Here is a 57,487-nt window from a genome sequence, read left to right as displayed (position 1 = left end):
TGGCAGACGGTGAGCTGGAGCAGATCAGCGTTGATCACTCCGTCGTTCAGGAGCTCATCGAGTCGGGAGAGCTCGACTCCGAGCAGGCGGCCAGCGATACTCGCCGAAACATCATCACCCGGGCTATCGGCGCCGGAAGCGCGGGAGAGGCAGACTTCTGGTTGTTCCCGGCTGAGGCGGGGGATCGGATGCTGGTCTGCTCTGACGGTCTGTCCTCAGAGGTGCCGGATGCCCGAATTCGTGAGATCCTCACCGTGGAATCCGACCCGCAGACTGCTGCCGCGGCACTTGTCGCCGAGGCGGTCAGCGCTGGCGGCCGCGACAACATCACCGTCGTGGTCGTGGACGCCGTCTCCGTCGCATCCCGCCCTGGCGTTCAGATGCGCGACGACAATATCGATGAGAACACTCGGCCTCGCGAGGCCTTCGCAGGAGGGATCGACTGATGCAGACGAACTACCAAGCAGGCCAGTGGTACGTGCTGGTTGCGCCGGGCGCTCTCATCGCGCTGTCTCCGGATGCCTCGACGGAACTTGTCACGCGCATCTGGGAACGGCAGCAGGACTCGATCGATCTCGCCGCGGTGATCGACACGCTCACCGATGATGCGGCAGGGTCGTTCGCCGCGGTGCAACCGTTCGCCGCCGTCGTGCTGGAAGGTCCGGATGCCAGAATCGCGGTACGCGGCGACGTGACCGTGGAGGTCACCGGACCACAAGGTGCCGAGAGCTTCACGGGAGCGAACGTCACCACCTGGAGCGAACGCTTTGTCGAGAACGCGGCCCGGATCTCCGTGAGCGTCAACGGCAGCGAATCCGGCGTCGACCTTCCGATTATCGGCGGCATCGTGCGCGCGGCGCGTGCCAGCGCCGAGATCGAGCCGGTTGATGTTGAGATTCCGGATGCTGCGCCCGCCGTCGCTTCGATTGAGGAAGCAGTCGTCGCGGAGCCTATCTCGGAGGAGCCGGTCGAGGAGCCCGCTGCTGAGCCGGCCGAGGGACCCCTCGAGGAGCCCGTCGTCGAGGAAGAGCCTGCCGTCGAGGAGGCGCCTGCCCCGGCGGAGCCGGCACCCGAGACAGCGCCGCAGCCCATCGATGACGCCGTTGACGGCGCGACCCTGGTGCCGACCGAGCCTACCGAGCAGGCCCACACGTCAGACATCGATGAGTTCGAGCAGCTGTTCGGGCAGACGGTCGCCTCGCGGCCAGCGTCCGCCCCGCCGGCACCTCCAGCTCCGCCCGCACCCCCGGCCCCTGGCGCCGGTGATCACGACGGTGCGACGATCTCGTCGGCTCAGGCTCGCGCGCTCCGCCAGACCGAACCGGCCGTCGACCCGGATGCCCCCACTGCGGTGCTTCCCGTGGTGCCGAGCGCGCAGGGACGTGTGCGGGTGTCTACGGGCCAGCAGGTCACACTCGATCGCACGGTGATCATCGGTCGTAAGCCCCGGTCCACGCGTGCATCCGGTGCTGATCTGCCGCATTTGGTCGCCGTGGAGAGCCCGCAGCAGGACATCTCGCGCAGCCACCTCGAGATCCGCCCCGAGGGCGACACCGTCGTGGTCGTCGACCTGCACACCACGAACGGATCGACACTGCTGCGTCCGGGCGTCGATCCGCTGCGCCTGCACCCGGGTGAGCAAACCCTTGTGCTCTCCGGCGATGTGGTCGATCTCGGCGATGGCGTGACGGTCACGTTCGAGGACCTTCCGTGAGCAGACCCCCCTCGCCGCCGCCGGAGCTTCCCGGCTTCACCTATGTGGAACCGCTCGGCACGGGAGGCTTCGCGGACGTCTTCCTCTACGAGCAGCAGATGCCCAAGCGCCGCGTCGCGGTGAAGGTCCTGCTGGCCGATCGGCTCTCCAGCGGTGCCGCGCAGGAATTCGCCGATGAGGCGAACGTGATGGCGATGCTGTCGACGCATCCGGCAATCGTGACGATCTATCAGGCCGGGGTTGCCGGCGACGGCCGCCCCTATCTCGTGATGGAGTACTGCCCGCGCCCGAATCTGCAGGTCCGTGCCCGCAAGGAACCGTTCTCGGTGGCCGAGGCACTGCGCGTCGGCATCCAGGTCGCCGGTGCCGTTGAGACTGCGCACCGCGCGGGAGTGCTGCACCGCGACATCAAACCGGCGAACATCCTCGTCACCGCATACAACCGTCCGGCGCTGACGGACTTCGGTATCGCCTCGACCACCGGCGCAGTATCGGAGTCGACCGGGATGTCGATTCCGTGGTCACCCCCGGAGTTCTTTGCAGACCCGCCGGTGAGTGGCCCGCGCTCGGACGTGTTCGCGCTGGGTGCGACGCTGTACACCCTGCTCGCCGGGCGCTCGCCGTTCGAGCGGCCAGGAGAGCGCAACTCCGGTGCCGATCTGATCGAGCGCATCGAACGGGCACCGCTGCCGTCGCTGGCGCGACCGGACTCGCCGGCGAGCCTGCAGCAGGCGATCGAGCGAGCCATGTCGAAGAACTCCGATGCGCGCTACCCCAGCGCCGTCGCATTCGCGCGAGCACTGCAGAAGGTGCAGATCGAACTGAGCCATTCGGTGACTCCGATCGACATCATCGATGATCACCCGGTCGCCGAAGATCTCGAAGACGAGGCCGATGGCCTGACTCGCGTGCGTGACATCGTCAACATCGAGCCGGATGCTGGCGCGACGCGGCCCTCGGCCACAACGCGCCCGCTCACCACCCCCGAGCCGGCCCGCACTGTCGTCCCCTCTCCCCGGTTCGACCCGGCACCGCAGACCACCGATTACGCTCCGATCGAGGAGACGGTGTTGCGCCCGACGGCTCCCGCTGCCGCCCCGGCGGCTGCGCCCGTCGATGACGACCCGACGATCATGCGCCCACCGCGCACGCTCTCGCCCGATGCCGACGCACCGGTCGACCCGGCTACCGAACCCGCCACAGCGCCACCTGCTCGGCGGCGACTGGGCGCGGGGGCGTGGGTCGCGCTCGCCGCAACTGCTGTCGTGCTTGTGGGCGCGACGGTCGTCGGCATCACGATGCTCTCCGGCAGCGGGAAGCCCGAGCCGATCGCCACCCAGGATGAGGTCGTCCCGCAAGACCCGATCTCGGCGGCCGTCCCCGACGTGGACGATCTCTCCGGTACCCGAGACGGCACGGCGATCACATTCTCCTGGACCAACCCGGCCGCCGAAGACGGCGACTCGTACCTCTGGAGCACGGTCGATCTGGCCGGTGCCAGCAAACCCGCGGCCACGGATGAGACGTCGGTGACGTTCGAGGGATCGGCAACCGGACAGGTGTGCATCGACGTACTGCTTCGTCGCAGCGACGGGCGCGCATCGGAACCGGTGCGGGGGTGCGTTGAATGACGATGCCCGGTGAACGCGAGGCGGCAGCTCCCACCTCGATCTGGGAGATCGACGACAAGCCCGAGCAGATTGAGGGGCTCGACGCCGAAGGACGTCCTGACCCCGCCTATGCTGCCTCGCTCGGCCTGCTGCGCGCCCCGTTCGGACGCCGTGCCCTGGCCTTCGTATGCGATGTGGGCTTCTGGACCATCGCACAGCTGCCGCTGTGGCTCGGCGCCGTGCCCCTGCTTCTGAAGCTGGCCACCGGATCAATCTCGCCCTACGGGTTCATCAACCATCCGAGTTTCGTGCTCGCTATCGTGATGACAGCAGCGACGGTAGGAATCACCCTGGCGCTCAGCATCGTCCAGTTGGCTCTGCACGGACGCAGAGGGCTCACGATCGGCAAGTCCATCGTCGGCATCCGAAGCATCAACGTGAAAACTCTCGAGCGTCCGGGCATCGGCGCCGTACTGCTGCGCTACCTGATCGTCGGAGCATCCGGCATCGTGCCTCTGCTGGGACCCGTCCTGTTCTTGGGCTCGCCCACGTTCGACCCGGACGGCCGTGGTCGCGGACTGCACGACAGGGCAACGGGAGTCTGGCTCGTGGATGTCAGGCGCGGCCTCAACCCCTACGACGACAAACGGATGCGCGTTGCGCGCAAGGTCGTCACAGCCGAACCCGCCCCGGAGCGCTCCGCGCTTCCCTCCCTCGCTACCCCGCGGGACCCGGCTGCGCAGCCGGAGTACCGACCAGGCACCCGGACCAGCGCCGGAGTGATCGGGATGGCGCGCACGCACACGACCCCCGAACCAGGACCACAGGCACAGCCCCAGCCGGCCCCGACTCCTGCTCCGGCCCCGCAGCCCCAGCCGGCCCGGCAGCCGACGCCCGCTCCGGCCCCCGCTTCCGCAGTGCCGAACCCTTCGCGCTTCGCGCTTCGTCTCGATACCGGCGAGAGAATCTCGGTTTCGGCCGCGATTCTGCTCGGGCGCAATCCGGATGCCGCGGAGCATCCCGGAGCGCACCCGATCCCGCTGCCCGATGACAGCAAGTCGATCTCGAAGACTCACCTGCTGGTGCGCCCCGTCGACATCGGGCTGGAGATCATCGACTGCTACTCCACGAACGGCTCCGGGTTGATCCGCGACGGTGTGGAATACGCACTCACGCCGGGAACTCCCGTGGTGACGGTGCCCGGCGACACAATCCGATTCGGCGATCGCATCGCCGTAGTTCTGAACGGAACCGAGGAACAGTCATGAGGCTGAAGCTGACACTGCACCGGCAGGGCGCTGACGCGGTCGACATCGTGATCACGACAGATTCGACGGCCACGACCGGAGATGTCGCCCGTCATATCGCCGCAGCTGATCCCACACGTTCGACTCCGGTCGCTGATGGTGATGTGCTCACCCTCGCGGTCGCACCTCCGACCGGGGAGCGGTTCGTCGCGCTGCAGCCGGACGTTCCGATCGGCGAAGCTCCGATCGGCTCGGGGTTCGTGGCATCCATCCTCAACTACGGACCCGACCATGTCTCGACCGGACAGCGCGAGATCGTCGGCGTGCTGCGCGCCACGGCCGGCCCGCTCGCCGGCCAGGAGTTCCCGATCGGATCTGGCCAGGTGATCGTCGGACGCGACGCATCGGCGGATGTCGTGCTCGCGGACCCGATGGTCTCGAAGCGCCATGCCCGACTCGAGGTCGGCCAGCACATCGAGGTCATCGACCTCAACTCAGCCAACGGTGTGCTCGTCGACGGCGTCGCCGTGCCGCGCGTTCGGTTGGAAGACGGGGAGCCGTTCGTCATCGGTGCAACGACACTGGTGCTGCATCTCGCTCGATCCTTCGACGGAACCGCCGACGAAGAACCGATCATCGAACGCGGCAGCGGGCTGATGTTCAACCGCAGCCCGCGCGTCGAGGTGCGCTACCCGGGAACGCTCTTCAAAGCGCCTCGGCTGCCCACCGAGAAACTCGGCAAGCTCTTCCCCTGGCCCATCCTGATCACGCCGATCCTCATGGGCCTCGCGCTCTACATCCTGAACGAGAACCCGCGTTCTCTGCTCATGATCGGTATGACGCCACTGATGGCGCTGGGCAATATCATCAACCAGTCGCGGCAGTCCAAGCGGGCTTCCAACCACGAATTCCTGCTGTTCGAGCGGCAATACGAGCAGCTTGAAGAGGACTTCTTCCGCGGTAAACCGGAGGAGGAGCAGGCACGCAACGCCGAAGTCCCGCCGGTCGCGGAAGTCTTCGACCACGCGATGCGCCTGGGACCGATGCTGTGGACCAGACGTCCCGAGCACTGGAACTTCCTCGGTCTGCGCCTGGGCAGCTGCCGTCTGCCAGCCCGCAACTCGATCGCTGAAAACGAGACTCCCGAGGGCCTGCCCGAGTTCATCGAGAGGATCGAACGCCTGCAGGAGCGCTATTCGTTCGTCGACGATGTGCCGGTGTTCGAGCTGCTCGCCGATGCTGGCTCCGTCGGTATCGCCGGCCCGCAGGGCCTTGCCGCCGACGCGATGCGGGGAATCGCTGTGCAGCTGTTTGGGCTGCATGCGCCGAACGATCTGGTCGCCGTCGCCTTCGCCGATTCCACATGGACCGCTGAGCTGGACTGGCTCAAATGGATGCCGCACACCTCGAGCGAACGCAGCCCGTTCCGTGGCGTGGCGCTCGCGGACTCGGCACCCACTGGCACTGCACTGCTGAGCACGCTCGAAGAGTATGTGCAGCGGGCGAGCGCTGGAGGCGGAGACAGCGGAGAGCCGCGCGGACCCTTCAAGGATGATTGGAACCCGCTGCTGTACGGCACGGATGTCGCGCGTGCGGCAACCGACCACAAGAAGACCCCACCGGTATCGGTCATCGTCTTCGTCAGCAATGACGCGCCCGTCGATCGCGGCCGGCTCACCGATATCCTCGATCGCGGTGCCGACTACGGTGTGCACGCGGTTTTCGTCTCGCCGACGGTCGAATCGCTCCCGGCCGTCTGCCGCAGCTACATTGACGTCACCACCGGCCTCGAAGACGCGCAGGTGGGTCTGGTGCGTACCGGCGACCACTTCGAGCACGTGCAGGTTGAAGGTGTCTCCAACGCCTACATGAATATGCTGGCGCGTCGCATGGCTCCGGTGGTGGATGCCAGCACCGTGGTGCATGACGCCTCTGACATTCCGAGCTCCGTGATGTTCCTGCAGCTCGTCGACCCCGCGATCGCCGAAGACCCCCAGGTCGTGATCGAACGGTGGCGTCAGAACAACACGATCGTCGATCGATCGCCGGCGTCGCGACCGAGGCTGAAGAAGACGGGCACGCTCCGCGCCATCATCGGGCAGGGCCCCAGCGACGCGATGGCGCTGGATCTGCGCACCCACGGGCCGCACGCCCTGGTCGGTGGCACCACCGGCGCGGGAAAGAGCGAGTTCCTGCAGGCCTGGGTACTCGGCATGGCCGCGGCCCACAGCCCCGACCGGGTGACGTTCCTGTTCGTCGACTACAAGGGCGGCTCGGCGTTCGCCGATTGCGTGGACCTGCCGCACTGCGTGGGACTCGTCACTGACCTCAGCCCACACCTCGTGCGCCGTGCGCTGACGAGCCTCCGCGCTGAGCTGCAGCATCGAGAGCATCTCCTGAACCGCAAAAAGGCCAAGGATCTGCTCGAACTCGAAAAGCGTCAAGACCCGGAGTGCCCGCCGGCACTCGTGCTGGTGATCGACGAATTCGCCGCGCTCGCCTCGGAGATGCCGGACTTCGTCGATGGCGTCGTGGACATCGCGCAGCGCGGTCGCTCCCTCGGCATCCACCTCATCATGGCGACCCAGCGCCCTGCCGGCGTTATCAAAGACAACCTGCGGGCGAACACGAACCTGCGCATCGCACTGCGCATGGCCGATGAGGCCGACTCCCGAGATGTCGTCGACGATCCCGTGGCGGCAACATTCTCGGCATCGATTCCCGGCCGTGCGATCGCGAAGACCGGCCCTGGCCGACTGGTTCCGTTCCAATCCGCGTACGCGGGAGGGTGGACCGGTGAGGACGAGACCGCGGCGGCCGACGTGCGCGTTGCGGAGCTGCGATTCGGATCCAGCGCGGAGTGGGAAGCCGAACGCTCCGCGGACGCGGAGACGCACGAGGAGGACCTGGGCCCGAACGACCAGAAGCGGATCGTGTCGACGCTCGTCAGCGCGAGCGAGGTCGCAGGGCTCATCCGGCCGCGTCGTCCCTGGCTCGATGATCTCGCGACGGTGGTCGACCTGCACGATCTTCCCAACGACGGCGATACGCGCATCCCGATCGCTCAGATGGACGTGCCGGAGAAGCAGCTGCAGGAGGCAGCGGTGTTCGTACCCGACCGAGACGGATCGATGGTGGTGTACGGAACGTCCGGCTCGGGAAAATCCACGCTGTTGAAGACGATCGCCACTGCGGCGGGTATGCATCCGGATCGCGGGCGCGTCCAGGTGTACTGCCTCGACTTCGCCGCGGGGGCGCTGGGGGCGCTGGCCGCGCTTCCGCACGTCGGCTCGGTCGTCGACGGCACCGATGTCGAGCGGATTCAGCGACTGCTGCGCACGCTTGATCGGGAGTTGGATCGCCGCTCAGCTGCGTTCTCATCGGCCAGCGCGGCATCCGTTCAGGAATATCGCGAGATCGCCGACCCGAACATGCCGCGCATTCTGCTGCTCATCGATAACTATCCCGAGTTCAAGAAGGACTGGGAGTACGCCCCGGGGCGCGGCCCGTTCTACCGTACGTTCATGCGGATCCTCGGCGAGGGACGCACGCTCGGTGTGCACATCGTGCTGACGGCCGACCGCGGAACCGCGGTGCCCAGCGCCGTCGCGTCGAACATCTCGCGCCGGGTGGTGCTGCGTCTGGGTGACCCCAGCCAGTACATGCTGTTGAACGCTCCGCGAGACATCCTCGATGAGCAATCTGCGCCTGGACGCGCGATCATCGACGGTCACGAGGCGCAGATCGCCGTTCTCGGCGGCACGACCAACGTGGTCGAGCAGACGAAGGCGCTGGCTGCTCTGTCCGAGAGTCTGCGCGAGCGGGGCGTGCGCGACCTTCCCGAGGTCGGGGCGCTGCCGACAATGGTTCCGGTCGCCGATATGCCGGCGATGGTGGATGGGATGCCGGTGTTCGGCGTCGCAGACGACACGCTCGCGCCGCGCGGATTCGAACCAGTCGGTTCCTTCGTTGTCGCAGGTCCGCCGTCATCCGGCCGGACGAACGCGCTGAAGGCACTGGTGGTGGCGATGGAGCGGTTCGATCCGAACGTGCGGATGTACCACTTCGGCAGTCGACGCTCGCAGCTGAAGGACTTCCGACCGTGGGTGCGTAGCGCCATTCGTCCCGAGGACGAGAAGGACCTGGCAACAGAGCTGACAGAGCTCATCACCGCGGACTCGGACGAGGGGCGCATCATGGTCGTCATCGAGGACATGCCGCACGTCGCGGATGGACCGGCAGACCGGCCGATGCGCACGATGCTTCAGGCGATAAACAACAGCGATCATCTGCTGATCGGTGACGCCGAGATCAGCCGCGCCAGCGGTGGCATCGGCGTGCTCGGCGAATGGAAGGCGGGACGGCAGGGCATCGTCCTCAAACCAGACACCTACGATGGCGAGTCGATCTTCAAGACGCCGTTCGGGAGAGTCAAGCGCTCGGAGTTCCCGGCCGGTCGAGGCATCTTCGTGCAGGCGGGACGGATGACCACCATGCAGATGCCATTCGTCGCGGATGCCGCGATGGGGACAAGTTCCATGGGTACCGCTCCCCGTTTGCGAGATCGTAATCGTTAACTAGTCTCGATTACGAGGCCGCAGGGGCCCGAAGACCACGAACGCGGAAGGCAGTTCTCATGGCACATGATTTCGGTGCAACATACAGCGAGATGGAAGGCGCAGCCCAGCGCCTGCGCGACGGACGCACCACCATCTCCGACACGCTGAAGGAACTCCAGGGCATCATCGACGACCTCGTCCAGGACGGGTTCAAGACTGAGAATGCCTCTGAGGCCTACTCGACGTCGTACGAAGAGCTCACCACCTCGCTCGACGACGCATCCGAGGCAGTGAACGACATGGCCACCGCCCTCGACAAGATGGCAGACGTCATCCGCGACACTGACGGATCGCTGGCTGGCGGCGCTTCCTAAGGCTTCGCAGTTGCCAGAGGCCGTGAGGCCAGTCCGGGGGGACTGGCCTCACGGCCTCTGCTTTATCCTTCATCTGACTTGCACAAACGACGGCGAATAGAATCGGGAACATGAGCGGAGCACAGAGCTACTGGTACAACCTGTCCACTCAGTCGGTGGTGCGCGCTGACGAACGACCCTCCGAAGACACATTGGGGCCGTTCGCCACAGCCGATGAAGCGCAGGATTCGCCTGCGGTGCTCCTGGAATACGCTCGTGCCTGGCTGGAAAGTGACGAGAGCGAGCCATATCGCGCCCTGGCTGAGGAAAACCCAGACGACCTCGATTACGCGTGATCGACGCGGAATGAGAGGCAGGCACGGCGCGGCGGCGCTTCTCGCCGTTTCGCTCGCGATCGGGCTGACTGCGTGCACACCGGCGCTGCCGGAATCAGTCATCCCGGGCACTGAGGTCACCGTCGGGTGGAGCGGCGAATTTACCTCGTTCAATGCGCAGGCTTCGCCGACGTTAGGCAATCGTGACATCGCCCAGGCGATTCGCGGCGATTTCGGTGACGTCATCGACGGCGAGTTCGTCGCCGACGAGGGCTTCGGCACGCTCGCGATCGTCAGCGAGGACCCGTTCACCGTGCGCTACGACCTGACCGAGCCGGTGTGGTCCGACAGTATCCCGCTCGACGCCGCCGATCTCCTGCTCGGGTGGGCCGGGGCATCCGGATATTTTGAGCCGCCGAGCACAGACGCGGGCGGCGCGGAACAGGCAGTCCCTCTCACCGTGCCCCGTATCGATGAGTTCGCCCGTTCCATTGATGTGACCTTCTCGCAACCGGTGATGCAGTGGCAACAGGCCGTCTCCGTGCCTGTTCCCGCACATGTGGTCGGCCAGCGCGCCTTCGGTCTCAGCGACGCGATGGAGGCGAAGCAGGCTGTCATCGAAGCGATCCAGACAGGCGATGCGGACTCTCTGGCGGCTATCGCGGCAGTCTGGATTGAAGACTTCACCGTCGCCGGCGACGGTTCGACCCCCGAGGATGTGCTCCTGTCCAGCGGGCCGTATCTCGTGGATGAGATCGAAGCATCGGATGCCGGGCAGAGCGTGACGCTTGTACCGAACCCTTCGTACCGGGGGATCTCCACCTCACAGGTCGCGCGCATCGGTCTGGTTCCGGCCGGTGATGCACCTCTTGCGGCGATCGGAGACACGCTCGACATCGCTCAGGTCGCACCCAGCGCAGCCAACCGCGAGACGGTGCGCGAACTGGAGCGCACCGATCGAGTCGTCGACATCTCGCACGACGGCACCGTCTGGGCGATGTTCGTGAACCCGGCAGGGCTGTTCAGCCAGCACGCGACACGCACCGCGTTCTTGCACGCCGTTCCGATACGGGGGGTGAGCGACGGTGGCGCGGGGCCGTGGACCTCTGCGTACACGGGGACGACCTCGATGGTAGCGGCGACGGGATCGCCCACCTACGACATCGTGAACGAGGACTCAGGCTTTTCCGAGACGCTGGGAACGCCGGGAGAAGACCCCACGCTGGAACGCGAATCAGCCGGGTTCGCCGCCGGCACCGCCGTCTGCGTGCTCTACGACCGAGGGAGCGAATTCGCAGCAGGCGCGTTCGCCGCGCTGCGAGAGGCAGCCAGCGAGTTCGGCTGGAACATCGCCGACTGTGGCAGCGACGATATCGACGGCGCGTTGGAGCAGGGCAACTGGAACGCCGCGATCGTTCGGGTGCCCGTGCCTGACTCGCCGGAGCAGATCGCCGCGCAGTGGGGCACTCAGGGCGGAGCATCCATCACGGGGAACGCTTCACCAGAGCGGGATGCCCTGATCGCTCAGCTCGCCCAGACCACCGACGTCTATGAGGCACGTGACGTGACTGCGCAGATCGAGGCGAGCATCGTGCAGTCGGCTGTTGCGTTGCCGATCGCCATGAATCCGCGCCTGACGATCGTTGACCGCGATGTGACGGGCGTCACGCCGAGAAGCGGAACGGATGCATCACTGACCCACGCCCTGACGCAATGGACAGCGGCTCCGTGACTGCGCGATGGGGTGCGCTCCCCATCGCGACGGACCGATCCGGACGCATAGAGTCTTGTCTGGAGGTTGTGCCGTGGGGATGATGTTGCCGAATGAGCTCATCTGGGTGATGGAGAAGCTCGGATTTGAGTGGCCGGATATTGACGAGGACGAACTGCGCCGCGGCGCGGAGATCGTCCGAGTGTTCCGCGACGATCTCGAAGCGAAGATCGTGACGATGGACCGGAAAGTCAACGGCGACCTCGCGCTCGCGATGCGTGGCCAGGCGGGACCGGCGTACGTCTCGGCGTGGAACGTGAACCGCTCGCAGAACCTGCAGAAGCTTCTGGACGTTCTCGGTCCAGTGCCGGTGGCGACCGGGATCGCTTCCGATGCGGTGTTCGCGCTGAAGATGAAGGTGATCGTCGACGTCACAACGACGATGATTTCCCTGGTGGCCATGCTGACCAATCCTGTTACGGCTCTGGGTGCGGGCCCGATGCTGTTGTTCAAGAAGAAGCTGCTGAACGCCGCCGTGGATATCGCGGTCGAGCAGCTGTTGAATCAGCTTCTGCCGATGGCGATCGAACCGTTGATGCAGGAATTGCCCGCCATCGTGATGGCAGCACTGGATGCGCCGATCGTCGAGGCTGTCGCGGGAGACCCCGATGAGTTCTACGCCGACCTGCAGGCGCTGGAGTCCGCGGAAGGCGAGATGGAACAGCACGCGGCAGACGTGGAGACGCTGACCGAACTCTTGATCGCGGATCTCTCGAGCCTGAACATCACGGGGGACTGACAGATGAAAGCAAAAGCAGCTATCAGGGCACTGACGGATGCGGTCGACGGTGTTCCGATCCACGTGCGGCAACTCGCCGAGATGTTCCGCAAACACGGACAGAAGCAGAATCGCAATAACAGCGACGTCCAGAACCTGGACTCTGCGGATATGACGCATCCGCTTCAGACCGGCTGGAAGAACGACGGCACGTGGGAGCCCGACGAGATCGTCGCTTGGAACAAAGGTGAACGACCCGAGCCGGAGGATTACCTCGACGCGGACTACATAAAGCAGCATCTCGGTCAGTTCGAGAATGGTGGAACGCACATCTACAGGACGGGTTCCCTCGAGGGCTACGGGCCGGGGAACAACATGGCGGCCGATGGCAGCAACACGACCTACGTGTTCCCGACGGATCAGCTGCGCGACCTCATGCAACAGGCTAAAACCCCGACCGAACTCGCCCAAGCACTGGGGCTGCCGGAGAACTTCTTTGCCGGTGGCGACATCGAACTGCGCGACTTCGCCCCGCACGAACTCGATGGCCTGCGAATGCCGTCCGGCAATGAGGGCGGTACGGATCCCGACAAGTGGATTCCGGGCGGCTACCTGCCGAGCGGCATCCCCGAGGCCGTCATCGATATTCCAGACTTCGCGAAGGGCACGAATAACGGGATCTACAACCCGGGTGAATGGCCCGGAAGCCCGCGACCGTTTAGCCTTTAGCGATGAGTAAGCAGATGGGCCCTGACATGGACCTCGGGCGTGACGCGGTATCGTCCTTCGGTTCGGCATCGCTGATAGCTGGCGCGCTCTTGCCGTACGAGGGGCGCACGCTGCTGACACGCTCGGATGGGCTCCCGCCGGCCGTGCTCGAAGCGGAGCACGACGGTTGGGCGTCTCAGAACAATCCGATTCTTGTGCGCGGGCGAGCCAAGCTGCTGCCGCTTGCGTGGCGCGGTGATCCGCGTGGCGGGCACGGTTCTGGCGTCGCGTCGGAGGAGATCGCCGCGTTCGCGTCTCAGATGCAGGCGGCAGGTCTGTATTGGGCGGGGAACTGGAGAGTTCTTGACCTCAGCGATCGACGGAACGACAGCATCGGATCGTACACCGCGGCGCTTCGCGCGGCTGGGGCCACCCACGTGGACTGTTGGACGTACTCGGAGAAGATCGGTCTCGCGCTCGTGTGGGCCGGAGCCGAGGAAGAAGGCACGATGTCGCTGGCACTGCACATCGTTCCAGCTGGTTGGGTGTCTGAGTCTCGCGTCACGAAAGCGGTTCGGGGCATCGACGTACGGTGGTCCTGGTCGGAGGTCGTCGACCTGTATGCGGCCCGGATCCAGGCGGGGCATCTCAGCCCACCCGATAACCTGACAAAAGCAGACCAAGAGGGGCACAACTGATGACTGGCGCGTTCGGAAACATCGGAGTGAAAGTAATGCCACGCATCTATGGTGCGAGCGAACTCGGGGTGCTGTCGATCACGGCTCCCGGTGACGCTCATCCTCGCGTGGAGTACGTCGGCGGCGAGCTCTTCGTCGGGCTGGATGCAGTCGGCAGCGATGCAGCGATCACCCGGGGGCAGGCAGAGGAATGGTCGCACCCGTTCAGCGATGCGGTGGCGGAGGCATCTTCGAGCGCGCCGATCCCGGAGCCCGTGGAGGGAGTGCGCGTGGTCGACGATGAGGCGCTGGCAGCATCCCTGCTTGTCGACCCCTCGCTGCTGGCTGTGGCGTCGCCCGCGGATGCTCCAGTCGTGCTCGTGCTGTCACGCGACCGGTTGGTGATCGTCTGCTCGGACGACGAAGCCGGCATCGCACGTGTCTTAGACCTGGCTGAGGAGCTGTACGAAGCGGGTGGTCCGCTCGTCAGCGGCCACCCGATTGTTCTCGTTGACGGTGCGTGGGCGCCGTTCCCCTGGCGTGAGAGGTTCCCATCACTGGAGATGCGTATCCAGCGGGTGCTTCGCCTGTTCAGCGTGCGCGCGTATGAAGCACAGTCGGTCGCGCTGAAGCGCCCGGACGTTCATCTCGCCGATCCCAAGATCCAGGTGCTGGAAACAGGGGTCACGACGACGTTTGCCGCGTGGCCGAAGGGCACAGCGACCTTGCTCCCCGTCGTCGATAACGTCATCATCGCCGACAGCGCCGCGGACGGAACGAAGCTCAGCGTGACGACGATGAACGAGTTCCTCGACGCGGCGGGAGACGCCATCATCCGCACCGGTTTGTCGCCGCTGCGCTACTTCGTTCCCGGTGAGGCGCCGAACGCAACGGCCCAGTAACTCTCCGTTCCTGTCGCCATGGGAAGCAGTACCCATGGCGGAGTTGGACTGCTGCGAATAACGTCGTCCGCGGAGGTCTTGCCGTGGGAATGATGTTGCCGAATGAGCTCATCTGGGTGATGGAGAAGCTCGGATTCGAGTGGCCGGATATCGATGAGGATGAGCTGCGGCGAGGCAGCGAGATGATCCGTGTATTCCACGGCGATCTGGAGACGAAGATCCAGGCCGTGGACCGCAAGGTCAATGGCGACCTCGCGCTCGCGTTGCGCGGACAGGCAGGTCCCGCGTATGTGAGCGCGTGGAACACGAACCGTTCGCAGAACCTGCAGAAGCTGTTGGATCTGCTCGGCCCCGTGCCGACCGGCATGGATATTGCAGCAGACGTCGTCTTCGGGTTGAAGGGAAAGGTGATCTTCGACGTATCGACGACGCTGATGGTGTTGATACCGATGCTGACTAATCCGCTTACGGCACTGGGCGCCGGCCCGATGCTACTTCTCAAGAAGAAGCTGCTCAACGCCGCGGTCGACATTGCGATCGAACAGGTTCTGATTCAGATTCTCCCGATGGTTGTCGAGCCGTTGGCGGAGCACATTCCTGCGGCGATCTCTGCGGCGCTGGATGCCCCGTTGGTCGAGTCGGTCGTCGGAGACTCGGACGAGTTCTACGCCGACCTGCAGGCTCTCGAGCAAGCAGAGGGCGAACTGGAACTGCACGCCACCGACATCGATACGTTGACGGACCAGCTGACGGCAGACCTTTCGACCCTCAGCATCACAGGAGACTGATTATGGGAAACATCAAAAGAGATGCCATTATCCCGATCGTCAGATCGCTGGATGACATGCCGGTTCACGTGCGTCAGCTCGCTGGTTTGTTCCGCGGCCAGGGGTCGCGACTCAAGCGCAACAAGGGCTCCGTCAACGACATCGATCGCTATGACAACGGCGTCGTCACGACCCGCGGGCGCAACACCAAGGCAACGCACTTTGGCGAGAATGGGCGACCCATCTCGGAACGCGGCACGATCACCGAGCTCCCTGATAGCTCGCCACGCGGAGACAACGCAACGAACATCGGGCGAGAGGGGAAGCCTGGCGACCAGGGCGGACACCTGGGCGCGCATCGCTTCTTCGGTGATTCCCCGGATGAGGGCATCGTTCCACAAGCGGCGAATCTCAATCTCAGCGCGTGGAAGACGATGGAAAACGAGTGGGCCGACTGGGTTGGAAAGGGTTACGAAGTCAACTACACCATCGACATCACTCCGCCGGGTGCGAGACGTCCTGATAGTTTTGAGGTCGAGTACACCGTCAGAAATCCTTCCACCGGTGAGGTCATTCATCGCGATTGGCCGGAATTCGCCAACGTCGCCGGCCAGATCTTTGACCGCGTTCGACCGGAAGGCATGCCGAACCTGTGACCGGACCGACAAGGAGCGCCATGCCCAATGATGATGCGATATCCAGTCTGATCAGAGGCCTGATCGAGCACATGAGCGGTGCCGGTGAGGGCTGGGAATCATTGGCGATGGTCATCAACTTCGACGGTGACAGATTCGCCGGCACCCACGGCTACACCTACTCGCCGAGCGGCGAGATCGCTGCGGTTGCTTCGCGTCCTTCGGCCGTCAGGCCTCTGGTGAACGCCTACACCGAAAGCTATTACAAGCCGGGTGCGGCATTGCCGGTGAAGATCCTCGTGCAGTTCGACCGGACCAACGGCGAGTACGAGGTCACGTTCGAGGACAGCGACACCAGCCGCTGGAAGGTGACCCCGCAGAACTACCAGGAGATCCGCGAGGAACTGCGCCCGAAGCTCGACTGAAACGGCGCGCCCCTTCGACCTGCCTTCTTCGTAGGCCGCATCCCCTCGACGTGGCAGGATGAAACCGAGGGGGGGTTGTTACGTGACTGATGTCGAAGGTGAAGTGGACGTTGACGCGATCACGACGAAGAGCCCATCGCTGTTGCGTCTGGAGTTTGCCGGCGAGTGGCATGAGCTGAGCACGGGAGAGTCGTTCATTATCGGTCGCGAAGGCGATCTGGAGATCGACGACAACCCGTACCTGCACCGCCACTTCCTCGAACTGCAGCACCACGACGGGCTCTGGTGGTTGGCGAATGTTGGCATGCGACTTGCCGCGACCGTTTCCAGTGCCGGTGGTGCCGTGCAATCCTGGCTCTCGCCCGGGGCGCGGATGCCGCTCGTCTTCGAGCGCAGCGTGATCGTATTCACCGCGGGGCCGGTGACGTACGAGTTGAGCCTGCACACCGAGCAGGCGCCGTATGAGGTGACTCGGCAGGTGGAAGCGACGATGAGCGGCGAAACCACCGTCATGCCGGCGCGATTCACTCAGATGCAGAAGCAACTCATCGTGGCGCTTGCTGAGCCGATGCTGAGTCGTGAAGGTGTCAGCATGAACGAGCTGCCGTCATCCAGCGATGCAGCCAAGCGCCTGGGGTGGACGATGAGCAAGTTCAACCGCAAGCTCGACAACGTCTGCGACAAGCTCGACCGGATGGGTGTGCAGGGCCTCCGTGGTGGCCCGGGCAAGCTGGCGACGAATCGTCGCGCGCGTCTGGTGGAATATGCGGTCACATCGCAGGTCGTCACGCGCGCGGATCTTCCTCTGCTCGACGATGAAGCGCTACGCAATCAGAGTGACTCGGACGACTGAGCAGACGGCGCCCCCAGATGACTCGAAGCTCACAGAAGATCCAGGTGTCGCGTGAGGGGATCGCACGTGATGCGACGGTTTCGTGGCGGCTTGATCACGCGTATTCGTGGGTCGTGGAGATGCGCTCGCCAGGGTTCGGTACGGCACAAGCGCGCGCAGATGACGCCTTCGAGGCGCTCTGCCTTGTGCGCGAGGAGCTCGAGCCCTTCGGCTGGCGCATCGGAGTCGCCGGTGCGCAGGCGAATGTCTGGCCCAGCGGTATGGCCCGGGATCAGGGCGGGGGCCTCCGCGCCTACCGGCTGACACCTGCGCGGGTAGAGGACCTCGTGGACACCTTCGAGCCGGTGGACCCTGCGACCGTGACCACGGTCGCGCTGCAACGGGCCGAGGCCGACCGATTGTACGAAGCGGTTCGAGACGCCCGCTGAACCTACCGTCCGGCGTCGGCGAGATGGCGGGAATCGTTGCTGAGCACCTTCACCATGACTCCGCGCTGGCGCAGTTCGGTGATGGTGCGCACCTCCTCGTCGCGGTCGCGCCCGAGCGCGTGCACGTTGGCGACAACGAGAACGTCGCCCTGCTGCAGCGTGGCGATGAGTCGCGTCAGCCGATCGCTCCAGCTCTCGAGGATGTCCGGCGCCGGGTGCCGGAACCCTTCGATGGGAACGCCAAAACGCGTCAGATCATTGCGCTGCTGCACCACCGGCGGCATCCCCTCACGGGAAACCACGAGTCCGACCAGACGTGAGCCCTTCGGACGCGCGTGCCACCAATCATGATTCTGGTCCAGCTCGGCGAAGCACTTCGGGCATTCTGCCGCCACATGCGGGAGATGCACGGGACTCGTCAACGCCTCGGCAGATCCTGCTCCGGTCGTCAGATCAGTTAAATCGCTCATCAACGCACCTCCAGCATCCATTGTGCCCTGTCCGGGGCAAAGCTGCTGAAGCCGGTGAGGCGGGACTACAGCATCCCGAGCGCCCGCACCGCGTCTCTCTCCTCGATGAGCTCCGCCACCGAAGCATCGATGCGCGCGCGTGACCAATCGTCGATCTCCAGGCCCTCGACGATGCGCCAGTTACCGTCGACGAAATTCACCGGGAACGATGACACCAGGCCTTCGGGCACGCCGTACTCACCACGCGAGACGACGCCGGCGGAGGTGCACTCCTTCGTACCCAGCACCCAGTCCCGCACATGGTCGATCGTCGCGCTGGCTGCGGATGCCACGGACGATGAGCCGCGCACCTCGATGATCTCGGCACCGCGCTTGGCAACCCGCGGAATAAAGGTCTCATCGAGCCAGCGCCGAACATCGCCGACGCGCTCGGCGAGAGCATCGAGCACGGGCCGTCCGTCGACGGTCGCGTGGGAGACGTCGGGGAACTGCGTCGCAGAATGGTTGCCCCAGATCGGTACGAACCGGATGCTCGAGACCGGCTTTTCGAGCACCTGAGCGAGCTGCGCACGAGCGCGATTCTCGTCGAGTCGGGTCAACGCGGTGAAACGTTCGACCGGCACACCTTCGGCGGCGGATGCTGCGATCAATGCGTTCGTGTTCGCCGGGTTGCCGACCACGGTGACCCGCACATCAGCCGCGGCGTTCTCGGCGATGGCGGTGCCCTGCGGACCGAAGATTCCGGCGTTGGCGGCCAGCAGATCCGCGCGCTCCATGCCGGGGCCGCGTGGCCGAGCACCGACCAGCAGGGCAATGTTGCATCCGTCGAAGCCGACCGCCGCATCGTCAGTGACCTCGACATGCTCCAACAGATCGAATGCGCCGTCCTGCAGCTCAAGGGCTGCTCCCTCCGCAGCTCCGAGACCCTGTGGAATTTCGAGCAGTCGCAGCCTGATTTTCTCGCCGGGACCGAGCATCTCCCCGGCGGCGATGCGGAATAGCAGCGCGTAGCCGATCTGTCCGCCGGCACCGGTGATCGTGATTGTGGTCGACATTCTTCGACCTTACGACTGGCGGGCGCACAAGCCCAGAGCGAGGGGTAATCTCATCGCATGACGTTCAATCCAGATGCCGACATCTCCGGCCACCGCACACGTCGCCCCGGACGGACCGCCGCAATCGCGGGAGGCGGAGGCATCGGTATTCTCGCGATCGTGGCGCTGCTGGCAGGGCCCCTGTTCGGCATCGACCTGAGTGGACTCATCGGCGGCGGAACGCAGGACCCCAGCTCGGCGCAATCAGAGAGCACCGTGTTGGCCTGTGACACAGGCCAACAAGCCAACACCGATGACGATTGCCGGATGGCCGGGGCGCAGCTGCTGCTTGACGACTACTGGGCGCAGCACGTCGAGGGGTACACGCCGCCCCAGCTGTATGTGTTCCAGGGGCAGACCTCGACGCAGTGCGGAACGGCATCCAATTCGGTCGGCCCCTTCTACTGCCCGCCTGAGCAGGGCGTGTACATCGACCCCGACTTCTTCCAGATCATGCGGGAGCAGTTCGACGCATCCGCTGGCGAACTGGCGCAGCTCTACATCGTCGGCCACGAGTGGGGCCATCACATTCAGAACATCACCGGCGTGATGGATTCCTACCCGAACAACGGAACCGGACCCGAGAGTAACGGCGTCCGCATCGAACTGCAGGCTGATTGCTATGCGGGCGCGTGGCTGGCCGACGTCGCCGAACTGAAAGACCCGGACGGACGAAACTACCTCGAGCCTCCGACGGAAGCGCAGCTGACCGACGCGCTCAACGCCGCTATGGCCGTCGGTGACGATCACATCCAGGAGCAGTCCGGATTCGTCAACCCCGAGTCGTGGACGCACGGATCCAGTGATCAGCGACAGGGATGGTTTGCCAGCGGGTACCAGAACGGACTCGGCAGCTGCGACACTTTCGCTGTTGAGGGAAGTCAGCTCTGAACGGCTTTTTGTCTCAGGATGCCGTGGCTCCCGTGAGCGCAGCACACCGCGCGATACGGTGAGGGAGCCGTCAGTAGCTGACGGAGTGACATTCATCGGGGGTTGAATATGAATCTGGATGCCCTGTATCCACCGATCGAGCCGTATGACACCGGAATGCTGTTCGTCGGTGACGGCCAGCGCATCGCGTGGGAGGTCAGCGGCAACCCGGAGGGCAAGCCCGTTGTGTTCCTGCACGGTGGCCCGGGCGGCGCCACGGCGGCGTGGCATCGGCAGTTCTTCGACCCCGCGAAGTACCGGATTGTGCTGTTCGATCAGCGCGGATGCGGCACGAGCACGCCGCATGCCAGCGCGCCCGACGCAGATATGCGCTTCAACACCACCGCGCACCTGATCGCCGACATCGAGCTCCTGCGCAAGAACCTCGGCATCGAGAAGTGGCAGGTTTTCGGTGGTTCCTGGGGGAGTGCGCTCGCGCTCGCCTATGCGCAGGCGCATCCGGGCGCAGTCACCGAGCTGATTCTGCGCGGCATCTTCACGCTGCGTCGAATGGAACTCGAGTGGTTCTACGAGGGTGGAGCAGCTGCGCTCTTCCCTGATCTCTGGGAGGGGTTCATCGCGCCGATCCCGGTGCTCGAGCGCAACCGGATGATCGAGGCGTATCACCGCCGACTGTTCGATCCGGACCCGGCCGTGCATGTGCCGGCTGCGAAGGCCTGGTCGAGGTGGGAGAGCTCGACGATTACGCTTCGCCCGGATGCGGACAAGGTCGCAGAGATGACAGAGGATGCCACGGCGGTGGCCTTCGCCCGCATCGAGAGCCACTTCTTCGTGAACCGCGGATGGTGGGCTGAAGGACAGCTGCTGGCCGGAATCGATGCCATCCGTGATATCCCCGCCGTCATCGTGCAGGGGCGCTACGACGTCTGCACGCCGATGATGACTGCATGGGATCTGCACCGGGCGTGGCCCGAGGCGGAGTTCGTCGTGGTCGACGATGCCGGGCACGCGGCATCCGAACCGGGCATTCAAAGCGCGCTACGCGACGCCACCGATCTCTTCGCCGACGACTGAGGCCGGCTCAGGGACTGAGGCCGGCTCAGGCGCGCAGCGCCTGCAGCAGCGTCTTCACGAGGCCGAACATCCCGCCACTTGCACGGAAGCGGGTGAGGCCTTCCGAGACCACAGCGCCGGTGCGTGCAGTGACGAACCACGGCGGCTTGGGCAGGATCGTGAAGCGTCCACCGCCTGGCGAACGCAGGGGTCCGGGCAGCAGTGAACCGACTGAGCGCGGGAACGGGCGGAAAGGCCCCCGCACCACCGAGCGCTCCACGTTATCGAGCAGCAGGGCGTTGTGAACCACGCCCAGCCCGCTGCCGATCTTCTCGAGCGTGCTGCCGGGATAGGCGCCCCAGGTGAGGGTCGGACTGGTGAAGCCGACGGCGGTCCAGGCGTTGATCGCGACGGTGCCGTAGCGCAACGCGGTGATGGCGCGCTCGAAGCCGCTGTCGAGAGACTGCTGCGTGGCCGGGTCGATGAGCACGTTCGCGCCCAGGGTGCCCTCCAATTGGTCATTGGCGTGGGCGACGGCGGCATCGAGGAAATCCTGGCCCGCACCGGCGAGTTCGACGACGCCGAGCACGGGTGCGAAGTACTCGGTGTTCTGCAACGCGGTCGCGTCGTCGTTCGGGCCGATGTCCACCAGCATGCGGTCGCCGAGGACCAGCGCATCCGGGTAATCGAGCGCCGCCTGCTTCATATGAGCATCCGAACCCGGGTACCACATCGGTCGTTCGGGGGCCCGCGCGTATGCGCTGCGCAGCGCAGCGAGGAAAGCGTCGCGCAGCTCCCAATCCGACGACATGATCACGACCTGACCGGCGATGCAGTTGTGTCCGCAGTTCTGCAGTCGCATCGTGGCGATGTGCTCAGCCTGGAAAGTGATGTCGGCGTCCGTCCACTCGCCTGGCACGACGATGATGGGGGAGACTCCGCCGAGTTCTGCGGTGATCGGCTTCTTCAGCAGCGGGCGTCCCTCGCGGCGCCGCCGTTTGCTGGCAGCGGACCCTGAGCCGGTCGAAGGGCCCCAGGTGATCGCGTCGAAGGTAGCGGCAGAGCCGGTGATATGCACGTGCGACAGACGCTTGTTGGCGGTGAGATAGGCACCCACGGCGCCATCGCCGCGCACGATCCGCAGGAGGGCGAGTTCGATGAGTGGCGCGAGAGCGTGCTCGAAAACGGGCACCAGGCTGTCTTGCGTCGGGTTCACCTTCAGCAGCACGGTGCGATTGTTCGCGAGGAGCTCGTAAAGGGCGTCGAGGACGGGAATCGCGGTGACATTGCCGGCGCCGAGCACGAGGCCCACTCCTCCGGAATCCTGCGGCGTGCGCTGGGCGAGACCCGCGCCCGCGCGCGCTGAGCGTGGCGTCGTGCCCGGCGTGAGCCACACCTCGCCGGTGAAACCCGACAGCAGTATCTTGTCGGCGCCGGTGAGCGGGAACGCGTGCACACGCGTGCGACCGCCAGGCGCGCGATCGATACGGATGCCCTCGAGCGGGTTGCGTCCGTCAGCCAGCCGCGACAGCGTCTCGGCGTACGCATCCAGGGCGCCCAGCACGTTGTACGGGCCGGCGAGCCATTCCTCGCCTCTCAGCGGATGGCTGCCCGAGAGACCCTTGGATGCTGCGGCTGTGTGCGCCCACTCCTCAGCGGATGCCGCGACCGCAGTGCGCACCGTTCGCAGCAGAGTGGCGCGTTGGCCGAGACTGAGCGCGGACCAGGTGCGCGTTCCCTCCTCCAGTTCACTGATCGCTGTGTCCAGTTGCTCGCGGACGGCGTCATCAACACCGCTCGCGGTCGGTACGGCTGCGGGCGCTGAAGTCATCGGGATCTCCTCTGGCGGCTTGTGTCCAGCCTAAGCGGGCTGGATCGAAGCGGCGTCGATATCGGCTTTGCGCAGCCGGTACCGCGACAGCGGAACGAGGCTGAGCGCCATCAGAATGGCGGGGACGATACTGAAGCTCAGCACGATCCCGGCGACGGCGGCAGCAGGTTGCGTGACGCTGCTGCCGGCGATGCTTGAGACATATCCTGTCGAGGCGAGCATCAATGCGACGGTGGTCGCCCCGAGCGCGAAGCCGATCGTCTCACCGGCCGTCCAGATGCCCGTGAACGTTCCAGCCTGACCGGGACCCGTGGTGCGCTCGTCGTGCGAGATGACATCGGGCAGCATCGCCATCGGCAGCGATTGCAGACCGGCATAGGCGATACCGGCCACGGCTACTGAAGCGTAAATCCAGGCGCCGGGTGCCCAGACGGCGAAGATGATCGACGCTGAGGCCAGGAGGTACAGGATGCTGGCGCCGATGAAAGCGCGCTCCTTGCCGATCCTGTTCGCAATCACCGTCCAGACCGGGGTCGCGATCAGGGCGGGGCCGACGAGAGCGATGAACAGCACCTCGACCGCGGCCTCATCACGCAGCACCCAGGTGGCGACGTACTGCGCGCCAGCCAGCATCGTGCCGGTGGCGAGCGCCTGCAGCAGGAAGGTGCCCAGAAGCGCACGGAAGGGCAGACTGCGACGCAGGGCGCGGAAGCCGGAGAGGTACTGCTCGCGCAGGCTCGTCGTGCCGATCCCTGAGCGGGGAACGCTGTGCGCCGCGGCATCCTTCGCGGTTCGACTGGCGATCAGCATCCCGATGCCGATTGCGACTCCGGCGACGATCCCCATCAGCAGATAGCCGGTCACCTGATCGCCGGTGGCCCGCCGGAGCATCGGACCGCCCGCGCCGAACAGCAGGATCGCAGCGGTGAGGACGACGACCCGCCAGCCGAGCAGACGCGTGCGCTCGTCGTAGCCACGGGTGAGTTCCGCGGGCAGCGCGACGTAAGGCACCTGGAAGAGGCTGAACGACGTGGCGGTGGCGAGGAAGGCGAGCAGCACGCAGGTCGCGCCCGCTACCGGCCCCCACGACGGTGGAACGGCGAAGGTCAGCGCGAAGAAGATCGGCAGGGTGAGCGCGCCGATAACCATGAACCCCCGGCGTGATCCGGTGCGCGCGAGCTGACGATCGGATGCCGCGCCGATCAGCGGATCGATGATGACGTCCCAGATTTTCGCCGATGTGACGATGATGCCAGCGGCGAGGGCTGCGACACCGAGGTTGTCGGTGAGGAAGTACGTCAGCACGAGTCCGGGCAGCGTGGAATAGCCGCCGGTGCCGAGCGAGCCGATCGCATAGTTCACGATCGTGCGTGCGGACAGGCGTACGGAAGCTCGTTCGGGTCGAGCGCCAGTGCTCATCGCGCCAGTGTAGCCGGGCCCACGCCCCGGCATCCGCCGAGCGTCAGATCAGTGCGAGCTCGCGCAGCTTCGTGGTGACGTCATCGTTGCTCGGCTCGACGTGGTGCGAAGCATCCGGGTACACGACCACGGGGATGTTGGTGCGTCCAGAGATCTCCTTGGCGACGTCGGCCGCTGTCGGTTCTGCGACGAGGTCGACGTATGTGTACTCGATACCCAGCTCGTCGAGCTGCTTCTTGGTGCGGACGCAGTCACGGCACCAGTCGGCGCCGAACAACGTGATGGTGTCAGAGGCAGGAGAAGTCATATATCCAGGATAGGACGCCCCACGCCGCCCCGGGCCATCTGGCAACCGCGTAATCTGGCGGGATGAGCACAACCGAGCTGAGCATCACCGAACGCTGGAACCAGGTGCACGCGCCGCATGGCACCGCCGCGCTGCGCTTCACACACTGGTTGGATGCTGAGCCGCAGAGCTACGACGGCGTCCCCGGACGCTGGTGGGCGGCAGGCGGGCTCGTGCACGGAGAGGACGTGCCCGGCCTCGGCGCTGTTCGGCTCGAGCCGTTCACGCATGTCACCGCGGGAGAGTTGCAGCTGCGTGCCTTTGCCCGTGACGGTGCGCTCGCGCTGCGGGTGTATGACCCGGAGAACCCGGACCGGCTCACGTTGAAAGCGATCGAGTCATTCGAGACGGATGCTGCGTGGGAGCTGCCGGGACGCTTTGTGCCGGCAGCGGCAGGCGAGGAACGCCAGGTTCGCAGCGTCGATGGCCACGAGAGCACGCACAGCGCCGTCGGCACCGTCGCTGTCACGATCGCCGGCAACGAGTATCACCTGGTCGTCTCGGGTGACGAGGGCGGGCTGAGCGCCGTCATCACCGATGCGACAGCGGCAGACGGGGCCTACCGGTTCCGTTTCCTGCCGATCGGTGAACCGGATGCTGCCGGCGCCACCACGGTCGACTTCAACCAGGCCTACCTGCCGCCGTGCGCGTTCAGCGACCAGTACGTGTGCCCGCTGCCGCCGCCGGCGAACCGCATCACAGCGGCAGTGACCGCGGGGGAGCGGCGCGCCGTTCGCAGCTGATCTCACGACGACAGCGGCGGCTCAGCGAGCGACGGCTCAGCGCCGGTTCAGCGAGCGACGGCTTAGCGCCGGTTCAGCGAGCGACGGCGGCCGCGACGTAGTGGCCGGGAGTGACCTCTGTGAGCGGGCCATCAGGCACGTCGGATTCCGGCGCCGGCCGAGTCGTCACGTGGGCGAGGCGCTCGCGTGCGCGCTGCGGGTCGGGTACGAGGACCGCTTCGAGCAACCGCTTCGTGTACGGATGCTGCGGCGCCTCGAACAGTTCGGCAGTCGGTGCGAGTTCGACGATGCGCCCACGCCGCATCACGGCTGTGCGGGTCGCGATCTCTTTCACCACCGACAGATCGTGCGAGATGAACAGATAGGTCAGATCGAACTCGCGTTGCAGCTTCTGCAGCAGTTCGGTCACTTGCGCCTGGATCGACATGTCCAGCGCTGACACCGGCTCATCGCAGACGATGAACGCCGGACGGGGAGCGATCGCCCGGGCGATGGCGATGCGCTGACGCTGACCGCCGCTGAACGCTCCCGGGCGCTTGCGTGCCGAGGCCTCGTCGATACCCACCGCGGCCAGTGCCTCGCGGGCGGCTGTGGCTGCGGCATCCGCCGGAACACCGCCCGCCGTCAACGGCTCCATGACGCTCGCCAGCGCCGAGCGATGCGGGTTCAGAGCGGAGTACGGATCCTGGTGGATCACCTGCATCCGTCCGCGTTGAGTTTCGCGATCCCGGCGCGACAGCGCCGAGAGGTCGACGCCGTCGTAGATCACAGAGCCCGCCGTCGGCGGCTCGATCTGCAGGATCAGGCGACCGAGGGTCGACTTCCCGCTCCCGGATTCGCCGACGACTCCGAGTGTCTCGCCGGCATCGATGGTCAAAGAGACACCGTCCACCGCGTTCAGGGTTCCGGTCTGCCGCCCCCAGGCATTGCGCACCGCGTAGGACTTTCGCACGTCATCGACGCGGATGAGCTCGCTCATAGGCCGTCTCCGATCGCAGCCAGCAGAGACCGGGTGTACGGATGCTCCGGCGCGCGGAAGAGCTCGTCGACGCCGGCGTGCTCGACGATCCGGCCATCCTTCATCACGGCGACCGTGTCGCACAGTGCTGCGACGACACCGAGATCGTGCGTGACGATCACCACAGTGAGACCGCGCTCGGCCTGCAACTGCCGGATGAGCGCGAGGATCTCGGCCTGAACGGTGGCGTCCAGTGCCGTGGTCGGCTCGTCGAGCAGCAGCAGTCGAGGTCGAGCGAGCAGGGCCATCGCGATCATCGCGCGCTGGCGCAGCCCGCCGGAGAGCTCATGCGGATACCGGGAGAAGACCCGCTCCGGGTCGGGAATCCGCGCGGCGGTGAGCGCTTCGATGGCGAGTCCGCGTGCCTGTCTGCGAGCGACCCCCTGGCGTCGACGGGCGACTTCGACCAGGTGGGCGCCGATGCGCACCAGCGGATTGAACGACGTCAGCGGGTCTTGGAAGACCATCGAGATCGGCAGACGTGCATGGTCGTAGCGAGCGGTGACATCAGCGCCGTCGAATTCGATGCGCGACCAGGTGCGGAGTGCGCCCTCGGGAAGGATGTCCATGATCGCGCGCAGCAGCATCGTCTTGCCGGATCCGGATTCGCCGACGATGCCGAGAATCCCGCCGGCAGGCACATCGAGTGTCTGGTCCTCCAGTACTCGGAAAACGCCGTCGGCTGCAGGGAGGTCGATGGTGAGGTTCTGGATGTGCAGAAGTGTCATCGGGCGCTCTCCTCGCTCACCTTGCGGCGCAGGGCGTCGCCGAGGACGTTGAACGACAGTACCGTCAGCATGATCAGGAGCCCGGGTACGACCGCGAGCAGCGGACTGCGCGCGAGGCTGCCCTGTGCGGATTCGAGCAGACTGCCCCACGAGGCCATCGGTGGCTGGATGCCGAGACCCAGGAAGCTCAGCGCCGATTCAGTGAGCATCGCCGCAGAGATCGTGGCGGTCGCAGCCACGATGATCGTGGGCATCGCATCGGGCACCACGTGGCGCCACACCACGGTACGGGGGCGCTCGCCGATGAAGCGGGCGTAGCCGACGAAGGTGCGCTCGCGCAGCGACAGCGTCTCGGCGCGGACGAGCCGGGCCGTCGGCATCCACGAGAACGCACCGATGACGATGATGATCGTCCACAGCCCCGGGCGCAGGAACACGCTCGCGACGATCACGAGGACCATCCACGGGATCGATGAGATGAAATCGACGAATCGCATCAGCACCTCGTCCACCCAGCCGCGTGCATATCCTGCGGTCAGCCCGACGATCACACCGATCGCGGTCGAGGCGAGCATGGCGAGGACCCCCACCATGAGGGAGATCCGGCCGCCGTAGATCACTCGTGCCAGATAGTCGCGGCCGACATCATCGGTTCCCAACCAGTGCGCGGCGCTGGGACCTTGCCAGCGGATCGCAAGATTGGTGCTGTCGGGGTCGAGCGGAAGCAGTGGCGTGATCAGGCTCACGACGACCAGCAGCACGAGGAATGCAGCAGCGGCGATCTCCGAGGCCGAGCGCAGCGGCCGGCGGCGCCGAGTGGACACAACCGGAAGCTCGGGGATGACGGGGGCGGTCACGAGCCTGCACCTCCCAAGCGGATGCGCGGATCGATGAGGACATACAGGATGTCGGCGAGGAGGTTACCGACGATCACGAGCAGAGCCGACAGCAGCAGGATCGCCAGAATCACCGGATAGTCCAGGCTCTTGGTCGCCGTGAGGAAATACGGCCCGATGCCGGGCCACGCGAAGACCGACTCGGTGATGATGGCGCCAGTGATTAGCATCGGCAGCGCGAGACCCAGTTGCGTGACGATCGGCAGTAGGACGTTGCGGCTGACATGCACACCGAGGATGCGGCGCCGGGGCGAGCCGTACGCGCGCTGGACAAGCACGTAGTCCTGGGAGAGCTGGTTGATCGTCGAGGAGCGCACGTACCGGGAGAGATCGGGGAAGAAGGCCACCACGAGTACGGTGAACGGCAGCACGTAGTGGGCGAGGAGATCCAGCGGATCACCCTGCTTGCCGACGGTGTGCATCCCGATGATGGGGAACCACCGCAGCAGATAGCCGAACACGTAGATCATCAGCAGCGCGAACCAGAACGACGGCATCGCGATGCCGATTCCAGCGAGCGAGTCGATGAGCCGGTCGGCCCAGCGGCCTTTGTGTGAACCGGCGACTAGTCCGAGGACGATCGCGATCACCATGGCCGCCAGGTACGCCGGCGCGATCAGCAGGATCGTGTTCGGGATGCGGGCGGCGAGTTCAGAGCTGATCGGCTGGCGGCTGGTGAGGGAGTAGCCGAAATCCCCCTGGAAGACGTTCCCGAGCCACAGCAGATACTGCGTGATCACCGGCTGATCGAGACCGAACTTCGCCCGCATCGCTGCGACCGTCTCATCGGACATGTTCGGCGTCGTGATCGAATCGACCACATCGTAGGGGGCGAGCTGGATCAGCAGGAAGACGACGAAGGAGAGCAGCAGAAGCATCGGGACGACCTGGAGGAGTCGTCGCACGATGAACCTGGTCACGGGTGGCCCTTCTGCCGGTGTGTCGCCTGGGTGAGCAGGCGGATGCCGTGAGCCTGCGCTGAGCGCGGCTCACGGCATCCGATTATTTTACTTCGCGGTCAGCAGACCGAAGTTCTCCATCGTGTAGATCGGAACGAGTCCGGCCTCTTCGACGCCGCCGATGCGCGAGTTCACGGCGAGGATCTTGAGGTTGTCGGTGATCGGGTAGATCACCGCATCCTCGGCGATCTGCGCCTGCAGGTCGTCGTAGATCGCACCGCGCGCCTCGGGATCCAGCTCGGCCGCCCCCGCGTCGAACAGTGCGTCGGTTTCCGGGCTTTCGTAGTGGAAGAAGTTTGACGATGCACCGGAGCGGTACAGGGCGCTGTATGCGTCCGGGTCGGCGCCCATGATGTAGCCGCCGAGGAAGGCATCGTACTTAGCGTCGGCACCCTTCTCGATCTCGGTGTAGATCGATGCGCCCTCAACACCGGCGAGTTCGACGGTGACGCCGGCCTGCTTCAGCTGCTGCTGGATGAGTGTCGCCTGGGTCGTCTGCGCCGGGTCGGAGCCGGCGTAGGCGAGGGTGATCGTCAGGCCGTCGGCTGCGGATGCCGCATCCAGATCCTGCTCGTACTTTTCAACGTCCTCGGTCGCGAAGGCGTTGCTCGGCGGCAGGATCGTGTAGGCGTTCTCGTAGTACTCATCCGACAGGTAGGCGGCATCGTTCAGCTCATTGCGGTCCAGCGCGAACATGAGCGCCTGGCGCACGTCCTTATCGGTGAGCTTCGCGAGGTTCAGGCCCAGGTAGGCGACGCGGCCCTCGGAGTACGGGTAGATGTCCAGGCCGGCGGCCGACAGCTCATCGATCTGGTCAGGCGTCGCGAATGAGGCATCCGCTTCACCTGTCTGCAGAGCGGTCTTGACCGTGTCGGCATTCGGAACGATCTGCAGCGTCAGGTTCTCGATGTTCGGAGCCTCGCCGTAGAAGTTCTCGTTCGGCTCGAACGTCAGGTACTGACCGCGCTCGTATTTGGTGAGCACATACGGACCCGAGCCGACAGCGATCGGGTCGAGTTCAGCGCCGGAGAAGTCGGTGACATCGCCGTAGACGTGCTCGGGGATGATGTAGGTCTCCGTGGCGATGTTACTCAGCGCTGCGGCGCTCACTGACGGCAGGTGGAACACGACGGTGCGGTCATCGGTCGCCTCAGCAGTGATGGGCGCGTCACCGACCCACAGCGCGTCGGCAGCGCCGTTCTCGCGGACGGCCTTGTTCGTGTAGGTGAACACGACATCGTCGGCGGTGAGCGGCTCGCCGTCAGACCACAGCAGACCCTCCTTGAGGGTCACGGTGACGGAGAGTCCGTCGTCGGCCGGCTCGATGGTTTCGGCGAGCTCGTTGACGACGGTGCCGTCGCCTTCGACGCGCGCCAGCGGCGAGTACACGATGTTGGTGGTGGTCAGACCCCAGCGGTCGCCGACGTTGATCGGGTTCAGCGAGGTGGGGTCGCCGCCGATCACGTAGGTCAGCGATCCGGTTGCGGCCTGGCCGTCGGCAGTGTCAGTGTCAGGAGATGCTCCGGCCGAGCAGGCGGTCAGAGCCAGGGCAGCGGCGGCGATGAGCGCGGTGAGCCCGAAACGTGTCTTCGTCATAGAGTTCCTCAGCTGTGTATGCGCGCGAATGCGCACACTCAAGGCTAAGCGCGCCAACGCCCGAGGTATTCCCCGATTGCGCTCTATGACGCTTTGTTGTCAGAGGGCCGTTGCCATTGTTGGTGCGGACCCTGCGGTGAGGGCATCCAGCGCTCGCCGAAGGGCTGTGCTCGAGGTGTGGGCGGTGTACGGGAAATACACGACTTCGACACCCACATCGGCGAATTCGCGCTCCAGCCGCTGCCCCTTCTCGGTCCCGCGCCAATCGTCGCCCTTGAAGAAGTGTGTGAAGTGCACATCTCGCCAGGCATCCATCTTCGCGGGAGCCGTCTCGACGTAAACGTCGTCGACGAACGAGATGTGGCGCACGATCTCGGCGCGCTCAGCGGTCGGAATGACAGCTTCGATGCCCTTCACCTGCCGCAGCATCTCGTCGCTCACGACGCCAGCGATCAGCACATCGCACTGCTGCTTGGCGTGGCGCAGAAGGTTCAAATGGCCGACGTGGAACAGGTCGAAAGCTCCCGCGGCATAGCCAATACGCGTCCCCATGATCTCCCCAGATCATTCATTCCCCAGAAAGTGGCCCCCACGGCCACGCACGACCCCCAGAGTCGTACTCGGTTAGCTTAGCGCGCGCGGCGCGCGCTGTCACGAGTTGCGCGGACAGGCTGCGAAAAAGGACTTGCTGCATGAAACAGGTGCACCGACGACGTTTCTCATGCGGCAGAGCTTTTCTCGATGCGCTGATGGCATGAAACGATGGATGCCGGAACCGCGGGGAGGAGCGCACGTGGACGTTGCCGTCACGATCATCGTGCCGACCTTCAACGAGCGCGAAAACGTCGCCGAGCTTGTGGCGCGGACTGCTGCGGCTCTGAACGGCCACGCCGCCGAGATCCTGTTCGTCGACGACAGCTCGGACGATACTGCGGCCGAGATCGAACGTGTCGCCAGGGACGCCGCACTGCCGGTGCGTGTGATCCACCGCAGCGAGAACACTGGCGGACTGGGCGGTGCAGTCGCTGTGGGGCTGGCGGAAGCCGCCGGAGACGTCTGCATCGTGATGGACGGTGACCTGCAGCATCCGCCCGAGCTTCTCCCGGCCATGCTGGCGCGCTTCGGCGCGGGTGACGTCGATGTCGTAGCGGCATCCCGTTATATCGGTGGCGGTGACTCCCGCGGGCTGGGAACCGCCATGCGTTTCGGTGTCTCCCGTGCGGCTACCTGGCTCACCAAGGCCATGTTCCCGCGAAGGCTTGCGCGCAGCAGCGACCCGATGACGGGGTTCTTCCTCGTTGACCGTCGGATGCTGGATGTGCCGACGCTTCGTCCGCAGGGGTTCAAGATTCTGCTGGAGATCCTGGCGCGCTCGGATGTGCGCATCGCCGAAGTTCCGATGGAGTTCTCGGAACGCCGAAGCGGAACGTCGAAGGCGACTCTGCGCCAGGGTGCCACCTTCGTCGCGCATCTGACGCGCCTGCGGTTCGGCAAGATGTCAATGTTCGCCCTGATCGGCGGAATCGGCGCTGTGGCAAACCTCGGCATCATGTGGATTCTCATCGCGATGGGGATGCCCTACATCTGGGCGGCGATTATCGGGGCCGCAGCCACGATTGTCGGAAACTTCCTCCTGCAGGAGCGCTTCGTCTTCGCCGACATGCGTCAGGACGCCCGCGGCCCCTGGACACGCTTCGCGGCCTCCATCACCTTCAACGGCGTCGAAGCGGCGCTGCGAATCCCGATCATGGCGCTGATGGTGGAGACCTGGCACATCTCCAGCATCCTGGCCACGGCGATCTCGCTGGTCATCGCGTTCTTCGCCCGGTTCCTGTTCCACTCCCTGGTCGTCTACGCGCCGAGGCGGGGCCGCTCGCGGCGGACGGATGCTGCGGGCACGGAGCCGGTGACCGACACAGCCGCCCAGCGCATCCTCAAGGCCATCGACGCTGAGGCGATGCGGCCGGGGGAGCTCTGAGCGCAGCCCGTACGTCTTACGATGGAGACGATCGGCATCGCGCCGGAGCTTGTGGGGAGCTGTGAAGAGAGCGATATTCGGACTCAAGACTCGTCTTTTGATGCGCCCGGATCTGCAGGCGTTTCGTCAGATGCGCGAGCGTGAGACGGCATCGCTCGAGCAACTCTCCGACATCGTGGCTACCGCGAGTGCACGGATCGCTCTGCACGCGTTCGACAACTCGCCGTTTTATCGTGAGCTCTACTCCGGCGCTGGTTTCTCCCGCGACGATGTAGCGGATGCTGCGAACTTCAGCCGGCTGCCGGTGGTGACCAAAGACCTGTTGCGAAGCGCCGGCGATGCTGTGCTCGCACAGAACGTGGCCCCTGCTCGTGCACTCTCATCACAGACCGGCGGCAGCACCGGAGCTCCGCTGCACATCCGCAACGATGCAGCTGCACCGACCGCCGCGATGTGGTGGCGGATCTACCGCTGGTGGGGTATTCACCCGGCCGATGACATGGCTTTCATCTACCGCCGGGTGCGGCAGGGCAAAGAAGCGCTCCTGTATGCCGCGCAATGGTGGCCGAGTCGTCACTTCCTGCTGGATGCGCGTGCGGTCACCGAGGAATCGATCCAGTCGTTCATCGCACAGTGGCAGCGGGTCGAACCGCGGCTGCTCGTTGCTTACGTCGAGGGTGCGACTGCTGTGGCCGCGCACCTGGAGCGGACCAACCGTACGCTGGCGACGACAGCGGTCTCTGTGACGGCGGCGATGCTGCAGCCCGGGCAACGGGAACTACTGGAGCGAGCTTTCGGTGCCCCGGTGTTCGACACGTACCGTTCGGCCGAGATCCCCTGGATCGCCGCCGAGTGCTCGGCGCATCAAGGGCTCCACGTAGCCACTGATCAGCGGCGGGTCGAGATCGTCGACGCAACCGGGCATCCGCTTGCCGACGGCGTCGAGGGGTCTGTCGTCGTGACTGACTTCAGCAATGAGGTCTTTCCGCTCGTGCGCTATGAGATGGGTGACCGGTCGCGAACGATCGAGGGAGCATGCGCCTGCGGGCTGGCATTCCCGCGGATCGATCCGGTTCAGGGCCGAGTCGCGGATATCATCCGCACGCCGTCCGGAAAGCAGATCACCGGCGGCCTCAGCGGTCTCTTCCTGGAATCACCCGGAGCGATCCGGCAGATGCAGATCGTGCAGCACGCTGATCTCTCGATCACGTTGCGCTATGTCGTGGCGAACCCGGATGCATCGGGCGAAGCCGTTGCGCTCGCCGTCGACAAACTCCGCAGAATCCTCGGGGCAGAAGTGCCGATCACGCCGGTTGCTGTCGAATCCATCGAGAGCGCGGCAGGCAAAGCCCGGTTGGTGATCTCGGAAGTCCGAAGCTGAGAAATGTAAGATGACGTGCGTCTGCGTCGTGCAACGACGTGCAGCGCAGCAGGGGACTGGGGGAGAAAACGCGTGGCAACACACTGGACATTGGAAGACCTCTACCGAGGGATCATGCAGTCCTGGCTTGTGCTGGTCGGCACCATTGTGGTGCTCACCCTGGCTGGTGTGGGCATTTTCGCGATCTACCCGCAGAAGTACACCGCTGAGGCCCAGCACACGGTTGAGCCGATCAGTGTGCTTTCTTCGGGGTCGAGCTTCAACACCGTCAACATGGAGACCGAGCGTGTCGTTGCAACATCGACTGCCGTGATCGATCGAGCCGTGAGCGAGCTCGACGACACCTCGATGGAAGCGCTTCGGGCGAACACCGTGATCGAAGTTCCGCGCAACTCGCAGGTGCTGATCTTCCAGGTGACGGCAAACAGCCCTCAGCTCGCCGCCGACCGGGCGAACGCCCTGGCCACAGCCTACGGTGAGGAGCGCACCGATAATGCGCGCGCGGTCGTCGAGAAGTCGACCACGGAGCTCGGGAACTCCATTGAGAAGCTGCAGTCACTGCTGGACTCGCAGGCTGAGGGCAGCAGCCAGCATTCGGCGACGCAGCAGCAACTGCAGGCATTGCTCGATCAGCAGGCACTCATCACAGCGACGCCGTTCTACTCGGGAACTCTCGTAACCCCGGCCGACCCGCCACAGAAGTCGAACCGACCATCCGTTCTCGTGTTCATCGCGGCGGGAATGTTCCTCGGCATCCTGCTCGGGGCGATCGCCGCACTGATCGTTTCGCGAGTGCGCAATGGGCCCGGCAGCACCTACAAGCGCAGCAAGACATCAGAGGAAACGGCGCCCACGGAGGAAACCGTCACCGAGGACGACGACAGGCCAGAGCAGCCGAAATTCACGCTTGACGAGGACGATACTCTTGCTGACTCAGAGCACGCGGATGCAGAGCACGCGGATGCAGAGCACGCGGATGCAGAGCACGCGGATGCAGAGCACGCGGAGCCGGTGGCGCTTCAGCCGATGAGCGCGCGCAGCGCTGACAAGAAGCGCCGCTGACCTCTGCAGGCCAGCGGCGCTTCCGTCGGGCTCAGCCGCCGGTGTACTCCCAGGAGCGCACGTAGTCGATCTGGAAATCGAGTTTCTGCGTTGCCGAGCGGTTGTTCGGATCCGGCAGGCCCCAGTATGTCGTCGATGGTCCGACATGCAGGTTCAAGCGCATGTGCAGCGGTGTACCGAAGTATTTCTCATCCCACAGATCCGGGTAGCTGGCAGGGGTGGCGCGCATCACCTCGACACCGTCGACATACGTCGCGGCATAGGTCGGGGTGAGCTCGAACGCGTACACGTGGAAACCATCCCATGGCACAGCGGTCGCGCCCTGCTCCCGGTGACGCCAGATCTCCTTCCGGCCGCTGCCGTCAGTCTTGGTATGGATGGTCGTGGCGGCAGTGTCCTTCACCCAGCGGTCGTACTCGGCGGGCATCGTGCCGCCATGACCCCAGGCTTCCATGATGTCGATCTCACCGGACTGCGAGTTGCGCAGCCAGAACGCAGCCAGCGCACCACGAGTGTTATCGCCGGTCGGGGTCTTCGCGCGGATCTCCCAACGTCCGTACCGCTGACTCATCGATACGTCATCCGCTTCGAGCTTGCGCTGATCCAGATAGCCGGTCGTGTGCCAGAGGTTGGTCGGCCCACTCTGCGTGGACGGGCGCTTGGTCGGCTTATCCAACCAGTCGGACTTGATGTGCAGCACGCCGCCAGCGTCCACACTCACCTGTTCGCGTTCGACCACTGCCGCATCGAAGAGCAGACCGAGATCATCACGCCCGCGAACGTTCCACTTGTCCGGGTCAACGGCGGGCTTCTTGGTTGACGGGTCAACATAGGAGAACTCGTCGCGCCAGTCCGGTGCGCCCCAGCCGGCGACCTCGCCGTCGGCGGGTGGTGCGGGCTTGACGGGTGGTGCGGGCTTGACGGGTGGTGCGGGCGCCACGGGCTCAGCCGGTTTGACCGGAGGTGCGGGCTCAGCCGGTTTGACCGGCTTCACCGGAGGCACGGGCACTGCCGGGGTATCCGTGCGGTCCTCGCGTACGAGGTGCGCATCGAAGCTGATGTTCGGCGTCTTGCGCCAGCTGAACAGCACCTGCACGGCGATCGTGTTCTTGCCGGTTTTCAGAATCGAGGCCGGAACCGAGAACGTCACCGGGTCACGACGCGCTGCCTCGGAATTCGGTGCGATCGTCGAGTAACTGTTCGCCTTGATCTGGCCGGTCGAAGCGTTCTTGCGGCCGACCTCGACGCCGTTGACCCAGACGACGATCCCGTCATCTGCCCAGGTATTCAGCCACGACCATTCCGGCAGATCGGTGCCGAGCGTGAAAGTCTTGTGGAAGAACGCTGAGAGCGGCTGGGTGTCCTTGGGCACGGGAATGCGGGTGCTGACCGGGCCGATGTCGCGGCCCTTGCCGAAGGGGGCCTTACCGGTCGACCAGGCAGAGGGGGCTGTTCGCCAGTCCCACCGTGGTGCCGTGATGCCGTGGTAATACGACCACGATGATTGTCGCGGAATGATCGACGTGACCGACGACGTCGCGGCTTTCGCGGGCTGCGCCGCGACGAACGACGTGGCAAGCACCGCGAGGGTTGCGAAAGCTGCGATCAGAAAGCGGAGGAGGACGGATTTATGAGCTGTCTTCTTCATATCGAGGGGGAGGAGTGGGTGCACTGCACGCTCTCCAGGTCTCCTGAGGATTGCGGATGCCTGCCGAGCCCCCTCGATGCATCCTGTTTGGTCGGGTTTCAGCCAGTGTAGAGGTCCCTTCCCCAAACTTCCTTGACGATTCCTGTGGTGCTGGCGATCGATGCACGTGAGGATGCCCCGAAAACGACGGCTTCGACGTTCGCGTGATCGTGAATCCACTGCAGTGCGCGCTGCGGCGCAATAGCACCGGATGCGAAGACCGACATCGCCACCGGACGGAACGGACGCTCCTGCAATGCCCGCTCGTACTCCTCAATGCCTCCCGACATCCGGAAGCCGATTTCGTTGATGTTCGAACACACGATCGGGTTGACGACGCCGACACGATCGAGCGCATCGAGCAGCATGGGCAGGTTCATCGTGATGAATCCTGGCTCCGCGCCGTAGCGCTCGCGCACGTGCCGGTCGAAGATCGCAAAGGCCTCGTCGAATCCGAGACCGAGCATGAGATCGACCACGACGTTCTGCAGGAAGATCACCGGCGTCTTCAGCCCGTGGAACATCTTCATCTCAGCATCCACCAGCAGGGTGATGATGCCTTCGATGTCCTTGTTAATGAAGGATTTGCCGCCGCGCAGTGCGGCGTTGAGGAGTCCCTCTTCGGGCAGGAACTGGCGCACAGCGCCCAGCATTCCGTTGTCAGTGATCGCGTTCGCGTACTTATGGGCGTACGGCATGCAGGGGTAGAACCGGTAATCCGCGTAGCGGTCCTGGTTCGCGCGCATGTGATCGCACACCTCTGCGATGCGATCGTGCGTCGTGCACATCAGAGTGCGGATGCCACTGTCCAGTGCGATGTCGATCACGTCGATGATCGCCTCGGTGTCTTGGAAGCGGATCGCCTGGGCGCGGGCCTTCTCCTCGGACATGTGGTTGATGCCGAAGAACTGGTTGTCGCCGAGAAGGAGCAGGTCCATCTCGCTGGTCTTCACCGTGCTCATGCGCTTTTCCTCCATCCGAACAGGCTCCGTCTCGGGGCATCCGGAAGCGCGGTCAACGCCCCGGGAATCTTTTCGCCGGCAGCGTCCTGCAGGATCCACTCGATCACCTGATCGGTGTGGGCGGCGCTGGCGAAACTGTTCTGCCGGGCCTCGGTCTCGCCCGCGGCGATCGAGTCGATGAAGCTCTCCAGTTGTGCGCTGTACTCCTCACCACGCAGGTAGAACGACACCTGCTCGGTGAGATCGGTGGTGTATTTGATGTTCCAGCCCGTGCGGTACCCGTCCGGGATCGTCGCGTCGTCACGCAGATACACGCGCAACTCCTGCCGATCCGCGACGATGCGCCCCTGCGAACCGGAGATCGTGATCGACGTCGACATCTTGCGATACGACTCATCGGACCAGTTGACCGAGAGCTGTACGCTCGCGCCGTCGGCGTAATCGAGAGTTGCGTAGACCTCGTCGTCGGTGTCCGCGGAGAAGATGCTGTTGAGCACCGAGCCGCGAACACGATCGGGGCTCCCCAGGTACCAGTGCACGAGGTCGAGCGGATGCGCCGCGTAGTCGTACAGGCAACCGCCACCGGTCGCGCGCTTGCTGCGCCAGGTGGAACCCTTGGCCTTCAGCACGACCGGCCCGTAGGCCTCGGCGAGGACGTGTGTCACGCGGCCGATCGCATTCTGCTCGAGTAGCTGCTTGACCGCCTGGAACGTCGCAATGAAGCGGTTGTGGTAGCCAACCTGGGCGACGAGCCGGTGCTCAGCGGCGAAGTCGGCGAGCTCTCGGGACTCCTCAGCGCTCAGCGTCAGCGGTTTCTCGCAGAACACGTGCACGCCGCGTTCCAGCGCGCTGCGCACCAGCGCCGCATGCGACCCGGTCGGCGTGGCGATGATGATCGCGTCCGGCTGCGCCTGATCGAGCATCTTCTCCAGCGTGGAGAATGTGGCAGCCCCGGTGTACTTGTTCAAGACGTCGAGCAGGTAATCGGTGGAGTCGACGACTCCGACCAGCTCGACATTTCGCAGTGCACGGACGATTGCCAGATGGGAGAGCCCCATCTTTCCGACTCCGACGACTCCGACGCGTGCGCGCGGTGTGATTGTTTCGTCTGGCACGACGAATCCCCTTCCCCAGAAAGTTCCCCAGAACAGTGCCCCTTCCCACGGGAGCACTGTTCGCTATACTAGCGGCCAAGCTGACTTTCGTGTCAGTGATTTTCTGACGGGGTGGGACCCGCAGCAAATCTGGGGATTCCGAACACGCTGGGGAGCGGGTATCGGACGCGTGACTAAGGGGAAGCGCACGTGCTTTGTGAAGTGTCTGTTGTCGTGCCGACGCATAAACGTCCGGAGCTCATGAAGCTCGCCGTCGAAAGTATCCTGAATCAGGGGACTACCAGTACAGGCGAGGTGATCATCGTCTTCGACGCCTGCCCGATCGAGGTGCCTGAGGTCGAAGTGCCCGACGGCTGGTCTGTCAGGGGGATCGCCAATTCCCGAGTGCGCGGGCTCGCAGGAGCTCGAAACTCCGGAATCCTTGAGTCGAAGGGTGAGCTGGTCGCCTTCCTCGACGACGATGACGAGTGGCTGCCAGGAAAGCTCGAGGCGCAGCTGAAACGCCTGGAGGAGCGCCCGGATGCGATCGCCATCGCGACCGCGATGGTGCTGGATGACGGTGTCAACACACACGTGCGTCTCGTCGAGAAGGACGACCTCACGCACGAGGACTTCCTGCGCGACCGGCATCCGGGTATCCCCTCGGGAGGCCTGCTGTTTCGTCGCGACGTGCTGTTGGGGCCGGTGGGGCTGATCGATGAGGACCTCCCGCGCGCCTATGGCGAAGACTATGACCTGCTGTTGCGCGCTTCGGATCACGGCACCGTCACTGTTGTGAATGAACCGCTGGTGCGCGTGCGCTGGCAGGGTCAGTCCTACTATTTCGGACAGTGGGCCGTGTACGCCGAGGCTCTGCAGTATCTGCTGCGCAAGCATCCGGATATCGCCACCATCCCTGCTGCACTCGGGCGGATCGAGGCGCAGATCGCCTTCGCCCTGGTTGCGAACAATCAGCGCAAGGAAGGCCGGCGGTGGGGATGGCGCGCGCTGCGCCACAACCCGAAGCAGATCAAGGCCGCACTCGCCATCGCCATCTCCTGGCGACTGGTGAGTGCAGACGCCGTGATCCGCTTCGTGCGCAGCCGCGGCAAGGGCATCTGAGCATGAAGGTGCTCATCGCCTGCTCGTCAGGCGGGCATCTCACTCAGGCGCTTGCGCTGCGCGAGTGGTGGGGCGAGCATGAACGATGCTGGGCGACATTCCCCGTCGAGGATGCCCGATCCCGACTCGCGTCGGAGAAGGTCTACGAGATTCACTATCCGACGGTGCGCAACCTGCCGAATCTGATGCGCAACTTTGCACTGGCGCGGCGGGTGCTCGCAAAAGAGCGTCCGGATGTCGTGTTCTCCACGGGAGCTGCCATCGCGTTGCCGTTCTTCACTCAGGCGCGGTTCTTCGGTGCGCGCACCGTGTATCTCGAGCCCGTCGATCGCATCACCTCTCCGGGGCTGAGCGGACGGCTCGTGTACCCGTTCGCCGATGAGTTTCTCGTGCAGTGGGAGCGGATGCGCGAGTTCTATCCGGGCTCACGCAACGTCGGGGTGGTGCTGTGACCGCGCCGCTGGTGGTCGTTTCCGCGGGCACCTATCATCTGCCGTTCGACCGGCTCTCGCAGTGGATGCAGAACTGGTTGCAGACCACCGACGGGGTACGGCTGGTCATGCAGCACGGGCCGTCGACCGCCGTCGTCGGGGCTGAGAACATCGAGATCCTGCCGTACACCGACCTGCTGGAGCTGTGCCGACAGGCGGACGCGGTGGTGCTGCAGGGAGGTGCGGGTGGCGTGATGGACATGCGCGCGCTCGGTATCGTCCCGATCGTCGTGCCCCGGGTACCGGGCGACGGTGAGGTGGTGGACGATCATCAGCTCGTCTTTTCGGCAGAGATGGAATCGCTCGGCGTCATCCGCCGTGCTCTGACATCGGCCGATCTGAACGCACTCCTGGATCGTTCTCTGGCGGATGCTCACACTGCGGCGGCGCCGCAGGAGATCTCCACACCGGGAGCAGATCGTGTTCGTGCATTACTCGAGCAGCCGATCCGACGGGCGCCGTGGGGTGCCTTCATCCCGCGGCTGCTGCGCAGCGCGGCAGCAATCATCGCAGCCAAGCTGCGAAGGTGATCGCGGGGAGCACGAACGCTCGCGCTACGCGTACCGGCCGATGCCGGGGACTTTCTTCCACAGCGTTTCGATATGCAAGCGATGGCGGAAAAGCCACAGGGTGATGCCGTAGACCGCGCAGAGTGTGACGCCGCCGACGATCAGCATCCCGAAACTGGTGCCTCCCCACCACCCGAAGAGGGCGCCGCCGCCTCCGAACACGACGACCGGTGCGATCATCGCCGGAATCAGCTTCATCGGCTGCAGATTCACATGCATGCCGCGGTGCACTTGAACGGCGGCGATGAGATTGTCGACGACGACCACGACGACCCAGGTGACAGCCGCACCCCAGATGCCCCACAGCGGCACGAGAGCGAGGTTGCCGCCGATGCTGAGCGCCAGCGCCACCGACTTGTTGTACATCTGCCACGTGCTCTTTCCTCCCTGCAGCAGAATGCTCTGCAGCATCCCGCAGGCGGTCTGGAACATCATGGCTGCAGCGAGCAACATCATCGGCCCCCACCCGATGATGAACTCGTCGCCGAAGATCGCCAGTACGGCGGAGCCCATCGAGATCAACAGCAGGTAGAAGGGCCAGTTCATCAGGATCATTGCTCGCACGACCTTGGTGTGCAGCAGGGTGGAGTCTTCGAAGCGATCACGGGCCAGCAGTGCGGAGATCGTGGGGGAGACGGCCACGCGCATCGCCTTGTCGACGACACCGCCCGCACGGGTGGCGCGAGTGGCGACGGCATAGACACCGGCAGCCGCGGGCGACGCGACGGCCGCGATGATGAGCACGTCCGCCCATTCCAATGCCGTCTCGAGCCCGGAGCTCACCGATCGGGGAGCGTTGAAACGCCAGAACGCGCGGAAGCTCGGACGTGTTTCCGCAGTGGACTCTGCCCGTCGGCGGATATCGCGGATCAGCGGCGGGGCGATGACAGCCGCGGTGATGAGCACCCATACCGGCAGGGGCCACAGCCACGCCTCGAACGCGCCCCAGGCTGCGACAGCCGCGATCGAGACCGCGAACAGCACGGTGAGCAGCCTGCTCGCCGGCAACAGCACGCTCTGCAGCAGTGTGAACGCGGTCACGCCGCGCAGCATGCGCGCTGAGATCTGCAGAACTCCGATCAGGGCACCCAGCACAACGAATGGCGCCATCGCGCGCAGCAGTGCCGCGAGCCCGTCCGCATCAGCGGGTGTTGCCAGCCAAGCGCTCAGGGCATCCGCCAAAAACCACACCGCGACCGATGCCGCGGCCGACACGACAGCGACCGGGGCCGCGGCGTACACGATGATGCGCCATTCCGCGCCGGCCCGTTCGAAGGCTCGCTGCTCGGAGATGAAACGCACGATCCCGCTGTTGGTGCCCAGTCGCAGCACCTGAGTGAGGATCGTGAAGATTCCCATCGCCTGGAAGAACAACCCCGTGCCGCTCGCGCCGAGGGTATTTCCGACGATCGCCGTGAGAACGAGGGCGGCGACCGCGGCGAAGGCTGAGCCGAACAGGCTGATCACGCCACTGCGTGCGAGGCGTTCACTCTTCATTCTTGGCTCGGGCGAAGGGAACGGGTTCGGTGATCCAGTACGACGATGAGCCGAGGTATTTCTCTCGGAGCAGCACGGCAAGCGCGATGCCGACGAAGACGAGCTGGCGGTCCAGTCCGTAGAAGATCGACAGGAACACCGTGACGACCACGCTGGTGTGGATCCACACGGCAGAAAGGTTGGGCGCGTCAAAGGTGCGGACAGCGCCGAGCACAATCATCCCGACGAACAGGAAAAGCCCGACGAGCCCGAAGCAGAACATCGCGTTCCAGATGGCACCCTGAGTGCCCACGTGGATCTCGCTCATCAAACTCGGGCGCGGTGCGCCGTAGCCGATGATCGGCGATTCCAGTGTCCGCTCCCAGGTTTCCAGGTACAGATCACCACGACCCTCGGTCGTGTCGACTGTCTCCTGGCGGGCGATGATTCCGTCGAGGACCCCGGACAGCAGCAGGATGACCGCTCCGGCCAGCCCGAGCATCGTGACCCAGAAGAAGGCCAGGACGCGACCGCGGATCAGCAGACAGAACAGAACGTAGATGACGGCACCGGCGAGTCCGATGAACAGGCCGCGGTTCGTGGTGGCGATCGCTGGCGGGATCGCAGCGACCAGTGCGATCACCAGCATCCACATTGCGCGCGCGGTGCGGTGCCCGATGGCCGTTCCGATCGCGATCGGTGTGAGAACGGCGATCGCGGCTCCCCAGCCGTTGGTGTATGAGAACGGAGCTGAGGGCCGGACGAAAGGCTCCTCCGCGCCCCAGGGAGTCTGGATCTCCGCCAGGGTCGGGAAGACGAGCTCGGCGACGTAGTCGTTGCTGGTGAGCGCGTCGGGCATCAGTCGGCCGACGGTCATCGTCAGCTGAGCGTCGGGGAAGAACATCCCCAGATAGCCGCCGACGATGATGAACAGCCAGATGAAGGTCAGGCCGTTGAACACGCGCTTGGGTGACAGTGAGGTGCGGGCGTTGACGATGTAGACCATGATGATCGCGAGCGCCAGGAACTGACTGAATCGAACTCCCAGCCCCACGCCGCGGCCGAGCTGGTCGATCATCAGGGCGGAGGGGATCATCCACAGGACGAAGCCGATCCACGGGAGAATGCCCGGGACGAACAGAATGCGTCGCCGCATGATCAGCAACGCCAGCATCGGGATCGCCATGATCACGGAGACGAACGGCAATAACCCCAGCAACCAGAAGATCGGGTAACCCCATAAGACCGTGAGCACCGGCCAGGCCGGCAGGACCCGGGGTTCGACTTCGAGGCTCGCATCCTGACCGGTCGCTGTGATGAGCGACCGGCTGGGCGAGCGAATGAGAGCGGGTAGGTGATTCAGCGGTGACCTCACAGCGCTGCGAGCTGGACGTACTTGCGTCGCAGCGATCCGGCGAACATCAGCACGTGCCAGGCGAACAGTGCCGTGTAGAGCACGGCGAATACGAGGGGCAGCCCGAGAAATACCAGCGCGAGATAGGTCGTGGAGGTGTCATGCGGCTGTTTGACGAACGACGTCAGGATGCCGGCGGACGCATCCGACGCATCGCGTGGCTGCTTCGGCAGCAGCTTCTCTGCGAGCAGCTGAGACAGGAACCATGCCGACACGAGCGCCGAGAACAGGGCAGCCATGAGCACGAGCCAGAGCGCCGCGTCTGTGCGCAGCAGATGGATGGCGATCGCGATATGCACGAGAGGTGCACGGATACCGTCGACGACGTGATCGAGCCATTCGCCGGCCGGTCCGCCGCGGCGTTGGATGCGAGCGAGCTGCCCGTCGGCCGAATCCAAGATGTAACCGAGGAGGAGGAGTACAGCAGCAACCGGCCCAGCCCACCACGCCGTGACACCGGCGAGGACCCCGACCCCGAGTGCGCCGAACGCCGCGCTCAGAGCGGTGACGCCATTGGGGCTCCATCCCCATGCCGCAGCGATCACGGCGACCTGGCCGCCGAGTGGGCGGTTCACCCAACGCAGGTACGCCGGAACGCCCGCCCCTGATTTTTGTGCAGAGGCAAGCGCGTGCCTGGCCTGCGCCGTCGTAAGCCTGCTCATTCGCGAAGCATACTCAATGCGAGCTCGAAGGTGAGGTCGGGTGTTGCCCGCCAGCTCGCGTGCGTCGATGCCGCGATGATGTTCTCCCCCTCCTGGAGCAGCGCAGCCGGCACGGTGAAGGCGACGGGGGAGGCGGACGCTGTCGAGTGTCGCGGTGCGATGGTCGTGTAGGTGTTCTGTGTGATCGGGCCGTCGGGCAGGTTTGCCCGTCCCAGTTCCACGCCGTTGAGATAGAGCACGACGCCGTCGTTGGCAATCGCGGTGACTGTGCCGTCTGCGACCGAGCCGGCGTCGAGCACGGTGAATGCGTGTCGGAACTGGGCGCTGAGCGGATTGCTGGGAATATCGACGGGTTCGATGTCGGTTGTGACACCGGCGAAACCGCGGCCGAAGAGTCCGGTTCCGGTCGCCCACGCGGAGTCGTCGAAGGCAAGTGCGTTCCAGTCTTCGGGCAGAGCGTCGTTCGAGTACCGCCAGCTCCACACCGAAGCGCCGTCGACGGTGACCGGAAGTTCGTTCTCAGCAGGCGGCGCCGTCGTGCTCGCCTCCACGGTGGCGGGCGGAGACACCAGGCTTCCCAGTCCTGTGGCGGTCACGCTGTAGGCGTACGCAGTGGTCGCCGTCAGCCCCTCCTCGGTGAAGGTCGTGGTCGCCGCATCCACAGCGCCGACGTTCTCGCCGCCTCGGGTGATCACGTATCCGGTCGGGGCGGCGCCTTCGGCAGGAGCCGCCCAGGTGAGAGTCACGGAGGTTGCGGTGCTGGTCGCAGCCAGTCCCGTCACCGGGTTCGGTGCGGATGCCATCTCACCCCGCTCGGCGGTGTATGAAAGCTGGAAGCTGAGGTCGGTGGTTGCCCGCCAGCCGGCATGTGTGGATGCTGCGATGACGTTGTCTCCGTTGATCAGCAGGCTGGCCGGGACGGTAAAGGTCACGGGGTTCGCAGCCGCCGCCGAGTATCGCGGCGCGGAGTTCGCGTACGAGTTCTGTGTCAGCGTGCCCTCTGGCAGGTTCGAGCGGCCGAGCTCGACGCCGTTCAGATGAACGACGACGCCATCGTCGGCGATCACGGTGACCGTGCCGTCGGTCAAGCTGGCTGCTTGAACAACGTCGAAGGTATGCCGAAACTGTGCGCTCAGCGGGTTGCTCGGAATGTCGACCGGTTCGATGTTCGTGGTCGCACCGTTGACACCGCGTGCGAACAGGCCGGTGCCCGTTTCCCAGGCGGAATCATCGAACACCACCGAGTTCCAGTCCGAGGGCAGCGCGTCATTCGAGTAGCGCCATGACCACAGTGATGTGTCGTCTACGACCACCGGCAGCTCGTTGGCATCCGGCGGTGGTGTCGTGGTGACGACTGCTGTCGTGGGAGGCGAGACCAGGCTGCCGAGGCCGTTCGCGACAACCTCATAGGTGTATTCGGTCTCCGGCGATAGCCCCGTGTCGGTGAACGTCGTCGTCTCAGCATCCGTCGTTCCCACCGCTTCGCCGTCGCGGGTGACCGTGTAACCGGTGGGCGCGGTGCCCTCGGCCGGCGCGGTCCACGTCAGCGTGACGGCGTCAGCGCTACTCGTGCCGGAAAGAGCGGTCACCGCATCCGGAGCCTCGGGCATCTCGCCGCGATCCGCGGTGAACGACAGCTGGAAGCTGAGATCGACGGTCGCCCGCCAACTGGCGTGCGTTGCGGCAGCGATGACGTTGTCACCGTTGACGAGCACGTCGGCCGGAACCGCGAAGGTGATCGGATTGGCGACCGCCGTCGAGTACCGCGGTGCCGAGTTCGCGTAGGAATTCTGGCTGAGCGTCCCCTCAGGCATGTTCGAGCGGCCGAGTTCGACGCCGTTGAGATAGACCACGACGCCGTCATCGGCAATCACGGTGACGGTGCCGTCGACGACGCTCGCGGCCTCGGTCACCTCGAAAGTGCGGCGGAACTGCGCGCTCAAGGGGTTGCTCGGGATGTCGACCGGCTCGATGTCGACCGTCGCTGCGTTGACGCCCCGGCCGAAGAGACCGCTTCCGGTTTCCCAGCCGGAGTCATCGAAGTCGATCGCATTCCAGTCGGACGGCAGTGCATCATTCGAGTAGCGCCAGCTCCATTCCGACTCGGCGTCGGCGAAGATGAGCGCAGACTCAGGCAGCGGAGCCACCACAACCGCGGGCGTTGACGCCGAGCGGTTGCCGGCATTATCGCGAGCGCGGACGAAGTAGCTTGCCGGCTCGTCGGTGACCGGAACGGTATATGCCGCCGTCGTCGTCGACGCAATCACCCGGTTCTCACGCAGTACCTCGTAGGTCACGCCGCCGACGTCGGAGGATCCACCCCAGCTGAGGTTCGTCTCGGATACGCCCGCAGGGACCGCATTGATATCACCCGGAGTGGTCGGGGCCGTTGTGTCTGTCGGTGCGAACCGGACGTATCCGCCCGACCACTGCGCAACTCCTCCCGAGCGCACCGAGCGGCTGAAGTCGCCGCCGACCCAGAGCACGCCGGTTGAATCGTAGAAGGACCCCCAAGCGCCGTAACCAGCACGAGCCTGCAGCGTGGGCGCCCAGGCTGCGATGTAGTCGCCGGTTGTGGCATCCCAGGCGCCGATCAGGTCTATCTTGTCGGCTTGCTGCCATCCGGTCCCCGGGTTGCTCCACGTGTAGGCGTCCTGGTAGACCCAGTTGCCGCAGTGGCATCCGGCGATGACGAGGGGGCCGTTCGTCTCGACGGTCTGGAAGTCTCCGCCATCGTTGGTGATGGAGCCGCGCAGCAGCGTGAAGGTGGTGCGGTCGTAGGCGAACAGCGAGTGTTCGGAGCCGCCGAGCCAGACCTTGTCGCCCGACTCCTGGACACCGAGCTGCCAGACGTTGCCGGTGATGTTGCCTGCGCCGTCGGTGCCCGACTTCGAGAAGCGTGGAACCCACAGAGGGTCGACCAGGGGAGCGTCAGGGGCAGTCTGGATCGCTGCCGCGCTCGGAGTCGAGGTGCTCTGCTTCATCTTGAAGTACCCCGAGAAGTAGGTGCGATCTCCCTGGTCAGAAGCGTCCACCGAGACGGATGTGCCGTTGAGGAACGCGTTCCAACGGATGTCGGGCTGACCAGTGGTCAGGTCGATGCGCCCGCCGTTCCAGGTGCTGGCGCTAGGACTCGAACCCACCGGTGTGAGGTGGGTGAACGATCCGGCGACGTACAGATAGTTGTCCTGGACATCGAGCCCGCGGATGTATGGCACACCACCGGTCGAACGGTGCTCGGCGGCCACCTGCCAGCCGGAGAGCGCTCCGGTAGCAGGGTCGAGGAACGCGAGACCCGGCTGCGTGACGCCGTTGACGACCGAGAACTGCCCGCCGATCGCGATGCGGCCATCCGGCAGAGTCGCGATCGCTTTGACCTGCCCGTTCAGCGTTGGCCGGAATGACGGATTCCACTGCCCTGTGTTGACATCGAATGCGGCCAGATTCGACTGCTCGACCTGATCCGCGCCTGCCTGTGTGCGCTGCACGTACTTGAAATTGCCGCCGACGATCACGTTGCCGTTGGACTCGCCGAACGCGGCGACTTCAGTGTTGAGTTCGCCGTTGCTGCCGTTGGCGAATCCCGAAACGCCCCAGTTCGTCGTCAGCGCGTCGCTCTCCGGAATGGCGTCGACCGTTGTAGCGGGCGACCCGGTGTCAGGAACCGAACCGAAATCGAGCTCGGCCAGCGTCAGCGTGGGCCGGAGGAAAACCTGCGTGAACGGACGGGCGTAGCCCTGCCTGCTCGGGCTCCACAGATAGGAACTGCTGTCGGCGCTGCCGCCGACGTTCGACCCGAACGCCCAGCCGTTGAGGTAGCTGTGCGAGGACTGCTCGGCGAAGACGACGCGGTTGTACTGGTTGTTGTTGCCGAAGTTCCTGGTCTGTCCGCCCGATCCGTTGGAACCGGCGAATGAGTAGTTCTGCACCCGGTGCTCGGCACCGAAGGACCAGACCCACCGATCACGGTGCACGAAGTTGAAGCGGGCCTCTTGCCACTGCGTTCCGCCGGTGTTCGTCGCGCGGCGTAACCTGATGCCGTCAGCCAGATCGTCGACGTCCTCGCCGTTGAGGAGCCCATCGATCATGGCTGACGGCAGCTGTGCGGGAAGGAAAGCACCTGTGCCGGTGATGGTGCCGCGCACCTGGGCTGGCGTGCGCAGACCGTTGTAGCCCTCCTTCCATGCCTCCCGTCCGCGGCCGATCAGCACCCATCCGCCGCCGTCGGTGGTTTGGTCGCAGTAGAACTGCTCGGGAGCCACCAGCTCGGGCGTCACCAGCCAGTAGATGCCATCGCCGGAGCCGGGATGGCTCTGCTTGATCTCCCAGCACGAGGCGGCAGCCGTCTCCTGGGTGAGCCCGTCTGGCAGCGCCGTATCTGCTGCGGTGGCGGGAGTCGGGACAAGCAGCGTCGCGATCATCGCCGCGATGGCCAAGGCTGAGCCGGTCGCAATGCGCGCGGTCCGAGACCGGCGCGGGATGGAGATGGTGTTCATCATCGTCTTCCGTAGGTGGGTACTCGGCCGGTCAGACTGCGGGGCAGTCTTGCTCGTCCGGGATGTCATGGGTGGAGATCTTCCAGGTTTCGTCTTCGAAGACAGCTCCGTAGACGTGGGCGACGGGATGCCCCGGGTTGTACAGCGCGGCTTTCAGTGAGTTGCCGGCCGCATCGGTGACGTCGACAGCGGAGGCGTCGATGCAGACCTTCAGCGTCATAGTGGCGGGCGCCGCGTCCAGGTCGGCGGCGATCGTGGTCGTACTGGTGACCACGGCCTCTCCGGTCTGCCGGTAACCCAGGTCGTACTGCTCTTGCGCCCGAGCCTGCAGCTCGCCGAGTACCCAGCCGGTCGCGATCGCGTCAACGCCGACGGCAGACCCGTCACCGCGCAAACCGATCTCGTCCGTTGCCGCCACCAATGCATCGACGGCATCTGTGGCGCGTTCGGTTTCGACTTGTTCGTCACCTGTCAATGGCGCAGCTGTCGGCGGTGTCACCGTTGTCAGCGGGTCTTCGGACATGTTCTCGTCATCGCCGGTGTCTCCCGATGCCAGCACCTCGTCCGGTTCTGAGGCGGAGGGCGGGGCTGTCAGTGCAGGCACCACAAGAGCGATGCCGATGCCGACTGCCGCGATAGCGGCCAACCCCGCGATCGTCTGCGGAATCCAACGGCGAGGTCGAGGCTGTGCCTCATCGGATGTGTTCATCAGTACGCCCCCTTCGGCTGCACCATTGCCCGACCTGTGCGCCACATGATCTGCAGATCGTTCATCACAGACCAGTTCTCGACGTACTGCAGATCCAGCCGCACGCTTTCGTCCCAGGAGAGATCGCTGCGGCCAGAGACCTGCCAGAGGCCGGTGATTCCCGGCTTAATGTAGAGGCGGCGGAAGACCGTCCCGTCGTACGCGGTGACCTCGCTCGGCAGCGGAGGCCGCGGACCGACGACGCTCATGTCGCCGGTCAGCACGTTCCAGAACTGCGGCAGCTCGTCCAAGGACAGCTTTCGCAGCACCTTTCCGACCCGTGTGACGCGCGGATCGTCTTTCATCTTGAACAGCAGCCCCGCCCCTTGGTTCTGCTCTTTCAACGCGGCCAGTTGCTGCTCAGCATCCGTCCTCATCGAACGGAACTTCACCATGCGGAATGTGCGCCCGTCGCGGCCGACGCGCTCCTGACGAAAGAAGACCGGACCTGGCGCGTCCAACTTGATCAGCAGCGCGATCACAGGCGTAACCGTGCCGATCGCGATCAACGCCAGCGCTGAGACAGCGATATCCAGCGCGCGCTTGAGCAGGTGCACCCCACCTTCGTAAGTGGGGATGCGCACCTGGATCAGCGGCAGCCCGTCGACCTGACGAAGCGAGATGCGCGGTCCTGCCACATCCGTCAGACGACTCGAGAGCACGAGCTCGGCGGCAGTTCCTTCCAACTGCCAGCTCAGGTGCTTGACGAAGTCGGCGTCACCATCGGGCCGGCTGGCCACGATGATGGTGTCTGCGCCGAGCTGAGTTGCCGCAGCCGCAACGGTCGTGACGTTTCCAACCACCGTGTACTGCGTTTCGCCAACCACGATGTGGTTGGCATTGCGATCCAGCAGCGTCGTCCCCACGACGAAGTAGCCGTTCTCGCCGCTGGTGCGCAGCGAGTTGATCACATACTCGACGTCCTCTGTGGCGCCGACGACGAGAGTGCGCGAGACATACGCGCCGCCCAGTCGCTGGCGCTGCAGCCACCGCCGCCAGCTCCACCGTGCGACCAGGAGCCCCAGCATCCCGGTCGGCAGAGCGATGACGAGCAGCGGCCGCAGGCCTTCCCACTCCATGAGGATGCCGACAATTGCCACGACCCCGAACGCGAGCCCGCCGGCGTGCGCGACACGACGGTACTCGGTGGTGCCCGAGCCGATGATCGCAGCTGACCGCGTGTTCAGCGCGGCCAACATCACATACAGGGTCGCGACCAGAAGGATCGCACCGCGGAGGATGACATCGGCCGCTGTCCCGATCAGAGACAGCTGAATCAGCGCCGTCAGCGCAGCGACGGCCGCAATCACCGCGGAGTCCGTCAGATTCAACCGCAAGCGGTAGCGACGCTCCCACTGCTGCCGTCTCTCCAACGTCGCCGACACTCGTGGTGCGGCAGCGTCATGCGGTGTAACTCTGGTCGCGCGCGGCGTGACCAGAGGCGCGAACTTAGACCCGCTGCGCGTGAGCTGCAGCGCATCCTCGACGGACGTCACGCTGCTCTCCGAGCCGTGAATGTACGCAGAAATCCCCAGTGCGACATGTGTTCCCCAGTGTTCCCCAGACCGCGAGCAAACGCTCTCGGTACATGTCTGCATTCCCGACCCCTCGGGTCCTGCTCCTTCTCTGTGATCCCACATCACAGAGGATGAACACCATTCCCACACAGTGTTCGTTCGCAGCAGGTACTGCAGACGATGGTCACTCTAGCGGATCTCGGGCGTGAGGGGAAGATAATTCACGCGAATGGAGGAAACAATCCGATCGGTCGATTCGTCCGAGAAACGCCGGCTCAGGCGTTTTCGGGTAGACTGGTGGAGCAATGTGAAAGATTCGCCGCAATTCCGGTGCGTCATGTTGCCACTGATCAGGGCCGTAAAGGACCGCTCGCACCGACGCGCGCGGCATCCGCTCTTGGTCTCAAGAACATGAGGTGCGCTTGCGCGCGCCCACCCAAAGCAATGAGCAACACAATGAGCAGTACCACCACCTATTCACCTATGCCCCTGAGCTGGAAGCAGGCAGACGACAACGTCTTTGTCGCAACCCGCGGGGGAGAGTACGCCGGATTCGTCGAATCCGACAGCACCGCACACGTCGCCTACGACAACCACGGCGTCAATCTCGGGTCCTTCACGAGCCTCGTCGACGCGCGCCAGGCGCTCGAAGGCACGCCTCGACGCAGTATGCGCTCCATTCGACAGACCCTACGCCGCCACCTCTCACGCGTCCGCGCTTAAGGAGTAGTCCTGCGACGTATACGCGTTGGCGTATACGGCCGGGCGTAGCCTGAAGAAAGCACGGGGCATCCGCCTTTGCTACCCCAGCTCACGGGCTCCGATCGGCAGGAGAGCAGTATCGCCACCTCAACGGTCGCGGAAGCGACCAGCAACACTCTCGGACCAGTACGCCAGACATACGCGGGCAACGCTGACTTCCCCCCGATGGCGAAGGCGTATAAGAGCGTGTTGCAGGTGGTTAAAGAAACTGGCCTGCTGCGGCGAGCGGTCTGGTTCTATGCTGTTGTCGCCGCTGGCATCGTCGTAGCTCTCGGCGGGGCGATCACCGGGTTCATCCTGCTCGGCGACAGCTGGTTCCAGCTGCTCATCGCCGCAGCTCTCGGCATCATCTTCACCCAGATCGGATTTCTCGGCCACGAGGCCGCGCACCGTCAGATCCTGACGTCGGGCCCGGCGAACTTCCGTCTCGCCCGCATTCTCATCGGGCTCGTCGGCATGAGCTACTCCTGGTGGGACAACAAGCACACCAAGCACCACGGCAACCCGAACCAGGTCGGCAAGGACCCGGACATCGCCGTCGATACCATCTCGTTCCTTGAGGAGGATGCCGCCAAGTCGCGCGGCTTCATCCGTCTGATCACCCGCAAACAGGGGTGGCTGTTCTTCCCGCTGCTCACACTGTTGGGCCTCAACCTGCACTTGCAGGGGCTTAAGTACCTCTTCACGAAGAAGGACGTCAAGGGTCGGTGGCTTGAGATCGGCCTCATCGTGGGACGTCTGGCAGCCGTGCTGGTGCCCGTGTTCATCATGCTCCCGCTGGGGATGGCGTTCGCCTTCGCAGGCGTGCAGTTTGCCGTCTTCGGTGTCTACATGGGCATTGCGTTCGCTCCTAACCACAAGGGCATGCCGATCATCGAGCCGGGCGCCCGACTGGACTTCTTCACGAAGCAGGTGCGCACCTCGCGCAACATCTCCGGCGGCTGGTGGGTGACCACGTTCCTCGGTGGCCTCAACTACCAGGTCGAGCACCACCTGTTCCCGAGCATGCCTCGCCCATATCTGGCTCAGGCGCGCGAAATCGTTCGTGACTACTGCCTCGCCAACGACGTGCCGTACACCGAGACCACGATCCTCCGCTCGTATGCGATCGTCATCGAGTACTTGAACCGGGTGGGACTCGCCGCAAGCGACCCGTTCGACTGCCCCGCGGTGGCACAGTTCCAGAAGGCGTAGCCTTCCGACCACCAACTTCTGCGGCGAAACGCAACTTCTGCGGCCAGATCCTTTGGGATCGGCCGCAGAAGTTCGTTTCGGCCGCGAAACTTGCGCCCCCGACTGGCTAGAGCAGCCCGAGTTCCAACGCGAGCGTGACGGCGCGGGTGCGGTCTGAGACGCCGAGCTTCTCGAACACATGGAGCAGATGCGTCTTCACCGTCGCCTCGCCAATGAACAGTGACTTCGCGATCGCGGGATTACTGCCTCCAGCGGCGACCAGACGCAGCACGTCGATTTCGCGCGGGCTCAGTTGTGGGCGATCTTCGGATGCCATCCGCATCCGGGTCACGAGCGTCGCCGCGATCGACGGCGCGAGCACCGTATGTCCTTCGGCGACGGAGCGGATCCCGGCGACGATCTCCTCGTGAGGCGCCGCCTTCAGCAGATACCCGCTGGCGCCGGCCTCGATCGCACCCAGGATGTCGTCATCACTCTCATAGGTGGTGAGCACGAGCACGCGCACCTCCGGCAGTTCTTCGGCGAGTTTGGCGGTGGCCTCCGCACCCGAGAGTCGAGGCATTCGCAGGTCTAACAGCACGACATCCGGGCGCAATGTGCGCGCAAGCTCGACGACCTCGACACCATCGGATGCTTCACCGACGACCTCGAGTCCGTCATCCAGCGAAAGCAGGCCGACGATACCGGAGCGCACGATGGGGTGATCGTCGGCGACCAGGACGCGGATCATTCGGATACCCTCTCAGCGGTCAAAGAGCTCTCGGCCGTTAAGGGAATGCGCACGGTCAGGGCCGTGCCGTTCGGCGCCATGTCCGTTACACCCAGCGCTCCGCCCACGAGGGCGACTCGATCACGCATACCGGAGAGTCCGAACCCTCGTCCGCTATCGATCGTCGCCTCCCGTAGACCCCGGCCATCGTCGCGCACGGTGAGAGTCGCGTCCTCGCTGATCTTGAGAACGACGGATGCGGCGCTCGCCGCAGCGTGCTTGCGGACGTTCGCGAGGCCCTCTTGCGCACATCGCAGCAGGACGACCTGGATGTCGCGGGGGACGTCGCACTCAGACGCCTCGACGCGCACGTCCACGCCGGTCTCGCGCTGGAATCGCTCGCCCAGTCGGTGCAAAGCATGCGCCAGCGATCCGGACGGCGTGGACGCTGGAGACTCGACGACTACAAGCGCTCGCGTCTCGCGAAGCGCATCCCGCGCTGTTTCCTCGATCATGGCGATCGTATCGGCAGACCCATCGTGTCGGGCGCGTTCGGCGAGCATCACGATGCTCGTCAGGCTCTGGGCGATCGTGTCGTGCACCTCGCGGGCGAGGCGCGAGCGCTCGGCGGTGGCGCCAGCCTCATGGCTTGCCGCCTTCAGGCTCTTCTGCGCCTCGGTGAGATCGGAGAGCAGACGCTGACGCTCAGCGCCCCAATCGGCGATGCGCGTGATCCACAGCCCCAGGGCGAGGCTGAACGCCGCCGACAGGAAAGAAGTGATGAATCCCGCGATCACGGTCTCCTGCTGGAACCCGCCCCACACCGAATAGGCGAGACCCAGCACAACCGCGTTCGTGAGCGTCACGATAACTGCCTGGGGGACGGAGCGTGCTGTCATCCAGATCAGCGGCAGCACGATGGTCTGCAGCAGGAGCATGTTCGGGTCGAGTAAAACGCCGACCGCGAGGAGCGCGACCAGCGATACCTGGAGAGTCGCGGACGTCGCCGGAGACGGCATCGGTGCTTCGCTGATACAGACGTACCGGCGAGCGCCGAACGCGTAGACGGCAAGGATGCCAGCCGCGACGGCGACCAGCATCCACGGTGATCCGACAAATCGGGGAGTGTCCACGAACGCGATGATCGTGATCACGATGAACAGCGCGCCGCTGGCGATGTCCCACCCCAGACGTTCGCGGCTGCTCGTGTTCATATGTCCACTCTTCCACCCCGATGAGAGGCGCGCGCCACTCATCCGTTGCGATGGATCCAACGGAAGGTGAGCCTGCTGATCACGAGTCCGACGACGAGCCACCCGACGAGCACGAGCGCGATGAGCCCGAGATCCCAGGATCCGCTGACTTCGGCGGCTTTGAATGAGTCCGGAAGGAACACCGAGCGCATGCCCTGCGCGATCCACTTCACCGGTAGCACGCCCGCGGCATTCTGCAGCCATTCGGGGAGCATCGAGAAGGCGATGTAGACGCCGGAGATGAACTGGATGAGCAGCACGATCGGGATGACGACCGCGGCGGCGGACTTCCCCGTACGGGGAACGGCAGACAGCGCGATTCCGAGCAGGGTGCAGGTGATGAGCCCGAGAACGAAGACCCAGGCGAATCGGCCCCAGGCGGCAGCATCCGCCGGCAGCTCGACGCCGTAGAGCGCGACAGCGACAACGATCAACAGGGCGATCTGCATGATGGCGGTGACGAACACCTCACCGAGCTTGCCGATGAAATAGGTGAGGGGCGCAACCGGGGTGCCGCCGAGGCGCTTGAGGGTACCGTCGCTCTTCTCCGCTGCAATCTCGAGCGCGGGGCCCTGCACGCCGGAGAGCAGGATGCCGCCGGCGATGAGCCCCGGAAGGTAGTAGGTGGCCATGCTCACGGCATCGGGTCCTTCGCCGATATCGCCCGTGAAGATCGTGGCAAAGATGACGTACATCAGGGTCGGGAACAGAAAGGTGAAAAACACCTGGTCGCCCGCGCGGAAGTACTGGCGCAGCTCGAAGGGGACGCGCCGAAGGCCGAGGCGGAAGGTGCGTGCCAGGCCGAACCTCTCGGTGGCGGTCACTGTCGTGGCGTTCATTGTCGTGGCGTTCATTGTCGTGGCGTTCATGTTCACAACTCCTGAGAAATAGCGGAGGCGGCGACGGGGAAGTGCGTATTTCCGGGGTCTGCCTCCCGGACGGGCGGCAGATCTCCGGAGTTGTGCGCGGCGTTGGCGTCGGACTGCTCGCGGATCAGGCCGAGGTAGATGTCCTCCAGAGTGGGGCGGACAATCTCGAGGCCGCGAGGCTCGCCGCCGTCGCGGAAGAGCTCTGCCACGACGGAGCCTGGCTTGTCGGTGCGCTCCTCACGTGTCGTACCGTCGGCGTCGATCCAGCGCACGAGGGGGATGCGGGCATCCGCCCCGCCGATCTCATTGATGCGGCCGATCGCGGAGATCTGACCGCCCGTGATCACCGCCGCACGGTCGCCGAGTTGGGCCGCCTCGTCGAGGTAATGAGTGGTGAGCAGGATGCTGGTTCCTTCGGCTTTGAGCGAGCGGATCAGATCCCAGAACTGGTGACGTGCCTCGGGATCGAAGCCCGTCGTCGGCTCGTCGAGGAAGAGGACCTCGGGTCGGCCGATGATGCCGAGGGCGACGTCTATGCGACGCTGCTGCCCGCCGGAGAGTTTGCCGACGCGTGTCTTCTGCTTCTGTTCGAGTCCGACCGCCGCGATGACCTCGTCAATGTCACGGGGTCGGGGGTAGTAGCCGGCGAACTCGGTCAGCAGTTCCCGAACAGTGAAATTTCCGGCCTCGCCGGTGGACTGCAGGACGATGCCGAGCCGTGCCTTCCAATCCAGCCCACCGCGCTGCGGATCAACGCCCAGCACACGGACATCGCCGGACGTGCGTTTGCGGTATCCCTCGAGGATCTCGATTGTTGTCGACTTGCCTGCACCGTTGGGCCCGAGCAGCGCGAAGGTCTCGCCGCGATGGATGTCGAAGCTGATGCCGTCGACGGCGGTAAAGCTGCCATAGGACTTTCGCAGGTCACGAACCTCGATCACGTTTTCCGTCATGGTTCCAGCATGGCGGTGGAGCTACCGCGGTGCCAGCAGTGGGGAGACTGATATCGGCATCCACTGATCGGTGGATGCCAACCCTTTCGGAGCACCGAACGATTCGCTACCTTGTGGGCATGGACGATTACTCAGGGTTGGCGGCAGGACTAGGAATCGGCGCGCTCATCTTCGCGCTGGTGATCTACCTCGCTGTCATCGCGTTGACGCTATGGATCGGATATCTGATCATGCGGACGGCGGTGAAGAACGGCATCCTCCGCGCTGATGCAGAGAGGGCGGCGCAGCGCCCACCAGGCGTATACGGTGCACCGCCCCAGGGTGGGCACGGTGGCCCGCAAC

52 protein-coding genes and 2 pseudogenes (2 of these 54 running past the window's edge) are annotated in these 57,487 nt (G+C 64.9%); 29 read left to right on the top strand and 25 right to left on the bottom strand.

Features of this window, described 5'->3' with window-relative positions:
* The 17 genes from ACW5CM_RS06710 to ACW5CM_RS06630 form a co-directional block, all read left to right on the top strand.
* Positions 1–446, top strand: partial view of a PP2C family protein-serine/threonine phosphatase gene (locus ACW5CM_RS06710; RefSeq protein WP_457124563.1) — the 3' portion only. The gene continues 367 nt to the left of window position 1, outside the view; 446 of the gene's 813 nt are visible here — the last part of the coding sequence; the start codon falls outside the window, past its left edge; it ends in the stop codon at positions 444–446.
* Positions 446–1,714, top strand: coding sequence for an FHA domain-containing protein (locus ACW5CM_RS06705; RefSeq protein ID WP_457124562.1), 1,269 nt, complete (start codon positions 446–448; stop codon positions 1,712–1,714). The genes ACW5CM_RS06710 and ACW5CM_RS06705 overlap by 1 nt, the downstream gene beginning before the upstream one ends.
* Positions 1,711–3,345: a serine/threonine-protein kinase gene (locus ACW5CM_RS06700; RefSeq protein WP_457124561.1), complete on the top strand. Its 1,635-nt coding sequence runs from the start codon at positions 1,711–1,713 to the stop codon at positions 3,343–3,345. The genes ACW5CM_RS06705 and ACW5CM_RS06700 overlap by 4 nt, the downstream gene beginning before the upstream one ends.
* Complete coding sequence (locus tag ACW5CM_RS06695; RefSeq protein ID WP_457124560.1) at positions 3,342–4,592, top strand: RDD family protein; 1,251 nt, start codon at positions 3,342–3,344, stop codon at positions 4,590–4,592. The genes ACW5CM_RS06700 and ACW5CM_RS06695 overlap by 4 nt, the downstream gene beginning before the upstream one ends.
* The gene (locus ACW5CM_RS06690; protein WP_457124559.1) at positions 4,589–9,148 is read left to right on the top strand and encodes a type VII secretion EssC family protein; all 4,560 of its coding nucleotides are present in this window, start codon (positions 4,589–4,591) and stop codon (positions 9,146–9,148) included. Before ACW5CM_RS06695 ends, ACW5CM_RS06690 begins: the two co-directional genes overlap by 4 nt.
* 59 nt (positions 9,149–9,207) lie before the next feature.
* On the top strand, positions 9,208–9,504 hold the full coding sequence (locus tag ACW5CM_RS06685; RefSeq protein WP_438252931.1) for a WXG100 family type VII secretion target: 297 nt from the start codon (positions 9,208–9,210) through the stop codon (positions 9,502–9,504).
* A gap of 110 nt (positions 9,505–9,614) precedes the next feature.
* The gene (locus ACW5CM_RS06680) at positions 9,615–9,839 is read left to right on the top strand and encodes a hypothetical protein (RefSeq protein ID WP_438252933.1); all 225 of its coding nucleotides are present in this window, start codon (positions 9,615–9,617) and stop codon (positions 9,837–9,839) included.
* Positions 9,840–9,849: 10 nt separating this feature from the next.
* Positions 9,850–11,550 carry a periplasmic substrate-binding domain-containing protein gene (locus tag ACW5CM_RS06675; protein ID WP_457124558.1) on the top strand — a complete coding sequence of 567 codons (1,701 nt, stop codon included), beginning with the start codon at positions 9,850–9,852 and terminating at the stop codon, positions 11,548–11,550.
* 79 nt (positions 11,551–11,629) lie between these two features.
* Positions 11,630–12,328: a hypothetical protein gene (locus ACW5CM_RS06670; RefSeq protein WP_438252936.1), complete on the top strand. Its 699-nt coding sequence runs from the start codon at positions 11,630–11,632 to the stop codon at positions 12,326–12,328.
* Positions 12,329–12,331: 3 nt separating this feature from the next.
* On the top strand, positions 12,332–13,036 hold the full coding sequence (locus ACW5CM_RS06665) for a hypothetical protein (RefSeq protein ID WP_439255674.1): 705 nt from the start codon (positions 12,332–12,334) through the stop codon (positions 13,034–13,036).
* A 2-nt stretch (positions 13,037–13,038) separates the two neighbouring features.
* Positions 13,039–13,713 carry a hypothetical protein gene (locus ACW5CM_RS06660; protein WP_457124557.1) on the top strand — a complete coding sequence of 225 codons (675 nt, stop codon included), beginning with the start codon at positions 13,039–13,041 and terminating at the stop codon, positions 13,711–13,713.
* Positions 13,714–13,748: 35 nt separating this feature from the next.
* Positions 13,749–14,594: a hypothetical protein gene (locus ACW5CM_RS06655; RefSeq protein WP_457124556.1), complete on the top strand. Its 846-nt coding sequence runs from the start codon at positions 13,749–13,751 to the stop codon at positions 14,592–14,594.
* An 89-nt stretch (positions 14,595–14,683) separates the two neighbouring features.
* On the top strand, positions 14,684–15,382 hold the full coding sequence (locus tag ACW5CM_RS06650) for a hypothetical protein (RefSeq protein ID WP_438252940.1): 699 nt from the start codon (positions 14,684–14,686) through the stop codon (positions 15,380–15,382).
* A gap of 2 nt (positions 15,383–15,384) precedes the next feature.
* Positions 15,385–16,017, top strand: a complete 633-nt coding sequence (locus ACW5CM_RS06645; protein WP_438252941.1) for a DNA/RNA non-specific endonuclease — start codon at positions 15,385–15,387, stop codon at positions 16,015–16,017.
* Positions 16,018–16,037: 20 nt separating this feature from the next.
* Positions 16,038–16,421: a hypothetical protein gene (locus ACW5CM_RS06640; protein ID WP_438252942.1), complete on the top strand. Its 384-nt coding sequence runs from the start codon at positions 16,038–16,040 to the stop codon at positions 16,419–16,421.
* A gap of 82 nt (positions 16,422–16,503) precedes the next feature.
* Entirely contained in the window at positions 16,504–17,274 is a 771-nt protein-coding gene (locus ACW5CM_RS06635; protein WP_438252943.1) for an FHA domain-containing protein, read from the top strand.
* A 17-nt stretch (positions 17,275–17,291) separates the two neighbouring features.
* On the top strand, positions 17,292–17,702 hold the full coding sequence (locus tag ACW5CM_RS06630) for a hypothetical protein (protein ID WP_457124555.1): 411 nt from the start codon (positions 17,292–17,294) through the stop codon (positions 17,700–17,702).
* Positions 17,703–17,704: 2 nt separating this feature from the next.
* Here ACW5CM_RS06630 and ACW5CM_RS06625 read toward each other — a convergent pair whose 3' ends face one another.
* Both ACW5CM_RS06625 and ACW5CM_RS06620 read right to left on the bottom strand, forming a co-directional pair.
* Positions 17,705–18,172 carry a recombinase family protein gene (locus ACW5CM_RS06625; protein ID WP_457124554.1) on the bottom strand — a complete coding sequence of 156 codons (468 nt, stop codon included), beginning with the start codon at positions 18,170–18,172 and terminating at the stop codon, positions 17,705–17,707.
* A gap of 65 nt (positions 18,173–18,237) precedes the next feature.
* A complete protein-coding gene (locus tag ACW5CM_RS06620) occupies positions 18,238–19,227 on the bottom strand; it encodes a malate dehydrogenase (RefSeq protein ID WP_457124553.1) in 990 nt (329 codons plus the stop codon).
* Between the two features lie 57 nt (positions 19,228–19,284).
* On the opposite strand from ACW5CM_RS06620, the gene ypfJ reads away from it, so the two are divergent.
* Both ypfJ and pip read left to right on the top strand, forming a co-directional pair.
* The gene (gene ypfJ, locus ACW5CM_RS06615; protein ID WP_457124552.1) at positions 19,285–20,157 is read left to right on the top strand and encodes a KPN_02809 family neutral zinc metallopeptidase; all 873 of its coding nucleotides are present in this window, start codon (positions 19,285–19,287) and stop codon (positions 20,155–20,157) included.
* A gap of 108 nt (positions 20,158–20,265) precedes the next feature.
* Entirely contained in the window at positions 20,266–21,231 is a 966-nt protein-coding gene (gene pip / locus ACW5CM_RS06610; protein WP_438252948.1) for a prolyl aminopeptidase, read from the top strand.
* A gap of 25 nt (positions 21,232–21,256) precedes the next feature.
* Here the strand turns inward: pip and ACW5CM_RS06605 are convergent, their stop codons facing one another.
* Genes ACW5CM_RS06605 through ACW5CM_RS06595 form a run of 3 tightly spaced genes read right to left on the bottom strand, consistent with a single transcriptional unit; the run spans position 21,257 to position 24,767 of the window.
* Positions 21,257–23,041, bottom strand: a complete 1,785-nt coding sequence (locus ACW5CM_RS06605; protein WP_438252949.1) for an aldehyde dehydrogenase family protein — start codon at positions 23,039–23,041, stop codon at positions 21,257–21,259.
* A 30-nt stretch (positions 23,042–23,071) separates the two neighbouring features.
* Positions 23,072–24,460: an MFS transporter gene (locus ACW5CM_RS06600; protein ID WP_439255682.1), complete on the bottom strand. Its 1,389-nt coding sequence runs from the start codon at positions 24,458–24,460 to the stop codon at positions 23,072–23,074.
* 43 nt (positions 24,461–24,503) lie between these two features.
* On the bottom strand, positions 24,504–24,767 hold the full coding sequence (locus ACW5CM_RS06595) for a glutaredoxin family protein (RefSeq protein WP_438252951.1): 264 nt from the start codon (positions 24,765–24,767) through the stop codon (positions 24,504–24,506).
* Positions 24,768–24,829: 62 nt separating this feature from the next.
* Here ACW5CM_RS06595 and ACW5CM_RS06590 point away from each other — a divergent pair, with 62 nt between their 5' ends.
* Positions 24,830–25,549, top strand: a complete 720-nt coding sequence (locus ACW5CM_RS06590) for a DUF1684 domain-containing protein (protein ID WP_457124551.1) — start codon at positions 24,830–24,832, stop codon at positions 25,547–25,549.
* 73 nt (positions 25,550–25,622) lie between these two features.
* Here ACW5CM_RS06590 and ACW5CM_RS06585 read toward each other — a convergent pair whose 3' ends face one another.
* The 6 genes from ACW5CM_RS06585 to ACW5CM_RS06560 all read right to left on the bottom strand — a co-directional run bounded on the left by ACW5CM_RS06585 (position 25,623) and on the right by ACW5CM_RS06560 (position 31,298).
* The gene (locus tag ACW5CM_RS06585; RefSeq protein ID WP_457124550.1) at positions 25,623–26,528 is read right to left on the bottom strand and encodes an ATP-binding cassette domain-containing protein; all 906 of its coding nucleotides are present in this window, start codon (positions 26,526–26,528) and stop codon (positions 25,623–25,625) included.
* On the bottom strand, positions 26,525–27,295 hold the full coding sequence (locus tag ACW5CM_RS06580; protein ID WP_438252954.1) for an ABC transporter ATP-binding protein: 771 nt from the start codon (positions 27,293–27,295) through the stop codon (positions 26,525–26,527). Before ACW5CM_RS06580 ends, ACW5CM_RS06585 begins: the two co-directional genes overlap by 4 nt.
* Complete coding sequence (locus ACW5CM_RS06575; RefSeq protein WP_457124549.1) at positions 27,292–28,152, bottom strand: ABC transporter permease; 861 nt, start codon at positions 28,150–28,152, stop codon at positions 27,292–27,294. The genes ACW5CM_RS06580 and ACW5CM_RS06575 overlap by 4 nt, the downstream gene beginning before the upstream one ends.
* Positions 28,149–29,111: an ABC transporter permease gene (locus tag ACW5CM_RS06570; protein WP_438252956.1), complete on the bottom strand. Its 963-nt coding sequence runs from the start codon at positions 29,109–29,111 to the stop codon at positions 28,149–28,151. Before ACW5CM_RS06570 ends, ACW5CM_RS06575 begins: the two co-directional genes overlap by 4 nt.
* A gap of 87 nt (positions 29,112–29,198) precedes the next feature.
* Positions 29,199–30,746 (bottom strand): ABC transporter substrate-binding protein, encoded by a 1,548-nt coding sequence (locus tag ACW5CM_RS06565; protein WP_439255688.1) that lies wholly within the window; start codon positions 30,744–30,746, stop codon positions 29,199–29,201.
* Between the two features lie 99 nt (positions 30,747–30,845).
* Positions 30,846–31,298: an FAD synthase family protein gene (locus ACW5CM_RS06560; RefSeq protein ID WP_438252959.1), complete on the bottom strand. Its 453-nt coding sequence runs from the start codon at positions 31,296–31,298 to the stop codon at positions 30,846–30,848.
* 214 nt (positions 31,299–31,512) lie between these two features.
* On the opposite strand from ACW5CM_RS06560, the gene ACW5CM_RS06555 reads away from it, so the two are divergent.
* The 3 genes from ACW5CM_RS06555 to ACW5CM_RS06545 all read left to right on the top strand — a co-directional run bounded on the left by ACW5CM_RS06555 (position 31,513) and on the right by ACW5CM_RS06545 (position 35,167).
* On the top strand, positions 31,513–32,724 hold the full coding sequence (locus ACW5CM_RS06555; RefSeq protein ID WP_457124633.1) for a glycosyltransferase: 1,212 nt from the start codon (positions 31,513–31,515) through the stop codon (positions 32,722–32,724).
* Between the two features lie 97 nt (positions 32,725–32,821).
* A complete protein-coding gene (locus ACW5CM_RS06550; RefSeq protein WP_457124548.1) occupies positions 32,822–34,105 on the top strand; it encodes a phenylacetate--CoA ligase family protein in 1,284 nt (427 codons plus the stop codon).
* 72 nt (positions 34,106–34,177) lie between these two features.
* A complete protein-coding gene (locus tag ACW5CM_RS06545) occupies positions 34,178–35,167 on the top strand; it encodes a YveK family protein (protein WP_457124547.1) in 990 nt (329 codons plus the stop codon).
* A gap of 31 nt (positions 35,168–35,198) precedes the next feature.
* Here ACW5CM_RS06545 and ACW5CM_RS06540 read toward each other — a convergent pair whose 3' ends face one another.
* The 3 genes from ACW5CM_RS06540 to ACW5CM_RS06530 all read right to left on the bottom strand — a co-directional run bounded on the left by ACW5CM_RS06540 (position 35,199) and on the right by ACW5CM_RS06530 (position 38,931).
* Positions 35,199–36,815 (bottom strand): glycoside hydrolase family 16 protein, encoded by a 1,617-nt coding sequence (locus tag ACW5CM_RS06540; RefSeq protein WP_457124546.1) that lies wholly within the window; start codon positions 36,813–36,815, stop codon positions 35,199–35,201.
* A 98-nt stretch (positions 36,816–36,913) separates the two neighbouring features.
* Positions 36,914–37,816 (bottom strand): hypothetical protein, encoded by a 903-nt coding sequence (locus ACW5CM_RS06535; protein WP_457124545.1) that lies wholly within the window; start codon positions 37,814–37,816, stop codon positions 36,914–36,916.
* Positions 37,813–38,931: a Gfo/Idh/MocA family protein gene (locus ACW5CM_RS06530; protein WP_457124544.1), complete on the bottom strand. Its 1,119-nt coding sequence runs from the start codon at positions 38,929–38,931 to the stop codon at positions 37,813–37,815. Before ACW5CM_RS06530 ends, ACW5CM_RS06535 begins: the two co-directional genes overlap by 4 nt.
* A 213-nt stretch (positions 38,932–39,144) precedes the next feature.
* On the opposite strand from ACW5CM_RS06530, the gene ACW5CM_RS06525 reads away from it, so the two are divergent.
* From ACW5CM_RS06525 to ACW5CM_RS06515, 3 genes are read left to right on the top strand one after another with little or no spacing between them, the layout of a single operon-like run.
* Complete coding sequence (locus ACW5CM_RS06525) at positions 39,145–40,032, top strand: glycosyltransferase family 2 protein (RefSeq protein ID WP_438252966.1); 888 nt, start codon at positions 39,145–39,147, stop codon at positions 40,030–40,032.
* Between the two features lie 2 nt (positions 40,033–40,034).
* Positions 40,035–40,484, top strand: a complete 450-nt coding sequence (gene pssD, locus ACW5CM_RS06520; RefSeq protein ID WP_438252967.1) for a PssD/Cps14F family polysaccharide biosynthesis glycosyltransferase — start codon at positions 40,035–40,037, stop codon at positions 40,482–40,484.
* On the top strand, positions 40,481–41,053 hold the full coding sequence (locus tag ACW5CM_RS06515) for a glycosyltransferase (RefSeq protein ID WP_457124543.1): 573 nt from the start codon (positions 40,481–40,483) through the stop codon (positions 41,051–41,053). Before pssD ends, ACW5CM_RS06515 begins: the two co-directional genes overlap by 4 nt.
* A 24-nt stretch (positions 41,054–41,077) precedes the next feature.
* On the opposite strand, the gene ACW5CM_RS06510 is transcribed toward ACW5CM_RS06515, so the two are convergent.
* The 7 genes and pseudogenes from ACW5CM_RS06510 to ACW5CM_RS06480 all read right to left on the bottom strand — a co-directional run.
* The gene (locus tag ACW5CM_RS06510) at positions 41,078–42,589 is read right to left on the bottom strand and encodes an oligosaccharide flippase family protein (RefSeq protein ID WP_457124542.1); all 1,512 of its coding nucleotides are present in this window, start codon (positions 42,587–42,589) and stop codon (positions 41,078–41,080) included.
* On the bottom strand, positions 42,579–43,943 hold the full coding sequence (locus ACW5CM_RS06505; RefSeq protein WP_457124541.1) for an O-antigen ligase family protein: 1,365 nt from the start codon (positions 43,941–43,943) through the stop codon (positions 42,579–42,581). The genes ACW5CM_RS06510 and ACW5CM_RS06505 overlap by 11 nt, the downstream gene beginning before the upstream one ends.
* Positions 43,940–44,644, bottom strand: coding sequence for a CDP-alcohol phosphatidyltransferase family protein (locus ACW5CM_RS06500; protein ID WP_457124540.1), 705 nt, complete (start codon positions 44,642–44,644; stop codon positions 43,940–43,942). The genes ACW5CM_RS06505 and ACW5CM_RS06500 overlap by 4 nt, the downstream gene beginning before the upstream one ends.
* Positions 44,641–49,140 (bottom strand): fibrinogen-like YCDxxxxGGGW domain-containing protein, encoded by a 4,500-nt coding sequence (locus tag ACW5CM_RS06495; RefSeq protein ID WP_457124539.1) that lies wholly within the window; start codon positions 49,138–49,140, stop codon positions 44,641–44,643. Before ACW5CM_RS06495 ends, ACW5CM_RS06500 begins: the two co-directional genes overlap by 4 nt.
* Positions 49,141–49,171: 31 nt before the next feature.
* Entirely contained in the window at positions 49,172–49,849 is a 678-nt protein-coding gene (locus tag ACW5CM_RS06490; RefSeq protein ID WP_457124538.1) for a hypothetical protein, read from the bottom strand.
* A pseudogene (locus ACW5CM_RS06485) lies at positions 49,833–49,883 on the bottom strand (hypothetical protein); the annotation flags it as partial. The pseudogene ACW5CM_RS06485 and the gene ACW5CM_RS06490, both read right to left, overlap by 17 nt.
* Positions 49,864–51,486: pseudogene (locus ACW5CM_RS06480) on the bottom strand (sugar transferase); the annotation flags it as partial. The pseudogenes ACW5CM_RS06480 and ACW5CM_RS06485, both read right to left, overlap by 20 nt.
* 375 nt (positions 51,487–51,861) lie before the next feature.
* Between ACW5CM_RS06480 and ACW5CM_RS06475 the strand changes: the two are divergent.
* Positions 51,862–52,128: a hypothetical protein gene (locus ACW5CM_RS06475; protein WP_439255705.1), complete on the top strand. Its 267-nt coding sequence runs from the start codon at positions 51,862–51,864 to the stop codon at positions 52,126–52,128.
* Positions 52,129–52,245: 117 nt separating this feature from the next.
* Positions 52,246–53,361: a fatty acid desaturase family protein gene (locus ACW5CM_RS06470; protein ID WP_438253066.1), complete on the top strand. Its 1,116-nt coding sequence runs from the start codon at positions 52,246–52,248 to the stop codon at positions 53,359–53,361.
* Between the two features lie 106 nt (positions 53,362–53,467).
* Here ACW5CM_RS06470 and ACW5CM_RS06465 read toward each other — a convergent pair whose 3' ends face one another.
* From ACW5CM_RS06465 to ACW5CM_RS06450, 4 genes are read right to left on the bottom strand one after another with little or no spacing between them, the layout of a single operon-like run.
* Positions 53,468–54,091, bottom strand: a complete 624-nt coding sequence (locus ACW5CM_RS06465) for a response regulator (RefSeq protein WP_457124537.1) — start codon at positions 54,089–54,091, stop codon at positions 53,468–53,470.
* On the bottom strand, positions 54,088–55,284 hold the full coding sequence (locus ACW5CM_RS06460) for a sensor histidine kinase (protein WP_457124536.1): 1,197 nt from the start codon (positions 55,282–55,284) through the stop codon (positions 54,088–54,090). The genes ACW5CM_RS06465 and ACW5CM_RS06460 overlap by 4 nt, the downstream gene beginning before the upstream one ends.
* 38 nt (positions 55,285–55,322) lie before the next feature.
* Positions 55,323–56,192: an ABC transporter permease gene (locus tag ACW5CM_RS06455; RefSeq protein WP_457124535.1), complete on the bottom strand. Its 870-nt coding sequence runs from the start codon at positions 56,190–56,192 to the stop codon at positions 55,323–55,325.
* A gap of 2 nt (positions 56,193–56,194) precedes the next feature.
* Entirely contained in the window at positions 56,195–57,145 is a 951-nt protein-coding gene (locus ACW5CM_RS06450) for an ABC transporter ATP-binding protein (protein WP_457124534.1), read from the bottom strand.
* Between the two features lie 119 nt (positions 57,146–57,264).
* On the opposite strand from ACW5CM_RS06450, the gene ACW5CM_RS06445 reads away from it, so the two are divergent.
* Positions 57,265–57,487, top strand: the 5' portion of a protein-coding gene (locus ACW5CM_RS06445) for a hypothetical protein (protein ID WP_438252982.1). The gene runs 11 nt beyond the window's last position; 223 of the gene's 234 nt are visible here — the first part of the coding sequence; the start codon lies at positions 57,265–57,267; its stop codon lies off the right edge, out of view.

It is taken from the genome of Microbacterium wangyouchuni (assembly GCF_054072595.1).
This window is presented reverse-complemented; position numbering and strand designations above follow the sequence as displayed.

Bases quoted from the DNA above. Each gene is read 5' to 3' on its own strand.
- ACW5CM_RS06705 (WP_457124562.1), top strand. From the start codon at position 446: ATGCAGACGAACTACCAAGCAGGCCAGTGGTACGTGCTGGTTGCGCCG.
- ACW5CM_RS06695 (WP_457124560.1), top strand. From the start codon at position 3,342: ATGACGATGCCCGGTGAACGCGAGGCGGCAGCTCCCACCTCGATCTGG.
- ACW5CM_RS06690 (WP_457124559.1), top strand. From the start codon at position 4,589: ATGAGGCTGAAGCTGACACTGCACCGGCAGGGCGCTGACGCGGTCGAC.
- ACW5CM_RS06685 (WP_438252931.1), top strand. From the start codon at position 9,208: ATGGCACATGATTTCGGTGCAACATACAGCGAGATGGAAGGCGCAGCC.
- ACW5CM_RS06680 (WP_438252933.1), top strand. From the start codon at position 9,615: ATGAGCGGAGCACAGAGCTACTGGTACAACCTGTCCACTCAGTCGGTG.
- ACW5CM_RS06675 (WP_457124558.1), top strand. From the start codon at position 9,850: ATGAGAGGCAGGCACGGCGCGGCGGCGCTTCTCGCCGTTTCGCTCGCG.
- ACW5CM_RS06670 (WP_438252936.1), top strand. From the start codon at position 11,630: ATGATGTTGCCGAATGAGCTCATCTGGGTGATGGAGAAGCTCGGATTT.
- ACW5CM_RS06665 (WP_439255674.1), top strand. From the start codon at position 12,332: ATGAAAGCAAAAGCAGCTATCAGGGCACTGACGGATGCGGTCGACGGT.
- ACW5CM_RS06660 (WP_457124557.1), top strand. From the start codon at position 13,039: ATGAGTAAGCAGATGGGCCCTGACATGGACCTCGGGCGTGACGCGGTA.
- ACW5CM_RS06655 (WP_457124556.1), top strand. From the start codon at position 13,749: ATGCCACGCATCTATGGTGCGAGCGAACTCGGGGTGCTGTCGATCACG.
- ACW5CM_RS06650 (WP_438252940.1), top strand. From the start codon at position 14,684: ATGATGTTGCCGAATGAGCTCATCTGGGTGATGGAGAAGCTCGGATTC.
- ACW5CM_RS06645 (WP_438252941.1), top strand. From the start codon at position 15,385: ATGGGAAACATCAAAAGAGATGCCATTATCCCGATCGTCAGATCGCTG.
- ACW5CM_RS06640 (WP_438252942.1), top strand. From the start codon at position 16,038: ATGCCCAATGATGATGCGATATCCAGTCTGATCAGAGGCCTGATCGAG.
- ACW5CM_RS06630 (WP_457124555.1), top strand. From the start codon at position 17,292: ATGACTCGAAGCTCACAGAAGATCCAGGTGTCGCGTGAGGGGATCGCA.
- ACW5CM_RS06625 (WP_457124554.1), bottom strand. From the start codon at position 18,172: ATGAGCGATTTAACTGATCTGACGACCGGAGCAGGATCTGCCGAGGCG.
- ACW5CM_RS06620 (WP_457124553.1), bottom strand. From the start codon at position 19,227: ATGTCGACCACAATCACGATCACCGGTGCCGGCGGACAGATCGGCTAC.
- ypfJ (WP_457124552.1), top strand. From the start codon at position 19,285: ATGACGTTCAATCCAGATGCCGACATCTCCGGCCACCGCACACGTCGC.
- pip (WP_438252948.1), top strand. From the start codon at position 20,266: ATGAATCTGGATGCCCTGTATCCACCGATCGAGCCGTATGACACCGGA.
- ACW5CM_RS06605 (WP_438252949.1), bottom strand. From the start codon at position 23,041: ATGACTTCAGCGCCCGCAGCCGTACCGACCGCGAGCGGTGTTGATGAC.
- ACW5CM_RS06600 (WP_439255682.1), bottom strand. From the start codon at position 24,460: ATGAGCACTGGCGCTCGACCCGAACGAGCTTCCGTACGCCTGTCCGCA.
- ACW5CM_RS06595 (WP_438252951.1), bottom strand. From the start codon at position 24,767: ATGACTTCTCCTGCCTCTGACACCATCACGTTGTTCGGCGCCGACTGG.
- ACW5CM_RS06590 (WP_457124551.1), top strand. From the start codon at position 24,830: ATGAGCACAACCGAGCTGAGCATCACCGAACGCTGGAACCAGGTGCAC.
- ACW5CM_RS06585 (WP_457124550.1), bottom strand. From the start codon at position 26,528: ATGAGCGAGCTCATCCGCGTCGATGACGTGCGAAAGTCCTACGCGGTG.
- ACW5CM_RS06580 (WP_438252954.1), bottom strand. From the start codon at position 27,295: ATGACACTTCTGCACATCCAGAACCTCACCATCGACCTCCCTGCAGCC.
- ACW5CM_RS06565 (WP_439255688.1), bottom strand. From the start codon at position 30,746: ATGACGAAGACACGTTTCGGGCTCACCGCGCTCATCGCCGCCGCTGCC.
- ACW5CM_RS06560 (WP_438252959.1), bottom strand. From the start codon at position 31,298: ATGGGGACGCGTATTGGCTATGCCGCGGGAGCTTTCGACCTGTTCCAC.
- ACW5CM_RS06555 (WP_457124633.1), top strand. From the start codon at position 31,513: ATGCCGGAACCGCGGGGAGGAGCGCACGTGGACGTTGCCGTCACGATC.
- ACW5CM_RS06540 (WP_457124546.1), bottom strand. From the start codon at position 36,815: ATGAAGAAGACAGCTCATAAATCCGTCCTCCTCCGCTTTCTGATCGCA.
- ACW5CM_RS06535 (WP_457124545.1), bottom strand. From the start codon at position 37,816: ATGAGCACGGTGAAGACCAGCGAGATGGACCTGCTCCTTCTCGGCGAC.
- pssD (WP_438252967.1), top strand. From the start codon at position 40,035: ATGAAGGTGCTCATCGCCTGCTCGTCAGGCGGGCATCTCACTCAGGCG.
- ACW5CM_RS06510 (WP_457124542.1), bottom strand. From the start codon at position 42,589: ATGAAGAGTGAACGCCTCGCACGCAGTGGCGTGATCAGCCTGTTCGGC.
- ACW5CM_RS06500 (WP_457124540.1), bottom strand. From the start codon at position 44,644: ATGAGCAGGCTTACGACGGCGCAGGCCAGGCACGCGCTTGCCTCTGCA.
- ACW5CM_RS06495 (WP_457124539.1), bottom strand. From the start codon at position 49,140: ATGAACACCATCTCCATCCCGCGCCGGTCTCGGACCGCGCGCATTGCG.
- ACW5CM_RS06490 (WP_457124538.1), bottom strand. From the start codon at position 49,849: ATGAACACATCCGATGAGGCACAGCCTCGACCTCGCCGTTGGATTCCG.
- ACW5CM_RS06475 (WP_439255705.1), top strand. From the start codon at position 51,862: ATGAGCAGTACCACCACCTATTCACCTATGCCCCTGAGCTGGAAGCAG.
- ACW5CM_RS06465 (WP_457124537.1), bottom strand. From the start codon at position 54,091: ATGATCCGCGTCCTGGTCGCCGACGATCACCCCATCGTGCGCTCCGGT.
- ACW5CM_RS06460 (WP_457124536.1), bottom strand. From the start codon at position 55,284: ATGAACACGAGCAGCCGCGAACGTCTGGGGTGGGACATCGCCAGCGGC.
- ACW5CM_RS06455 (WP_457124535.1), bottom strand. From the start codon at position 56,192: ATGAACGCCACGACAATGAACGCCACGACAATGAACGCCACGACAGTG.
- ACW5CM_RS06450 (WP_457124534.1), bottom strand. From the start codon at position 57,145: ATGACGGAAAACGTGATCGAGGTTCGTGACCTGCGAAAGTCCTATGGC.